General features: G+C 68.2%; 47 protein-coding genes (1 of these 47 running past the window's edge). 17 read left to right on the forward strand and 30 right to left on the reverse strand.

The genetic code is table 11. The features are described 5' to 3' along the window. From MCHUDSM44219_RS11995 to MCHUDSM44219_RS12040, 10 genes are all read right to left on the reverse strand, one after another. On the reverse strand, positions 1-1489 hold a 1489-nt coding region (locus tag MCHUDSM44219_RS11995), incomplete at its 3' end, for an MCE family protein (RefSeq protein WP_048418476.1). Further along, positions 1490-2656, reverse strand: coding sequence for an MCE family protein (locus MCHUDSM44219_RS12000; RefSeq protein WP_048418477.1), 1167 nt, complete (start codon positions 2654-2656; stop codon positions 1490-1492). Continuing rightward, positions 2656-4062 (reverse strand): MCE family protein, encoded by a 1407-nt coding sequence (locus MCHUDSM44219_RS12005; protein ID WP_048418478.1) that lies wholly within the window; start codon positions 4060-4062, stop codon positions 2656-2658. The genes MCHUDSM44219_RS12000 and MCHUDSM44219_RS12005 overlap by 1 nt, the downstream gene beginning before the upstream one ends. Further along, complete coding sequence (locus tag MCHUDSM44219_RS12010; protein ID WP_048418479.1) at positions 4059-5117, reverse strand: virulence factor Mce family protein; 1059 nt, start codon at positions 5115-5117, stop codon at positions 4059-4061. The genes MCHUDSM44219_RS12005 and MCHUDSM44219_RS12010 overlap by 4 nt, the downstream gene beginning before the upstream one ends. Further along, a complete protein-coding gene (locus tag MCHUDSM44219_RS12015; protein ID WP_048418480.1) occupies positions 5110-6150 on the reverse strand; it encodes an MCE family protein in 1041 nt (346 codons plus the stop codon). Before MCHUDSM44219_RS12015 ends, MCHUDSM44219_RS12010 begins: the two co-directional genes overlap by 8 nt. Next, a complete protein-coding gene (locus MCHUDSM44219_RS12020; protein ID WP_048418481.1) occupies positions 6150-7352 on the reverse strand; it encodes an MCE family protein in 1203 nt (400 codons plus the stop codon). The genes MCHUDSM44219_RS12015 and MCHUDSM44219_RS12020 overlap by 1 nt, the downstream gene beginning before the upstream one ends. 12 nt (positions 7353-7364) lie before the next feature. After that, positions 7365-8207 (reverse strand): MlaE family ABC transporter permease, encoded by an 843-nt coding sequence (locus MCHUDSM44219_RS12025; protein ID WP_048418482.1) that lies wholly within the window; start codon positions 8205-8207, stop codon positions 7365-7367. A 7-nt stretch (positions 8208-8214) separates the two neighbouring features. Beyond that, the gene (locus MCHUDSM44219_RS12030; protein WP_048418483.1) at positions 8215-8979 is read right to left on the reverse strand and encodes an MlaE family ABC transporter permease; all 765 of its coding nucleotides are present in this window, start codon (positions 8977-8979) and stop codon (positions 8215-8217) included. Between the two features lie 260 nt (positions 8980-9239). Beyond that, positions 9240-10148, reverse strand: coding sequence for a 3-oxoacyl-ACP reductase (locus tag MCHUDSM44219_RS12035; RefSeq protein WP_048418484.1), 909 nt, complete (start codon positions 10146-10148; stop codon positions 9240-9242). A gap of 13 nt (positions 10149-10161) precedes the next feature. Next, positions 10162-10353 carry a ferredoxin gene (locus MCHUDSM44219_RS12040; protein WP_048418485.1) on the reverse strand — a complete coding sequence of 64 codons (192 nt, stop codon included), beginning with the start codon at positions 10351-10353 and terminating at the stop codon, positions 10162-10164. Positions 10354-10523: 170 nt separating this feature from the next. On the opposite strand from MCHUDSM44219_RS12040, the gene MCHUDSM44219_RS12045 reads away from it, so the two are divergent. The 7 genes from MCHUDSM44219_RS12045 to MCHUDSM44219_RS12075 all read left to right on the forward strand — a co-directional run bounded on the left by MCHUDSM44219_RS12045 (position 10524) and on the right by MCHUDSM44219_RS12075 (position 19522). After that, positions 10524-11705: an acyl-CoA dehydrogenase family protein gene (locus tag MCHUDSM44219_RS12045; RefSeq protein ID WP_048418486.1), complete on the forward strand. Its 1182-nt coding sequence runs from the start codon at positions 10524-10526 to the stop codon at positions 11703-11705. 13 nt (positions 11706-11718) lie between these two features. Next, positions 11719-12798: acyl-CoA dehydrogenase family protein (locus MCHUDSM44219_RS12050; RefSeq protein WP_131722309.1), on the forward strand; the 1080-nt coding region annotated here is incomplete at its 3' end. A gap of 100 nt (positions 12799-12898) precedes the next feature. Beyond that, a complete protein-coding gene (gene fadD17, locus MCHUDSM44219_RS12055) occupies positions 12899-14377 on the forward strand; it encodes a long-chain-fatty-acid--CoA ligase FadD17 (RefSeq protein WP_048418487.1) in 1479 nt (492 codons plus the stop codon). A gap of 29 nt (positions 14378-14406) precedes the next feature. Continuing rightward, positions 14407-16047 (forward strand): steroid-22-oyl-CoA synthetase, encoded by a 1641-nt coding sequence (gene casI, locus MCHUDSM44219_RS12060; RefSeq protein WP_048418676.1) that lies wholly within the window; start codon positions 14407-14409, stop codon positions 16045-16047. After that, the gene (locus MCHUDSM44219_RS12065; protein WP_048418488.1) at positions 16040-17623 is read left to right on the forward strand and encodes an FAD-binding protein; all 1584 of its coding nucleotides are present in this window, start codon (positions 16040-16042) and stop codon (positions 17621-17623) included. Before casI ends, MCHUDSM44219_RS12065 begins: the two co-directional genes overlap by 8 nt. Continuing rightward, a complete protein-coding gene (locus MCHUDSM44219_RS12070) occupies positions 17620-18780 on the forward strand; it encodes a 3-ketosteroid-9-alpha-monooxygenase, oxygenase component (RefSeq protein ID WP_048418489.1) in 1161 nt (386 codons plus the stop codon). The genes MCHUDSM44219_RS12065 and MCHUDSM44219_RS12070 overlap by 4 nt, the downstream gene beginning before the upstream one ends. 55 nt (positions 18781-18835) lie before the next feature. Next, a complete protein-coding gene (locus tag MCHUDSM44219_RS12075; protein WP_048418490.1) occupies positions 18836-19522 on the forward strand; it encodes an LpqN/LpqT family lipoprotein in 687 nt (228 codons plus the stop codon). Between the two features lie 6 nt (positions 19523-19528). On the opposite strand, the gene MCHUDSM44219_RS12080 is transcribed toward MCHUDSM44219_RS12075, so the two are convergent. Then, on the reverse strand, positions 19529-21118 hold the full coding sequence (locus MCHUDSM44219_RS12080) for an acetolactate synthase large subunit (protein WP_048418491.1): 1590 nt from the start codon (positions 21116-21118) through the stop codon (positions 19529-19531). A gap of 126 nt (positions 21119-21244) precedes the next feature. On the opposite strand from MCHUDSM44219_RS12080, the gene MCHUDSM44219_RS12085 reads away from it, so the two are divergent. Further along, a complete protein-coding gene (locus tag MCHUDSM44219_RS12085) occupies positions 21245-22432 on the forward strand; it encodes a tetratricopeptide repeat protein (protein ID WP_048418492.1) in 1188 nt (395 codons plus the stop codon). Continuing rightward, positions 22429-23490, forward strand: coding sequence for a tetratricopeptide repeat protein (locus tag MCHUDSM44219_RS12090; RefSeq protein ID WP_048418493.1), 1062 nt, complete (start codon positions 22429-22431; stop codon positions 23488-23490). Before MCHUDSM44219_RS12085 ends, MCHUDSM44219_RS12090 begins: the two co-directional genes overlap by 4 nt. 4 nt (positions 23491-23494) lie before the next feature. On the opposite strand, the gene MCHUDSM44219_RS12095 is transcribed toward MCHUDSM44219_RS12090, so the two are convergent. Further along, complete coding sequence (locus MCHUDSM44219_RS12095; protein ID WP_048418494.1) at positions 23495-24625, reverse strand: NAD(P)H-dependent flavin oxidoreductase; 1131 nt, start codon at positions 24623-24625, stop codon at positions 23495-23497. Next, the gene (locus MCHUDSM44219_RS12100; protein ID WP_048418495.1) at positions 24622-26274 is read right to left on the reverse strand and encodes a medium/long-chain-fatty-acid--CoA/3-oxocholest-4-en-26-oate--CoA ligase; all 1653 of its coding nucleotides are present in this window, start codon (positions 26272-26274) and stop codon (positions 24622-24624) included. The genes MCHUDSM44219_RS12095 and MCHUDSM44219_RS12100 overlap by 4 nt, the downstream gene beginning before the upstream one ends. Before the next feature lie 68 nt (positions 26275-26342). Here MCHUDSM44219_RS12100 and MCHUDSM44219_RS12105 point away from each other — a divergent pair, with 68 nt between their 5' ends. Then, positions 26343-27143, forward strand: coding sequence for a crotonase/enoyl-CoA hydratase family protein (locus MCHUDSM44219_RS12105; RefSeq protein WP_048418496.1), 801 nt, complete (start codon positions 26343-26345; stop codon positions 27141-27143). A gap of 62 nt (positions 27144-27205) precedes the next feature. Here MCHUDSM44219_RS12105 and MCHUDSM44219_RS12110 read toward each other — a convergent pair whose 3' ends face one another. The 4 genes from MCHUDSM44219_RS12110 to MCHUDSM44219_RS12125 form a co-directional block, all read right to left on the reverse strand. After that, complete coding sequence (locus MCHUDSM44219_RS12110; protein ID WP_082162162.1) at positions 27206-35389, reverse strand: BTAD domain-containing putative transcriptional regulator; 8184 nt, start codon at positions 35387-35389, stop codon at positions 27206-27208. Positions 35390-35527: 138 nt separating this feature from the next. Next, positions 35528-36730, reverse strand: a complete 1203-nt coding sequence (locus MCHUDSM44219_RS12115) for a cytochrome P450 (RefSeq protein ID WP_413783603.1) — start codon at positions 36728-36730, stop codon at positions 35528-35530. A gap of 5 nt (positions 36731-36735) precedes the next feature. Further along, complete coding sequence (locus tag MCHUDSM44219_RS12120; protein WP_048418498.1) at positions 36736-37452, reverse strand: acetoacetate decarboxylase family protein; 717 nt, start codon at positions 37450-37452, stop codon at positions 36736-36738. Positions 37453-37495: 43 nt separating this feature from the next. Further along, a complete protein-coding gene (locus MCHUDSM44219_RS12125) occupies positions 37496-38527 on the reverse strand; it encodes an LLM class F420-dependent oxidoreductase (RefSeq protein ID WP_048418499.1) in 1032 nt (343 codons plus the stop codon). A gap of 58 nt (positions 38528-38585) precedes the next feature. On the opposite strand from MCHUDSM44219_RS12125, the gene MCHUDSM44219_RS12130 reads away from it, so the two are divergent. From MCHUDSM44219_RS12130 to MCHUDSM44219_RS12145, 4 genes are read left to right on the forward strand one after another with little or no spacing between them, the layout of a single operon-like run. After that, positions 38586-39578 carry a Zn-ribbon domain-containing OB-fold protein gene (locus MCHUDSM44219_RS12130; RefSeq protein WP_201778144.1) on the forward strand — a complete coding sequence of 331 codons (993 nt, stop codon included), beginning with the start codon at positions 38586-38588 and terminating at the stop codon, positions 39576-39578. 15 nt (positions 39579-39593) lie between these two features. Further along, positions 39594-40652, forward strand: coding sequence for a thiolase family protein (locus tag MCHUDSM44219_RS12135; RefSeq protein ID WP_048418501.1), 1059 nt, complete (start codon positions 39594-39596; stop codon positions 40650-40652). Between the two features lie 31 nt (positions 40653-40683). Next, entirely contained in the window at positions 40684-41859 is a 1176-nt protein-coding gene (locus MCHUDSM44219_RS12140; RefSeq protein ID WP_048418502.1) for a thiolase family protein, read from the forward strand. Then, positions 41859-42740, forward strand: coding sequence for a TIGR03619 family F420-dependent LLM class oxidoreductase (locus MCHUDSM44219_RS12145; protein WP_048418503.1), 882 nt, complete (start codon positions 41859-41861; stop codon positions 42738-42740). Before MCHUDSM44219_RS12140 ends, MCHUDSM44219_RS12145 begins: the two co-directional genes overlap by 1 nt. On the opposite strand, the gene MCHUDSM44219_RS12150 is transcribed toward MCHUDSM44219_RS12145, so the two are convergent. Both MCHUDSM44219_RS12150 and MCHUDSM44219_RS12155 read right to left on the reverse strand, forming a co-directional pair. Further along, entirely contained in the window at positions 42737-43312 is a 576-nt protein-coding gene (locus tag MCHUDSM44219_RS12150) for a TetR/AcrR family transcriptional regulator (protein ID WP_048418504.1), read from the reverse strand. The genes MCHUDSM44219_RS12145 and MCHUDSM44219_RS12150 overlap by 4 nt on opposite strands. 9 nt (positions 43313-43321) lie before the next feature. Then, positions 43322-44530 (reverse strand): MFS transporter, encoded by a 1209-nt coding sequence (locus tag MCHUDSM44219_RS12155; RefSeq protein WP_048418678.1) that lies wholly within the window; start codon positions 44528-44530, stop codon positions 43322-43324. 160 nt (positions 44531-44690) lie between these two features. Between MCHUDSM44219_RS12155 and MCHUDSM44219_RS12160 the strand changes: the two genes are divergently transcribed. Then, the gene (locus tag MCHUDSM44219_RS12160; RefSeq protein ID WP_413783601.1) at positions 44691-45857 is read left to right on the forward strand and encodes a 3-ketosteroid-9-alpha-monooxygenase, oxygenase component; all 1167 of its coding nucleotides are present in this window, start codon (positions 44691-44693) and stop codon (positions 45855-45857) included. Next, on the forward strand, positions 45854-46318 hold the full coding sequence (locus tag MCHUDSM44219_RS12165) for a hypothetical protein (protein WP_048418506.1): 465 nt from the start codon (positions 45854-45856) through the stop codon (positions 46316-46318). Before MCHUDSM44219_RS12160 ends, MCHUDSM44219_RS12165 begins: the two co-directional genes overlap by 4 nt. Positions 46319-46330: 12 nt before the next feature. Here the strand turns inward: MCHUDSM44219_RS12165 and MCHUDSM44219_RS12170 are convergent, their stop codons facing one another. The 5 genes from MCHUDSM44219_RS12170 to MCHUDSM44219_RS12190 all read right to left on the reverse strand — a co-directional run bounded on the left by MCHUDSM44219_RS12170 (position 46331) and on the right by MCHUDSM44219_RS12190 (position 51144). Beyond that, positions 46331-47545, reverse strand: coding sequence for a cytochrome P450 (locus tag MCHUDSM44219_RS12170; RefSeq protein WP_053081233.1), 1215 nt, complete (start codon positions 47543-47545; stop codon positions 46331-46333). Between the two features lie 3 nt (positions 47546-47548). After that, complete coding sequence (locus tag MCHUDSM44219_RS12175) at positions 47549-48004, reverse strand: 2,4'-dihydroxyacetophenone dioxygenase family protein (RefSeq protein WP_048418507.1); 456 nt, start codon at positions 48002-48004, stop codon at positions 47549-47551. 86 nt (positions 48005-48090) lie between these two features. Beyond that, complete coding sequence (locus MCHUDSM44219_RS12180; protein WP_048418508.1) at positions 48091-49239, reverse strand: sulfotransferase family protein; 1149 nt, start codon at positions 49237-49239, stop codon at positions 48091-48093. Beyond that, a complete protein-coding gene (locus MCHUDSM44219_RS12185; protein WP_048418509.1) occupies positions 49236-50015 on the reverse strand; it encodes an SDR family oxidoreductase in 780 nt (259 codons plus the stop codon). The genes MCHUDSM44219_RS12180 and MCHUDSM44219_RS12185 overlap by 4 nt, the downstream gene beginning before the upstream one ends. Before the next feature lies 1 nt (position 50016). Then, positions 50017-51144 (reverse strand): hypothetical protein, encoded by a 1128-nt coding sequence (locus tag MCHUDSM44219_RS12190; RefSeq protein ID WP_048418510.1) that lies wholly within the window; start codon positions 51142-51144, stop codon positions 50017-50019. A gap of 58 nt (positions 51145-51202) precedes the next feature. Between MCHUDSM44219_RS12190 and MCHUDSM44219_RS12195 the strand changes: the two genes are divergently transcribed. After that, positions 51203-52129 (forward strand): IclR family transcriptional regulator, encoded by a 927-nt coding sequence (locus MCHUDSM44219_RS12195; protein WP_048418511.1) that lies wholly within the window; start codon positions 51203-51205, stop codon positions 52127-52129. A gap of 2 nt (positions 52130-52131) precedes the next feature. Here MCHUDSM44219_RS12195 and MCHUDSM44219_RS12200 read toward each other — a convergent pair whose 3' ends face one another. The 6 genes from MCHUDSM44219_RS12200 to MCHUDSM44219_RS12225 form a co-directional block, all read right to left on the reverse strand. Then, positions 52132-54213, reverse strand: coding sequence for a RecQ family ATP-dependent DNA helicase (locus tag MCHUDSM44219_RS12200; protein WP_048418680.1), 2082 nt, complete (start codon positions 54211-54213; stop codon positions 52132-52134). A gap of 16 nt (positions 54214-54229) precedes the next feature. Further along, positions 54230-54901, reverse strand: coding sequence for a PAQR family membrane homeostasis protein TrhA (gene trhA / locus MCHUDSM44219_RS12205; protein ID WP_082162163.1), 672 nt, complete (start codon positions 54899-54901; stop codon positions 54230-54232). A 130-nt stretch (positions 54902-55031) separates the two neighbouring features. Beyond that, positions 55032-55520 carry a heme-binding protein gene (locus tag MCHUDSM44219_RS12210; protein WP_236695439.1) on the reverse strand — a complete coding sequence of 163 codons (489 nt, stop codon included), beginning with the start codon at positions 55518-55520 and terminating at the stop codon, positions 55032-55034. Between the two features lie 154 nt (positions 55521-55674). After that, complete coding sequence (gene dmpG / locus MCHUDSM44219_RS12215) at positions 55675-56724, reverse strand: 4-hydroxy-2-oxovalerate aldolase (RefSeq protein ID WP_048418514.1); 1050 nt, start codon at positions 56722-56724, stop codon at positions 55675-55677. Beyond that, positions 56721-57641, reverse strand: a complete 921-nt coding sequence (locus MCHUDSM44219_RS12220; protein ID WP_048418515.1) for an acetaldehyde dehydrogenase (acetylating) — start codon at positions 57639-57641, stop codon at positions 56721-56723. Before MCHUDSM44219_RS12220 ends, dmpG begins: the two co-directional genes overlap by 4 nt. Before the next feature lie 8 nt (positions 57642-57649). Continuing rightward, positions 57650-57671 carry the 3' end of a 2-keto-4-pentenoate hydratase gene (locus MCHUDSM44219_RS12225; protein WP_048418516.1) on the reverse strand. 764 nt of this gene lie beyond the right edge of the window, so the window shows 22 of its 786 coding nt (coding positions 765-786); the start codon falls outside the window, past its right edge; it ends in the stop codon at positions 57650-57652.

Below are 57671 nucleotides of genomic sequence, written 5' to 3' on the forward strand. Positions count from 1 at the left end.
GCACGGGCAGGCCGGCGAGCAGGGTCGACTCCTCGTTGCGCGGCACCACCTGGTCGGGCGGCGCGAAGTACGGCCACGGGGCCGGCAGCGGGCCCGGCTCGTTGGGCGGCACCGGCAGCGGGAACGGCGCGTGCGGGGCCGGTCCCGGACCGGGGACGGCACCCGGCGGCAGCTGGACGACGGGCGGCCCGGGATCCGGATCGACCTGGGGCGGGATGAACGGGAACTTGTTGGGCGGCAGGATGTTGCGCCCGTCCTCGATCGGCGTCCCGAGCGGCACCGGCGGTCCCCGCCAGGGATTGGTGCCCACCGGAACGTAACCCTTGGGATCGCGGCACAGCTGGATCGTCGGTGCGCGCTTGCCCGGGAACTCCTGGCACGGGTAATTGCGCGCCCCGCGCACGACGGCCGGATCGTTCTGCGGCGTCTTGCAGTACAGATCGGTGGGCAGTTCGCGCAGCGTCGTGTCGGCCGGTGAGCGGATCTGCGTCGGCGGGATGAACCCGACCGAACAGCTCGGCGGATCGTTCAGGTGGATCTTGAAGTCCAGCTTGCCGCCCTCGTCGGCCGGCACGCCGCCGGCCACGGTGTTCAGTGCCGCGAGCAGAGCCGGGAAGATCACCAGGGCCTGCTCGATCGACTTGTTGTAGATGACCCCGATCCGGCCCAGGTTCGCGAGGTTGGCGGCGAGCATCGGGAAGTTCGGCCGGATGCCCTCGAAGGTGTCGCTCGCGACGCCGGCGGCGCCGGGTGCGGTCTGCAGCAGCGTGCGCAGCTGCGGATCGGCGTTGGCCACCTCGCCGGTGAACCGTGCCAGGCCGTCGGCCAGTGAGCGGATGCTGTCCCCGCTGGCGATCTGCGAATCGAGGAACGGCCCCGCCTGGTCGATCAGCTGGGTGGTCTGCCCGTAGTTGGCATTGGCCTCGTCGACGAGGAGCCGGGCGGACTGGATCAGCCGGGCGAGCTCGGGCCCGGAACCGTTGAACGCCTTGAACGTCTCGCGGAGCAGGTCCTTGATGCGGCTGTTGCCGACGCTGTTGACCAACGACTCGGCCTGGTTCAGCAGGCCCGCGATGTCCTGGCCGATCGCCGTGCGGTCCACGGGGATGTCGGAGCCGTTGCGCAGCGTCGCCGTCGCGGCCTTCGCGGGCGGGACCAGATCGACGTACTGCTCGCCCACCGCGGACACGCTCTTGACCGTCGCGGTCACGTTGTCCGGCACCGGGGTTCCGCTGTCGAGCCGCATGTGCGCGACGACCCCGGTGTCGCTGAGACCGACCGACTCGACCTGGCCCACCGTCACCCCGCGGTAGGTCACGTTGGCGTTCTGGTACAGACCGCCGGCCGCGGTGAAGTTCGCGGTCACCTGGTATGAGTTCAGCCCGATCGCCTCGGGCACGCGCAGGTAGAAGATCGAGATCGCCCCGACGGTCAGCACCGTGACGACCGCGAAGATCGAGAGTTGAATCCTGGAGAGCCGGTCCAGCATCTACGGTGCCCCCTCGTGCTGGGTCGCCGTGCCCGGCGGGATCTTGAAGGGATCGGCCGCCTGCCCGGACAGGTTCGCCATCGCCCCGGTCAGGAAGTCGGGCGGGTTGATGATCTCCCCCATCCGCTTCATGTTCGGGTCCAGCCCGAGCGAGGTGGTGAACACCGACTCCCCGAGGCGGCGCAGCGTGAGGTCGAACGTGACGAACACGTTCAGGTAGTCGCCGCGGACCGCCTTGCGCAGGTACTGGTAGTGGAACGGGAATGTCGGGAGGAACTCGAGGTCCTTGATGAAGTCGTCGGCGTTGTCGTTGAGCGCCTTGATCACCGGGAAGAAGTCCTTCAGATCCTCGGCGAGGTCGACCTTCGTCTCGGACAGGATCTTCGAGCCGACGACGGCGAGCCGCCGCAGCGCGGTGAAGGTGTCCACGATCGTGGCGCTGTTGCGGTCGAGCACCTCCAGGGCGGCGGGCAGGGTGTCCAGCGTGCGGCCCAGGCTGTCCTTGCTGCGCGCGAGGATGCCCGCGAACCGGTCCAGCCCTTCGGCGGCGGCGATGATGTCGTTGGTCTGGCGGTCCAGCGACGACGTCAGTTCCGCCAGGCGCGGAATCAGATCGGTGAAGGTGCCCTGCCGGTCGACGACCGCGTTGTAGAACTCCTCGGTGATGTCCTGCAACGCACCGAGATTGCCCTTGTTGACGACGACGCCCAGCGAGGACAGCACTTCCTCGGTCGTCGGATAGCGACCGGTGCGGTCCAGCGGGATCTTGTCGCCCTGCGCCAGCCGGCCCACGGCCTTGCCTTCCGGCGCGGCGAGCTCGACGTGCTGAGAGCCCAGCAGCGAGGTCTGGGCCACCTTGGCCACGGCGTTGGCCGGCAGAGTGACGTCCTTGTCGAGCGACAGTTTGACCGCCGCGTAGAACGAGCCGTCGGCGCGCTGCACGGCGTCGATGCCCGAGACGCTGCCGACCGTCACGTCGTTGACCATGACCGGTGAGTTCTGCGGCAGCGTCGCGACATCGGGCAACTCGACGGTGATGGAGAACGCGCCCTCGCCGTGACCGGCGGTGCCCGGCATGTTCAGCGAGTTGAGCCCGCCGAACTCGCACCCCGAGACCAGCACCGTCAGCATGCCGAGAGCCACGGCCGGTTTGACGACGTTGCGCATCAGCCACCCCCTCCGGCCGGTGCGGGCCCGGGTGCGGGCCCGGGTGCGGGCCCTGGCGCCGGTGCGGCCGCGGGACCGCCGTTGTGCGACGAACCCTGCGGCGCGGCAGCACTACTCGGCGTCGTCGGCAGGAACAGCGAGGTGAGGTCGGCGCCCGGCGCCAGCTGCGGCGGTGTGGTGCCGGGTGCGTTCTGCCACTGCAGGTACGGCACCGGGGTCTGGGCCTTGGCCTCCGTCGCCGGGGTGTCGTAGATGATCTGACCCTTGTAGGCGGTGATGCTGTTGATCGGGTGGAACAGCAGCGGCGGGAAGTTCATCGCGATCCGCTTGAACACCGGACCCATCCGCTGACGGCAGATCTCTGCGCGCTTGTAGTTGTCCGGGTTGGCGCCGATGTCGAAGGTGCCACCGCAGATGAACTGCACCGGGTTGGCGAAGTTGGGCAGCGTCAGCAGGCCACCGACGGTGCCCTGGGCGGGGTTGTAGATGTTGTAGAAGTTCGCCAGGCCGTTCGGGGTGATGTGCAGGATCTGCTCGATGTCGTCACTGTGCTCGGTGAGCAGGTTGGTGAAATCGGTCAGCTTGGCGACCTGGTCGATCAGCGCCTTGTTGTTCTCGCCCAGCAGTCCCTTGACGTCGGACAGCGCCTGGTTCAGCGTGCCCAGCGTGTTGTCCAGATCGGTGGAGCTGTCGGCGAGCACCTGGGACACCGACGCCACGTGATTGGTGAACTGGACGATCTGCTGGTTGCTGTTCGACAGCGCGTTCACCAGCACCTGCAGATTGCGGACCGTGCCGAACAGGTCGGTGCGGGAGTCACCGAGCCGCCCCGCCGTCTGGGACAGTTCGCGGATCGCCTGCCGGAACGAATCGCCGTTGCCGTCGAGGGTGTCGGCAGCCTGGTCCACGAACGCCTTGAGCGGTCCCTGCACCGAGTTCTGCTGCGGACCCAGCTGCGAACTGAGTTGCGTCAGCTGCTCTTTGACCTCGTCCCACTCGACCGGCACGGCGGTGCGGTCCAGGCCGATCTCGGCGCCGTCGGCCATCACCGGACCACCGGTGTAGGCGGGGGCGAGCTGAATGAAGCGCGCCGCCACCAGGTTCGGCGAGATGATCAACGCCTGGGCGTTCGCCGGCAGCTTGATCCCGTCGTCGATGGTCATGGTGATCTTGACGTCGTCGGCGCGAGGCTCGATCGAGTCGATGCGCCCCACCGGCACGCCGATGACGCGCACTTCGTCACCCGAGTACAGGCCGACCGCGGAGGAGAAGTAGGCGACCACCTTGTGCCCGGTGCGCGACGGCCACAGCAGATACGCGCCCGACGCCAGCACCGCGACGAGGACCACCGCCAGTGCGATACGCAGCACGCGGCCTTTCCCGGAGTTCGACTTCTGTTCGGTCATGGCGACTTCGGCCTGATGATGAGCCGCTCGGAGATGAATCCGCGCAGGTAGTCGGCAAGGCTGTCGGGCAGTTTGCCCGGCTGGAAGTAGGTGTCGAGCAGCACCTCGGACAGCGTGGCGGGCGGCAGGCCGTAGAGGTTGATCTGGAATCCCGGGCCCGATCCGACGACCTCGCCGAGCGCGGTGGCGTACGGCGGCAGCCGCTTGAGCGCCTCGCCGATGTGGTCGCGGCGCTCCAACAGGTTGTCCATCACCAGGTTCAGCTTCTCCAGGGCCGGACCGAATTCGCGCTTGTTGTCGGCCACGAAGCCCGACAGTTGCGCCGAGACGTCGTCGATGCCGGCGATCAGGTTGCTCAGTGCCTGACGGCGCTCGTCCAGGGCGGCGAACAGCATGTTGCCGTCGATGATGAGCTGGTTGACCTGACCCGAACGCTGGGCCAGCGTGTCGGACACCCGCTTGGCGTGGGTGAGCAGCTGTTCGAGGGCCTCGTCGCGCTTGTTGAGGCTGCGCGACAGGCTGGCGACGCCGTCGAGAGCGCTGCGCAACTGCGGCTTGGCGTCGCGCAGCGAATCGGTGAGCGTCTGCAGCGCCTGCTCGAAGCGTGGCTTGTCCAGTTCGCTGGCGTTCTGCCCGAGATCCTGCAGCGCGGTGTTGAGCGTGTACGGAGTGGTGGTGCGGCCCAACGGGATCGACGTGACCGAGCCGGCGCCCCTCGGGGTGACCGCCAGCGACTTCTCGCCGAGCACGGTGTCGGTCTTGATCGCCACCAGCGACTGGTCACCGACGCGGATCTTGCGGTCCACGGTGAACGCCACCTTCGCGGTGTCCCCCGCCAGCTCGACGCTCTTGACCTTGCCGACGTTGATGCCCGAGACATTGACGTCGTTGCCCGGCGAGATGCCGCCGGCATCGGTGAAGAACGCCTCATAGGGCTTGCCCTGCGGCATGAACGGCAGGTTGCTGTAGCCGAACGAGACCAGCACCAGGCAGGTCACCAGCACGATGCCGAAGATGCCTGTGCGGAGCGGGTTTCCGCCCTCGGGGCTAGCCATTGTCGGAACACCTCCCCTTGGACGGGTCCGACGGTCCGCCGAACGGGATCAGGATGTCGCTACCCGCCGGGCCGTTGATCTTCATCCGGATCGAGCAGTAGTAGATGTTGAAGAACGATCCATACGCGCCGAGAGCGTTGAGCCGCAGGTAGTTCTCCGCGAGCGGTTCGATCACCTTGTTGACGTCGCCCTTGCGCTCGTCGAGGCGCTGCGCCAGGGGGCGGACGTTCTCGAGCACGCCCTGCAGCGGCCGCCGGCTGTTCTGCAGTGTCTCGGTCAGGTCGTTGGTGGCCGAGGCGAGCGGGCTGATGGCACCGGCGATGGGGTCACGCCCCTCGGCCAGACTGGTCAGCAGTTTCTGCAGTCGATCGACGGTGGCGTCGAACTGCGCGCCCTTCTCGTCGACCGTGCCCAACACCGTGTTGAGATCGTTGATCACGTCGCCGATCAGCTGGTCGCGCGCCGACAGGTTCTGCGTGAAAGCGCTGGTGCTGGAGAGCATCTGGGACAGCGCGCCGCCCTGCCCCTGAAGGAGTTCGATGATCGCGTTGCTGACCTCGTTGATCTTCTGTCCGTCGAGACCCTTGAACACCGGACGCAGGCCGCCGAGGAGCGCGTCGAGATCCAGCGCCGGCGCGGTGTTGGTCAGCGTGCCGCCGGGCGGCACCTTCACCAGATCTCCCGGCCCCGACACGATCTCCAGGTAGCGGTCGCCGACCAGGTTCTCGTAGCGCACCACCGCCCGGGTCGACGTGTAGAGCTGATAGCGCTCGCTGAGGTTGAACGCCACGTCGACGGTGTTGTCGTCGTTGAGCGTGACGTCCTTGACGCTGCCCACCGGCACTCCGGCGATCCGGACGTCCTGACCTGCCTTCAGCCGCGACGCGTCGGTGAACGTCGCGTGGTAGTTCTTGTCCGATCCGAAGCGGAACTCCCCGAACACCACCACCAGCATCGCGCCCACCAGCAGCATGACCACGGTGAACACCCCGACGTTGATCAGGATGCGGTTCTCCCTGTTGAGTCTGCTCATCAGAAGTCGTCCCTTTCGGCGTATGCGCCGTTGAACAGGAACTGCAGGGTCGAGGGTGCGTCGAACTGCAGCTCGGTGTTCGGCTGGAACGGCACGTAGGCGTTGTCGGTGACGAGGAACGGGGTGCGATACCAGCTGCCGCCGTACTGCTTGCTCGGAACGTTGGGCAGGCCACGGCAATTGGGGCCACCAGAGGCGTTGACGATCGGCAGGCTCTCCGGATAGGTGTACGCCGGCGCGCCGGGGAGGAAGTTCGACGAGACGAACAGGCCGGGCCGGATGCCACCGATGATCGGCGCGAACCGGTCGATGGCGTTCGAGGTGCCTTCGAGCACGCAGCCGATCTCCGGTGAGTATTCGCCGGCCACCCGTAGCGGCGCCCGCAACCGCTGGATCGCGGCGATGAAGTCGTTCGCACCGGGCTCCAGGGTGTCCGCCGCCGAGTTGCCCAGGCCGGTGGCGGCCAGCAGCGTCGCGTTGAGGTTGTCCTGTTCCTCGACCACGGTCCGGCTGATCGCCGGCGCGTTGTCGAACACCTTCACCAGGTCGGGTGCCGCGTCGCCGTAGATGTTGGTGACGATGGCGGTCTTGCGGAAGTCGTCCTGCAGAGTCGGCAGCTTCGGGTTCAGTTGCTGCAGATAGTAATTCAGCCCTGACAGGCCGGCGCCCAGGTCGTCGCCGTGGCCGCGCAGGCCCTCGGCCAGCGCGGAGAGCGTCGCGTTCAGGTTCACCGGGTCGATCTTGCCCAGCACATCGCTGAGGGTCTGGAACAGCGTGTTGACCTCGAGTTGGACGTCCTGGGCGCGCACCTCGGTACCCGGTCGCAGCGACGTCTTGTCGGGATCCGACGGGGTCAGGAACTCCACGGACTTGGCGCCGAAGATCGTGTTGCCCGCGATGCGGACCGTGGCGTTGGACGGGATGTAGCGCAAGTCGCCACGGTTGATGGCCAGCGTCAGTTTGGCGTCGTCCCCGGCGTATTCGATGGCCTCGACCTGGCCGACCTGCAGGCCGCGGTACTTGACCTTGGCCTTGGCCTCCATCACCAGGCCCGCCCGCGGCGACAGGATCGTCACCTTGTCGGTGGGCGTGAACGCCGCGGTGTAGGACAGGTAGGTGAACACCGCGGCGGCGAGCACCAGCGCAGCGAGGATCGCCGCAGCGATCCTCACGTGGCTGCGCTTGGCGTCACCGTTGGCCATCGATGTCCTGTCTTATCCGGAGAGGTTGAAGTTGCCCGAGGCGCCGTAGACGGCCAGGGAGATGAACAGCACGATCGTCACGACGACGATCAGCGAGGTGCGCACGGCCTGACCCACGGCGATGCCCACGCCGACCGGGCCGCCGGAGGCGTTGTAGCCGTAGTAGGTGTGCACGAGCATGACCGCGATCGACATGACGATGGCCTGCAGGAACGACCACAGCAGGTCGCTGGGCACCAGGAAGGTGTTGAAGTAGTGGTCGTAGAGGCCCGCGGACTGGCCGTTGATGTAGACGGTGGTGAACCGGGCGGCGAAGAACGCCGCCAGCACCGACAGCGCGTAGAGCGGGACGATCGCGATCAGCCCGGCGATCAGCCGGGTGGAGACGAGATACGAGACCGAGTGCACGGCCATCGATTCGACGGCGTCGATCTCCTCGGCGACCCGCATTGCGCCCAGTTGGGCGGTGGCGCCGGCGCCGATCGTCGCCGCGAGCGCGATGCCGGCGATCACCGGGGCGACGATGCGCACGTTGAGGAAGGCCGAGAGGAACCCGGTGAGGGCCTCGATGCCGATGTTGCCCAGCGACGAGTAGCCCTGCACGGCGATGACGCCGCCGGAGGCCAGCGTCATGAACGCCGCGACACCGACCGTCCCGCCGATCATCACGAGCGCGCCGGTACCCATCGTCATCTCGGCGATAAGCCGCACGGTCTCACGCCGGTAGCGGGTGATCGCGTTGGGGATGTAGCGCACCGATTCGCCGTAGAACAGCGCCTGCTCACCCACGGTGTCCACCATGCGCGGCACCCCGCGGAACGCGCGCCGCAGCCGCAGCGTGACGTCGTAACTCATGAGGCGCTCACCGGGCCAGCACCCGCACCCCGACGGCCGTCATGATCACGTTGATCACGAACAGACAGATGAACGCGTAGACCACGGTCTCGTTGACCGCGTTGCCGACCCCTTTGGGGCCGCCTTTGACCGTGAGCCCGCGGTAGCAGCCCACCAGCCCGGCGACGACACCGAACAGCAGCGCCTTGATCTCGGCGAGTACCAACTCCCCCAGACCGGTCAGCACGGTGAGCCCGTTGATGAAGGCGCCCGGATTGACCCCCTGCAGGAAGACGGAGAAGACGTAGCCGCCGGACAGGCCGATCAGGCAGACCAGACCGTTGAGCAGCAGCGCCACGAACGTCGACGCCAGCACGCGCGGCACGACCAGACGCTGGATGGGGTCGATGCCCAGTACCCGCATCGCGTCGATCTCCTCGCGGATGGTGCGAGCACCCAGGTCGGCACAGATGGCAGTGGCCCCCGCGCCGGCGACCACCAGCACCGTCACCACGGGGCCGAGCTGGGTGATGGTGCCGAACGCCGTGCCGGCCCCCGACAGATCGGCCGCACCGATCTCGCGCAGCAGGATATTGAGCGTGAACGCCACGAGGACCGTGAACGGGATCGCCACCAGCAGCGTGGGCACCAGCGACACCCGCGCGATCATCCAGGTCTGGTCGAGGAACTCACGAAACTGGAACGGGCGGCGGAAGGTCTTGGCGAAGGTGTCCAGGGACATCTCGACGAACCCGCCCACGGCCCGCGCGGGCGCCGCAAGCTGTTCGATCAACCTCTGCTCCGATCTCGGTCCAGGGCATCGACGACGTGCGCGTTGGCGAACTCATATAACGAAGCCGACCGCGACGGAATCCCACCCTTGTGCTCAACGATGCTCTTCGTGAGCCGGATCATACTAACTAGAACACGTTCGCCGTGTCAAAGTCCGGCAAATCGGGCCAAGTTCTTATATTATCGCAGTTCAGAGCCAGTGTGACCCACATCATTCTAGAACACGTTCTAGTCGATGGGAAGCACTGACAACCGAGACTGTCAGTCTCTGTCCCCGAGGCCCATAGCCGCCGAGAAACTCTTCTCTGGATCGCGATCAGCAAAGTAATCCTGCAGGGTCGCTGAAAGCGCTGACGGATCCCATTCGTCGCCGTCGGCACTGAACTGTTTCTCTGCCGTCGGCGCCGCAAGAAGCGTCACCGTCGGACCATAGACGATGAACAGCTGTCCGTTGACGGCTTCGGCCGCAGGCGAGGCCAGGAATCGGACCAGGTTGACCACGTGCTCGGGCGACAGCGGGTCCACTGCGCCGTCGGCGAGCTCGGGCGCGTCGCCGAACACATCCGCGGTCATGGCGGTGCGGGCGCGCGGGGCGATCGCGTTGGCGCGCACGCCGAAGCGGCCGAGCGCGCGGGCCGCCGACAGCGTCAGCGCCGTGATCCCGGCCTTGGCGGCGCCGTAGTTGGGCTGCCCGATCGGGCCGGACAGACCCGCCTCCGAAGACGTGTTGATGATCCGCCCGTACACCTGGCCGTCGCCGGCCTTGGCCTTGGACCGCCAGTAGGTGGCCGCGTTGCGGGTCAGCAGGAAGTGGCCGCGCAGGTGCACCGCGATGACCGCATCCCACTCCTCGTCGGTCATGTTGAACAGGATGCGATCCCGGGTGATGCCGGCGTTGTTGACGACGATGCCCAGGCCGCCGAGTCCCTCGGCGGTCTCGACGAGCTCGTCGGCGGTGGAGCGCTCACTGATGTCGCCCGCAACGGCGACGCCCTTCGAGCCCGCACCGGCGATCTCGTCGAGGACGTCGGAGCGGTCGAGCGCCGGGGCGATGTCATTGACGACGACGGTGGCGCCGGCCCGGGCGAGTCCGATGGCTTCGGCACGGCCCAGGCCGGCGGCGGCGCCGGTGACGACCGCGACGCGGCCGGACAGATCGATGTCGGTCAACTTATGAATACCTCTAGTCGTGTCGGATCAGGGCGGCGCGCGGGCACTCGGCGACGGCCTGCTCGGCCACCGCCTCCTCGTCGGCGGGGACGGGGTCGGCCTTCACCACCGCGTAGTCCTCGTCGTCGAGCTCGAACAGGTCGGGGGCTATTCCGACGCAGACGGCGTTGCCTTCACAACGGTCACGATCCACTTCCACTCGCATGACAACCTCCTGACGGTCCTTCGCTGACGGGCGCTGCGCGGAGCACCCAGTGTGGCACCACCCTGGACCCCAAGACTAGAACGTGTTACAACCGGGGAAGACCTGAGGTGTTCACATGGGCATCCGGGATGGCACCGGGATACAGGCTCGCAGACTAGTGAGGACGCGCGATGCGGATCGGCTACACCCCCGAACAAGAGGAGTTGCGTCGCGAACTGCGCGCCTACTTCTCGAAGCTCATGACGCCCGAGCGCGCCGAAGCGCTGGCGAGCAACGACGGTGAGATGGGGCGCGGAAACGTCTACCGCGAGACCGTCGCCCAGATGGGCAAGGACGGGTGGCTGACGCTGTCCTGGCCGAAGGAGTACGGCGGGCAGGCGCGTCCCCCCATGGACGGGCTGATCTTCAACGACGAGGCGGCGATCGCCAACGTCCCGGTGCCGTTCCTGACGATCAACAGCGTCGCGCCGACGATCATGGGTTTCGGTAGCGACGAGCAGAAGGCGTTCTTCCTGCCCAAGATCGCCGCCGGGGAACTGCACTTCTCGATCGGGTATTCCGAGCCGGGTGCCGGCACCGACCTCGCCTCGCTGCGCACCACCGCGGTGCGCGACGGCGACGACTACGTGATCAACGGCCAGAAGATGTGGACGTCGCTGATCGCCTACGCCGACTACGTGTGGCTGGCAGCGCGGACGAACCCGGACGCCAAGAAGCACCGCGGCATCTCGATGCTGATCGTGCCGACCACGGCGGAGGGTTTCTCGTGGACGCCGGTGCACACCATGGCCGGTGTGGACACCAGCGCGACCTACTACCAGGACGTCCGGGTACCGGTGACCAGCCTCGTCGGCGAGGAGAACGCCGGCTGGAAGCTGGTCACCAACCAGCTCAACCACGAGCGGGTGGCCCTGGTCTCGGCACAGCCCATCTTCCTGGCGCTCAATGCCGTTCGCGAGTGGGCGCAGAACACCAAGGACGTGCACGGCAACCGGCTCATCGATTCGGAGTGGGTGCAACTCAACCTCGCCCGGGTGCATGCCAAGGCCGAGGTGCTCAAGCTGATCAACTGGGAGCTCGCCTCGACCGAGAACGCGGCCCCGTCACCGGCCGACGCGTCGGCGGCCAAGGTCTACGGCACCGAGTTGGCGACCGAGGCCTACCGCCTGCTGATGGAGGTGCTGGGAACCGCCGCCACGCTGCGCACGAACTCGCCGGGTGCGCTGCTGCGCGGCCGCATCGAGCGTATGCACCGCTCCTGTTTGATCCTGACCTTCGGGGGCGGCACCAACGAGATCCAGCGCGACATCATCGGCATGGTCGCGCTCGGCCTGCCCCGAGTGAACCGGTAAGGAGACGTCCCGGATGGACTTCACGACCACAGAGGCCAGCGAGGATCTCGGCGGCCTGGTGCGCACCATCACCGAGTCGATCTGCACGCCCGAGCATCAGCGCGCACTCGACGGCCTCGGCCCCGACGCGGGCGGGCGGTTCGACCGTGATCTCTGGAGCAAGCTGATCGACGCCGACATCCTGTCCACCACGTCGCCGGAGTCGTTGGGCGGTGTCGGTTTCGGGGTGCTGGAGGAGGTCGCGGTACTGGTGGCGCTGGGCCGTCAACTGGCCGCGGTGCCCTACCTCGAATCGGTGGTGCTCGGCGCGGGTGCGCTCGCCACGTTCGGCTTTGAGGCGCTGCAGCAGGAGTGGGCGGCACCGGCGATCGCGGGCGAGAAGATCCTCACGATCGCACTCGACGGCGAGATGGGTGAGGGCCCGGTCCGCGCGCAGGGCACCGGGTCGGGCTTCACGCTCACCGGGACGCGCACGCTGGTCGCCTACGGGCCGCACGCCGACGCCTTCCTGGTGCCGGCCGAAACCGATTCGGGAACCGGCGTTTTCGTCGTCGCCGCGACGGACCCCGGTGTCACGGTGACGGCGCTGGACACCACCGGACACGGCAGTGTCGGCGCGCTGGAGCTGCACGGTGTCGAGGTGCCCGCCGAGCGCCGGGTCGGCGGGGCCGAGGTGCTGGATTGGCTGGTCACCCGCGCCGCGCTGGGCCGCAGCGCCTACCAGCTGGGTGTGCTGGAGCGGGCGCTCGAGCTCACCGCGGTCTACGCGCGTGAGCGTGAGCAGTTCGACCGGCCCATCGGCAGTTTCCAGGCGGTGTCCTCGCGGCTGGCCGACGGCTACATCGACATCAAGGGGCTGCGGCTGACCCTCACGCAGGCGGCCTGGCGGCTCTCCGAAGATCTGGCGGCCGACGTCGACGTGGCCAGTGCCGCGTTCTGGGCGGCCGAGGCGGGCCACCGGGTGGCGCACACCACGGTGCACGTGCACGGCGGTGTCGGCATCGACACCGACCATCCGGTGCACCGCCACGTGATCGACGCCGCCGCCGCAGCGTTCCCCGCCTGGCGGGACACCTCGCTGGCCAAACGCACCNACGCGGCCATGGCCAACATCGTGCGCACCATCGCCGACGATCCGCGGGTGGGGCTGACGATTCCGAGGCTGCTGAGGAAGTTGCGACCCATGTTCATGGCTGACTGACGTCGAGGACCGAGGCGTCTACGATATCGATGGCGCCGGAGAGCCGTCGTTCGTGAACTGGCGCAGCCACATTCGGCAGGCCGCCGCGCTGGCGGCGGCGCTGCGGGTGCGCCTGGATCCGACACGGCCACCCCATGTCGGGGTACTGGCGGGCAACACGCCGTTCTTCTCCGCGGTGCTGGTGGCCGCGGCGCTCTCGGGCGTCGTGCCGGTCGGGCTGAACCCCACCCGGCGCGGGGCGGCATTGCAACGCGACATCGACCACGCGGACTGCCAGCTGGTCCTGGCCGACCGCGCCAGCGCCGTGGACGGCATCGCGGCGATCGACGTCGAATCCTGTTCCTTCGCCGAGGAACTGGCCGCGCACGCCGATGCCGACGTCGAGTTCCGCCGCGCGGACCCCGACGACCTGTTCATGCTGATCTTCACCTCGGGCACCAGCGGGGATCCCAAGGCGGTGCGCTGCACCCACGAGAAGGTCGCCGTCCCCGGGCAGATGCTGGCCCAGCGGTTCGGCCTCGGCACCTCGGACACCTGCTACCTGTCCATGCCGCTGTTCCACTCGAACGCGATCATGGCCGGGTGGGCACCCGCGGTGGCCGCGGGCGCGTCGATCGCGCTGCGACGCAGGTTCTCCGCCTCGCAGTTCTTCTCCGACATCCGCCGTGTCGGGGCCACGTACGCCAACTACGTCGGCAAGCCGCTGTCCTACATCCTGGCCACGCTCGAGCGCCCAGACGACACCGACAACCCGCTGCGCGTCGCCTACGGCAACGAGGGCGCGCCGCGGGATCTGACGCGCTTCGCGCGCCGGTTCGCCGTCGAGGTGGTCGACGGGTTCGGGTCGAGCGAAGGCGGGGTGTCGATCGCGCGTACGCCCGACACACCCGAGGGTGCGCTCGGTCCGCTCGTCGGCGGCGTGACGATCCTCGATGTCGACACCGGCGAGGAGTGCCCACCCGGGGTGATCGGCGAACTGGTCAACACCGACGGGCCGGGCCAGTTCCGCGGCTACTACCGGGATCCCGACGCCGAAGCCGACCGCATGCGGGGCGGGGTCTACCACAGCGGTGACCTGGCCTACCGGGACGCGAACGGTTTCGCCTACTTCGCCGGCCGCCTCGGTGACTGGATGCGGGTCGACGGCGAGAACCTCGGGACCGCGCCGATCGAGCGCATCCTCATGCGCTACCCCGGCGTCACCGAGGCCGTGGTCTACCCGATTCCCGACGAGGCTGTCGGGGACCGGGTGATGGCAGCGCTGGTCCTGCCCGATCCGGCGGACTTCGATCCGTCGGCATTCGCCGAATTCCTCTCTCGCCAGGACGATCTCGGCCCCAAACAGTGGCCCGCGTTCGTGCGGATCGCCACCGCGCTGCCACGCACCGAGACGTTCAAGGTGGTCAAGCGCCGGCTATCGGCCGACGCCACCGACTGCGATGATCCCGTGCACGAGATCGTCCGGCCGTGATCGGATCCCGGCGCACCGACGTCGCCACGATGCTGCTCGACCGTCGCGGCGACCGGCACCCCGGTCTGCGCACCCGAGAGCGGCAGTGGTCGTGGGACGAGGTGGTGGCCGAATCGGCCGCGCGTGCCAGGCTGGCGACCGCACTGCATCACCAAAGATCCGACGACGCACCGTTTCACATCGGCGTCCTGCTCGACAACGTGCCGGACTTCGTGTTCTGGCTGGGCGGCGCCGCCCTCGCGGGCGCGACCGTCGTCGGCTTGAACCCCACCCGCGGTGCCTCGGATCTGGCCGCCGACATCCGGCACGCCGACTGCGCGATGATCGTCACCGACGCCGGTGGCGCTGCGCGCCTCGCCGATCTAGATCACGGCGTCGCGGCCGACCTGATCCTGCGGGTCGACGACGACGGCTACCGCCGTCGCGTCGAGGAGTGTCGCGGAACAGCAGTTGCCGCCAAGGGTGTCGATGCGGACACCCTTCTGCTGCTGTTGTTCACCTCCGGCACCACCGGTACGTCGAAAGCCGTGCGTTGCACCCAGGGCAGGCTGGCCCGGATCGCCTACGCCGCGACCGACAAGTTCGGCCATCACCGCGGCGACGTCGACTACTGCTGCATGCCGCTGTTCCACGGCAACGCGCTGATGGCGCTGTGGGCGCCGGCGCTGGCCAACGGTGCGACGGTGTGCCTGACCCCGACGTTCTCGGCGTCCGGCTTCCTGCCCGACGTCCGGTTCTTCGGCGCCACGTTCTTCACCTACGTCGGCAAGGCACTGGCCTACCTGATGGCCACCCCCGAGGCCCCCGACGACGCCGACAACACCCTGCAACGCGGATTCGGCACCGAGGCCTCCCCCGAGGACCAGAAGGAGTTCCGGCGCCGGTTCGGCGCCGAGTTGTTCGAGGGATACGGCTCCAGCGAGGGCGGCGCGGTCGCCGTACCGGACCCGGCCGCCCCGTCCGGCGCCCTGGGCCGTCCCGCCCACCCCGACGTGGTGGTCGTCGACCCAGGCACCGGAACGCCCTGTCCGCCTGCGGCTCTCTCCGCCACCGGACGGGTCCGCAACGCGGACGAGGCCATCGGCGAGATCGTAGACCGGCGTGCGGCGCGGGACTTCGAAGGCTACTACCGCAACGACGCCGCCGACGCCGAGCGGACCCGCAACGGCTGGTACTGGACCGGCGACCTCGGCTACGTCGACACCGAAGGGTTCCTGTACTTCGCGGGCCGACGAGGCGACTGGATCCGCGTCGACGGCGAGAACATCTCGGCACTGACCGTCGAACGCGTGCTGCGACGCCGTCCCGACGTCATCGCCGCCGCGGTGTACGGAGTTCCCGACCCGCGTTCGGGAGACCAGGTGATGGCCGCGGTCGAGGTCGCCGATCCGCGCACCTTCGACGCCGTCGGCTTCGCCGACTTCATCGCCTCGCAGGATGATCTGGGCGCCAAGGGGTTTCCGCGACTGCTCCGGGTGTCGGCGAACCTGCCGGCCACCGGGTCGAACAAGATCCTCAAACGCGATCTGCAGGCAGAGCGCTGGCACACCGCGGAGGAGGTGTACCGCTGGACCGGCCGCGGGCAACCGGAGTACCGCCTCATGAGCGCCGCCGACCGGCAGGCGCTCGACGACGAGTTCGCCGCGTACGGAAGGAAAGCCCATGTCTGACGGGATGAGCGCTCGCGCGAAGACCATCCAGCACTGGGACGAAGAGACCGACGTGCTGGTCGCCGGGTCGGGTGCAGGCGGGGTCACCGGCGCCTACACCGCGGCGCGCGAGGGCCTCGACGTCCTGCTGATCGAGGCGTCGGACAGGTTCGGCGGCACCACCGCATATTCCGGCGGCGGCGGCATGTGGTTCCCGTGCAACCCCGTCCTGCAGCGCGCCGGCGTCGACGACACCCTCGACGACGCATTGGAGTACTACAACGCCGTCGTCGGCGACCGCACACCCGCCGCGCTGCGCGAGGCCTACGTGCGTGGCGGCGCACCGCTGATCGCCTACCTCGAAGCCGATGAGCAACTGAAGTTCTCGCTGCTGCCCTGGCCCGACTACTTCGGCTCCGCCCCGAAGGCACGCACCGACGGTATGCGGCACATCGCGGCCAAGCCGCTACGGACCGCCGCCGCAACCGATCTCATCGAGCTCATCCGCGGCCCGCTCGACACCGATCGTCTCGGCCGTCCACAGCCCGAGGACTACTTCGTCGGCGGCCGTGCACTGATCGCCCGCTTCCTCATCGCGCTGCGCCGCCACCCCCACGCCGCCGTCCGGCTGAACACCGCGCTGACCCGCCTCGTCGTCGAGGACGGCGCGGTGGTGGGCGCGGTGGTGACGACCGACGAGGGCAGCCGGGCCATTCGGACCCGCCGCGGCGTGCTGCTCGCTGCGGGCGGATTCGAGCACAACGACGAGATGCGGTCCCACTACGGCGTGCCGGGCCGATCCACCGACACGATGGGGCCGCCGTCGAATCGCGGGCTGGCGCATCTGGCGGGGATCGCCGCCGGCGCCGACACGGATCTGATGGACCAGGCCTGGTGGTCGCCCGGCCTCACCCATCCCGACGGCACATCGGCCTTCGCCCTGTGGTTCACCGGCGGCATCTTCGTCGACGACGACGGCCGGCGGTTCGTCAACGAGTCGGCGGCCTACGACCGGCTGGGCCGGGGGGTGCTGGCGGCGATGGCCGACGGCGCGGTGACGTTGCCCTACTGGATGGTCTACGACGACCGTGAGGGGGTCGTGCCGCCGGTGAAGGCGCCGAACGTGTCGATGGTCGAGACCGAGCGCTACGTGGAGGCCGGATTGTGGCGCACCGCAGACACTCTCGCCGACCTGGCCGCGGCGATCGGCGTGCCCGCGTCGAATCTGGAGGACACCGTGGCGCGCTTCAACGAGTTCGCGCGCAGCGGCGTCGACGAGGACTTCGGCCGTGGCGCCGAAGCCTACGACCGCGCGTTCTCCGGCGGGGCGTCACCGCTGGTTCCGATCGATCACCCGCCGTTCCACGCGGCCGCGTTCGGCGTTTCCGATCTGGGCACCAAGGGCGGCCTGCGCACCGACGCCGCGGCGCGGGTCCTCGACACCGCGGGCGCGGTGATCCCGGGTCTCTACGCAGCGGGAAACACGATGGCCGCCCCCAGCGGCACCGCCTACCCCGGCGGCGGCAACCCCATCGGCACCAGCATGGTGTTCAGCCACCTGGCCGTGCTGGACATGACAGGAAGGACCCGTCCATGACCGAGCAGATCCGTGAGATCGACACCGGGGCCGCGATGACACGCTACGCCCGCGGCTGGCACTGCCTCGGGCTCGCCGAGACGTTTCGGGATGGAAAGCCGCACAGCATTAACGCTTTCGGCACCATGCTCGTGGTCTTCGCCGATTCCACCGGCGCGCTCAAAGTCCTCGACGGGTACTGCCGCCACATGGGCGGCAACCTCGGCCAGGGCACCGTCAAGGGCGACGACATCGCGTGCCCGTTCCACGACTGGCGGTGGCGCGGCGACGGCAGATGCTCACTGGTGCCGTACGCGAAGCGGACCCCGCGGATGGCGCGGACCAGAGCGTGGCGCACCACCGAGGTGAACGGCCAGCTGCTGGTCTGGCACGACCCGGAGGGCTCCACGCCGCCGGCCGAGCTCACCCCGCCGACGATCGAGGGCTACGACGAGGGCCGCTGGTCGCCCTGGCAGTGGAGTTCCATCCTCATCGAGGGCGCGCACTGCCGCGAGATCGTCGACAACAACGTCGACATGGCGCACTTCTTCTACATCCACCACGCGTATCCGACCTACTTCAAGAACGTGATCGAAGGGCACACCGCCAGCCAGTACATGGAGTCCAAACCGCGGCCCGACTACACAGCAGATCCCGAGAAGCTCTGGGAAGGAACACACCTGAGGTCGGAGGCCACGTACTTCGGGCCCGCCTACATGATCAACTGGCTGCACAACGACCTGGCGCCCGGTTTCACCGTCGAGGTGGCGCTGATCAACTGCCACTACCCGGTGACACACCACTCCTTCGTGCTGCAGTGGGGCGTGGCCGTCGCCGAGATGCCCGGACTGCCCGCCGACAAGGCCGCCAAGCTCGCGGCGGCGATGAACCGGACGTTCGGCGAAGGCTTCCTCCAGGACGTCGAAATCTGGAAGAACAAGACCCGCATCGACAACCCGTTGCTGACCGAGGAGGACGGCCCGGTGTACCAGCACCGGCGCTGGTATCAGCAGTTCTACGTCGACGCCGCCGACGTCACGCCCGACATGACCGACCGCTTCGAGCAGGAGGTCGACACCACCCACGCCTTTGATCTGTGGCAACAGGAGGTGGAACACAACCTGGCCCGCATCGCCGCGGACAAGACGGCCGCACCGACAGACACAGCAAACAAGTAGTTGCAAAGGCCAGTTCCCTGGACAAGGCCGATGTCGGAACGGCAGGATTTCAGCCATGATCCGAGCCGCCGTCGTCCGGTTCGTCGCGGTGGCGTCGGCCGCGCTCGTCGTGACCTCCTGCGGCTCGCCCACCGGAGGGGATCCGTCCGCATCGGCGCCGGCGGGTCCCGTCGCCAGCGCCCCGCCTCCGGCCACCGCAGAGCCGAGCGCGCCTGCGCCGAAGGCCCAGACGATTCGCGACTACATCACGGCTAACGGCCTGCAGGAGACCGTGATCCACCGCGGGGACGCCGGCGCCCCGACTGTCGACCTGCCGTGGATGGACGGCTGGGAGGACGCGGGTTCCCTCACCCCGGAGTGGGCCTATTCCGCCGTCGTCTACCGGGGACCCCGGCCCGAGGACTACACACCGAACATCGTGGTGCTGATGTCGAAGCTGACCGGCGCCGCCGATCCGCAGGCGCTGATCGACTCGGCTCCCGGCGAGCTCGCGGCCCTCACCGGCTGGACGCCGATCGGGGAACAGGGTCCGGGCGGTCGCGACGACTACCCCAGCTACCGGCTCGACGGCACGTGGGTGCGAGACGGCGTCACCAAGGTCGTGGCGCAGACGACGGTGGTGGTCCCCGCCGACGACGGCGTCTATGTGGTGCAGTTCAACGCTGATGCCGCGCAGAGCGAATTCGACATCGCTACAGCCGGTTTGACCACCATCACCCAGCAGGCCATCATCCTGCCCTGAGGCGGGTCAGGACAGCAGCGACGGCACGATCGCGTCGATCAGGTGCGGGCCCGGCTCGGCGAACGCGTCGGCCAGCGCCGCCGTCAGCTCCTCTGCGGTGCGGACACGGCGGCCGGGCACGCCGAGGCCTTCGGCGATCCGCACGAAATCGATGGCGGGAGAACCCAGGTCGAGCAGTTCGCGCGCCTTCGGGCCGGGCTGGGCGCCGCTGCCGGCACCCACGCGCTGCAGCTCGATCCGCAGGATGTCGTAGGCGCCGTTGTTGAAGATCACCGTCGTGACGTCGAGATTCTCGCGGGCCTGCGTCCACAGCGCCGAAAGGGTGTAGAGCGCCGAACCGTCGGCCTGCAACGACACCACCGGGCGGTCCGGGGCGGCGATCGCCGCGCCCACCGCGGCCGGGATGCCGTAGCCGATGGCGCCTCCGGTCAGGGTCAGCACGTCGTGGGCCGGGGCGCCGGCGGTCGCCGCGGCGACACCGACTCCCGCGGTGTTGGATTCGTCGACGACGATGGCCCCCTCGGGCAGCAGGGCGCCGATCACGGTGGCCGCGGCGAACGCGTTCAGCTCGCCGGTCGGCAGATCCGGCCGTGCCGCGGGCGCCACGGTCGCGGTGCTGCCCGGCGCCACCTCGTCGGCCAGATGTTCCAGCGCCGCGGCCGCGCCGCGATGCGACGCGAGCGTGTGCACCGTGCACCCGTCGGGCACCAGATCGCTCGGCTTGCCGGGATAGGCGAAGAACGACACCGGAGACACCGCACCCGCCAGCACCAGGTGTCGCGCCCCGGCCAGCTGTTCGGCGGCGGCCTCGGCGAAGTACGCGAGCCGCTCCACCGCGGGCACCCCCGCACCCCGCTCGAGCCGCGCCGGGAACGTCTCGCAGAGCACCGTCGCTCCGGTGGCCTCGCCGATGCGGACCGCGGCTGCGAGTCCCGGTCCGTGGGTCGCGTCGCCGCCGATGAGCAGCACGGTGCGTTCCCCGGAGCGCAGCGCCGACGCGGCGACGCGTACCGCGTCGTCATCGAGGATGCCGTCGAGTGCGAAGCCATCGCCACGCTCGGCGCCGACCGTGCCGGTGGCTTCACGCTCGGCCGACGTGGCCCCGTCGCTCCACGAGACGTCGGCGGGCAGGATCAGCGTCGACACCACGCCGCGCCGGGCAGCCTCGAGGGCGGCCACGGTGTCGGCCGCGACGTCGCCGGGCCGCAGCGTGCGGTGCACCCACCCCGACACGGAGCCCGCGACCGCGTCGATGTCGGATTCCAGTGGGGCGTCGTACTTCTTGTGATAGGTGGCGTGATCGCCGACCACGACGACCATCGGGGTGTGCGCACGGCGCGCGTTGTGGAGGTTGGCCAGGCCGTTGCCCAGCCCGGGACCGAGGTGCAGAAGGACCGCGGCCGGTGTGCCGGCGATCCGGGCGTACCCGTCGGCGGCGCCGGTGGCCACGCCCTCGAAAAGCGTGAGCACGCCGCGCATGCCGCCGACGGTGTCCAGCGCGGCGACGAAGTGCATCTCCGACGTGCCGGGGTTGGCGAAGCAGACGTCGACGCCCGCACCGACGAGGGTGGTCAGCAGGGAATGCGCACCGTTCATGTGTGCTCCTCGGAATCGTCCGTGCGATAGTGAGCCCTCCGGCACTGTGTCAGGATTGCGTGCCGACTGGGCGGGCTCGGCGAAAATCGCCTGTCATCAGGGCCCCTGGTCACGTACTTTGAGCCGATGACCGACCCGCTGATCGAGAGTCTGCGACGCGCCGTCGAGCGCGCGCCCGACGACGCTCTCCTTCGGCTGCACCTTGCCGAGCAGTTGCTGGCTGCCGGCGCTGTCGACGACGCCATCGCCGAATGCGCGACGGTGCTATCTCAGGATCCAACCTGTGGCGAGGCGCGACAGCTGATGGCCCGGTCGGTGACGCCCGCCGAGCCTGCGGCCGGCGGTTTCGACTGGTCGGCCGCTGACCGTGAACTCGACGAGATCGTCGCACCGATGTTCGTCGGCGATGAGGCCGGACGGGGCCAGGCGGTGTGTGCCTGGGAGGCGGAGAACGCGGGCGTCACCCTGGCCGACGTGGGCGGGATGCACACCGTCAAAGACCGTCTGGAGGCAGCGTTTCTCGCGCCCATGCGTAACCCCGAGTTGCGAAAGCTGTACGGCAAGAGCCTGCGCGGCGGTCTGCTGATGTACGGCCCGCCGGGCTGCGGGAAGACGTTCCTCGCCCGCGCAGTGGCGGGTGAGTTGGGAGCGCGGTTCGTCAGTGTCGGACTGGCCGACGTGCTGGACATGTACGTCGGCAACTCCGAACGCAACATCGCAGAGCTGTTCGACCTGGTGCGCCGGGAAGCGCCCTGCGTGCTCTTCCTCGACGAGATCGATGCGCTCGGCCAGAAGCGCAGCGGAACACACAACGCTGCGATGCGCGGTGCCGTCGTCCAGCTGTTGACCGAGCTCGACGGTGTGGCACATCGCAACGACGGCGTGTTCGTGTTGGCCGCGACCAATCAGCCGTGGGATGTCGATCCCGCACTGCGTCGGCCGGGTCGGTTGGACCGGACGCTGCTGGTGCAACCCCCTGATGTCGAAGCACGGGCATCGGTGTTCCGCTACCACCTGCGGCACCGTCCCGTCGCGGGCATCGATCTGGCCCGGTTGGCCAAGGACACCAACGGTTTCTCTGGTGCCGATATCGCGCATGTCTGCGAGACCGCGTCGGAACGGGCACTGCTCGACAGCGCCCGCAGCGGCGAGGTCCGCATGATCGAGATGCGGGACCTCGTCGCCGCTCTCAGCGAGGTTCGTCCCTCCATCGGGGAGTGGTTGCAGACCGCACGCAACGTGGTGCTGTTCGCCGACGACGACGGCACCTATGCCGACCTGCGGACGTACCTGAAGAGGGTCAGGAAGCTGTGAGCGCCAACAGTTTCGATGATGATGTGGGAGGCGCGCTGATCCGAGCCCATCACCTCATCGAGATCCATCGCCCCGACGAAGCGCTGCGCATGCTCGCCGCAGCGTTGGCCGAGGATCCGGACAACCCCGACGTTCTGTGCGCCGCCGCGAGGGCCTCATTGGACTCGAGCCGCTGTCGAGAGGCCGGCGAACTGGCCACCCGCGCGGCGGCGGCTGCTCCTCGGTGGGAGTATCCGCAGCGGCTGCGCGCAACGGCCCTGCACTTGCTGGGCTGGTCCGACGAGGCCGCCACCGCAGCGAGGAGAGCGGTCGCCCTCGCGCCCGACACGTGGAACACGCACTACGTACGGGCTTTGGTCTGCTCCACCTCGCGGCACTCTTCCCAGGAGGCGTACGCCGCCGCGCGGCGAGCAATCCACCTCGCACCGAACGAGGCGGATACGTGGGCCGTTCTCGGCCACGTCGCCGTCGAGAACAGAGACCAGGACACCGCGCAGAAAGCACTCGAGAAGGCGCTGTCGCTGGAGCCCAACCACTCCTCGGCACGTAACGATCTCGGTCGCCTCCACCTGTTGCGCGACGACCCGGTCGGGGCAGCCGGTCATTTCGCCGGGGCCGTCGCCAGTGACGTACGGTGCCGAGAAGCAGCGCTGAACCTTGAATCCACTGTGTCCGCGGCGTTCTCGGACATCATCATCGTTTTCGGCATCGTGCTGGCGCTGATCGAGTGGACCGTCATCGCCATCGGCGCAGACCCGTCGGCGTCCACGAGACTGGTGGTGGGCGTCTTCTGCCTTCGTGTCGTCGGCTATCTGCTGATCAAACAGATCGTGCCGCTGTTGCGCGCGCCGCCCGGGCGCTACATGTTCTCACTGCTTCGTCTGTATCCCGAGCTGATCGCCGCGGGCGCACTGCAGTTCACCGGCTTCGCCCTCCTGACGGCGGTGTGGGCGCTCCCCGGGCGAGCCTGGCTGTGGTTGACGGCCATCGGTACCGCGGCTCTGTTCGGCAGCGTGCTGCTGCACGTGCGGCACGTACGCGGGCGCCTGTCGACCTGACTACTCAGGCGTCGCGGATGCCGTCCAGACGTTTCGTCGCCTCGTCGAACCCGCTGACCAGTTCCGCGATGATGTCGGCGACGGGGCGGATCTCGTTCATCCGGCCGACGATCTGCCCGACCGGCATCGCCACCGCCGTGGGATCGGAGGATTCACTCATCCGCTGATGGGCCTCACTGACGAGGATGTTCTGCAGCGGCATCGGCAGCGGTTCGGGGGCGCCGTCGGCGTCCCAGGCGTCGGTCCAGCGGCTCTTGAGCAGTCGGGCGGGCTTGCCGGTGTAGATGCGCCGGCGCACCGTGTCGGCGGAAGTGGCGCTGAGCATGGCCTCCTGGATCACCGAGCGACCCGACTCGAGGCGCACCCCGAGGTCGTACTCGGCCGAGGTGAGGAAGGCCGAGCCCATCCAGACGCCCTGTGCGCCCAGGGCCAGCGCGGCCGCCACCTGCCGGCCGGTGCCGATGCCGCCCGCGGCGAGCACCGGATTGGGATGGCCGAGGGCGCGCAGTCCATCCACGACCTCCGGCCACAGCACCATCGAGCCGATCTCGCCGGTGTGTCCGCCGGCCTCGTGGCCCTGGGCGACGACGATGTCGACGCCGTTCTCGGCATGGCGCAGAGCGTGTTTGGCCGAACCGGCGAGTGCGGCGATGGGCACCCCGGCCTCGTGCACCTGGTCGATGACGTCTTTGGGCGGGGAGCCCAGCGCGTTGGCGATGAGCTTGATCGGGTGCTTGAGAGCCACCTCGACGTGGCTGCGCGCCACCGAATGCAGCCATCCCAGAACGCCTTCGGAGCGTTCCTCGTCGGCGGGCAGGGGCGGCACCCCGAGGTCGGCGAGCGTCTTGTCGACGAACTCACGGTGCTCGGCGGGGATGAGCTTGTTGATGTCGACCGACGTGCCCTCGGTGGGCACCTTCGCCGGCATCACGATGTCGACACCGTACGGCTTGCCGTCGGTGTTGGCGTCCATCCACTGCAGGACGTTCTCGAGATCGTCGGCGTCGTTGAACCGCACGCAACCCAGCACCCCCAGGCCGCCCGCGCGGGTGACGGCCGCGGCGACCTTCTCCGAGGGGGTGAAGACGAAGATCGGGTAGTCGATGCCGAAGCGATCGCACAGTTCCGTTCTCATGACTGCGCCGCCGCATGCTTCTCGTGCACCTCGTCGGCGGGCCTCTGTTCGGTCACGTCCTTGGCCCACCGGTAGTCGGGTTTGCCTGCGGGCGAGCGCTTCACCTCGTCGACCAGCCACAGGCTGCGCGGCACCTTGTAGCCGGCGATCTCGCTGCGCACAAAGGCATCCAGGTCGGCCAGCGTCGGGCGGGTGCCCTCGCGGGCGTGCACGACGGCGGCCACGTGCTGACCGAAGCGGGGATCCGGGACGCCGACCACCAGCGCGTCGAACACGTCGGGGTGACCCTTGAGCGCGGCCTCCACCTCTTCGGGGTAGATCTTCTCGCCGCCGCTGTTGATCGACACCGAGCCGCGGCCCAGCATCGTCACGGTGCCGTCGGCCTCCACCTCGGCGTAATCGCCGGGGATCGCGTAGCGCACGCCGTTGATGGTCTTGAACGTCTCCGCCGTCTTCTTCTCGTCTTTGAAGTAGCCGACCGGGATGTGGCCGCGCTTGGCGATGATGCCGCGCTTACCCGAGCCCGGCACGACCTCGTTGCCGTCCTCGTCGAGGACGACGGTGTTCTTGTCGATCGTCACCCGCGGTCCGCCGGTGTGCGACTCACCCTTGGCCACCACGCTGGTGCCGCCGAAACCCGTCTCCGAGGAGCCGATCGAGTCGGTGATGATGCGGTTGGGCAGCAGCTCGAGGAACTTCTCCTTGATGCTGGTGGAGAACAGCGCGGCGGTGCTGGCGAGCAGGAACAGGCTCGACAGGTCGTACTCGTTGCCGGCGTCCTGATGGGCGAGCAACGCGTCGAGCAGCGGCCGGGCCATCGCGTCGCCGGTGAAGAACAGCAGGTTCACCTTGTGCTCGTGGATGGTGCGCCACACTGCGTCGGCGTCGAATTCCGGTACCAGCACGGTGGTCTGGCCGGAGAACAGCGCCATCCAGGTGGCCGACTGCGTGGCGCCGTGGATCATCGGCGGGATCGGGTAGCGGACCATCGGCCCGTTCTCGGCCGCCTGCTTGGCCAGGCCGTACTCGTCGGCGATCGGCTCGCCGGTCGCGAAGTCGGTGCCGCCGAACAGGACTCGGTAGATGTCCTCGTGGCGCCACATGACGCCCTTGGGGAACCCGGTGGTGCCGCCGGTGTAGAGCAGGTAGATGTCGTCCTCGCTGCGCGGGCCGAAGTCCCGCTCGGGGGAGCCCTCCGCGAGCGCGGCGTAGAACTCGACACCGCCGTACCGCTGGTAGTCCTCGTCGGTCCCGTCTTCGACGACGAGGATGGTCTTCACGTTCGGGGTCTCCGGGAGGACGTTGGCCACCCGGTCGGCGTAGCGGCGCTCGTGCACGAGCGCCACCATGTCGGAGTTGTCGAACAGGTACTTGAGCTCACCCTCGACGTACCGGAAGTTGACGTTGACCAGGATCGCGCCGGCCTTGACGATGCCGAGCATCGCGATGACGATCTCGATGCGGTTGCGGCAGTACAGCCCGACCTTGTCGTCCTTCGTGACGCCGTGGTCGAGCAGGTAGTGCGCGAGCCGGTTCGACTTCTCCTCGAGCTCGGCGTACGTCAGCTTCTCGTCGCCCGAGATCAGGGCGACGCGGTCAGGCACGGCGTCGATGGCGTGCTCGGCGAGATCGGCGATGTTCAGGGCCACGGCTCTAAATTAGAACGTGTTACATTTCCAGACAAGTCGCTGTCTTCGATGCGGAAAGGCGGACACCCGTGAGCGAACCCCAGAAGCAGCCCGATTGCCTCGTTGAGCAGCGCGGACACACGCTGATCGTGACGATGAACCGACCCGAGGCGCGCAACGCGCTCTCCGGCGAGATGCTCTCGATCATGGTCGAGTCCTGGGACCGCGTCGACAACGATCCGGAGATCCGCACCTGCATCCTCACCGGCGCGGGCGGCTACTTCTGCGCGGGCATGGACCTCAAGGCCGCGTCGGCCAAGCCGCCGGGCGATTCGTTCAAGGACGGCAGCTACGACCCGTCGCGCATCGACGGTCTGCTCAAGGGCCGGCGGCTGAAGAAGCCGTTGATCGCGGCGGTCGAGGGGCCGGCGATCGCGGGCGGCACCGAGATCCTGCAGGGCACCGACATCCGGGTGGCCGGGGAGAGCGCGAAGTTCGGCATCTCCGAGGCGAAGTGGAGCCTGTACCCGATGGGCGGCTCGGCGGTGCGGCTGGTGCGCCAGATTCCCTACACGATCGCGTGCGATCTGCTGCTGACCGGCCGCCACATCACCGCGGCCGAGGCGCTGTCCTACGGCTTGATCGGCTACGTGGTGCCCGACGGCAGCGCGCTGGACAAGGCGCTCGAGATCGCCGAGGTGATCAACAACAACGGGCCGCTCGCGGTGCAGGCGATCCTGAAGACCATCCGCGAGACCGAGGGCATGCACGAGGAAGAGGCGTTCAAGCCCGACACCGCCAACGGCATCCCGGTGTTCCTCTCCGAGGACGCCAAGGAGGGCCCGCGGGCGTTCAAGGAGAAGCGCGCCCCGAACTTCCAGATGAAGTAGCCGCTGGTGTGCGTCCAGATCGCGATTCCGAGCGACATCGCGATCTGGGCGCACACTCGGCGTCATTCGCCGTGGAGTTCGGCTGCATATCTGGCATCGAGTTCGGCGTAGGCGGCGTCGAGATCATCGACCTCGAAGATCACCGTCGCGGTCATGCGACCTCTGTCATCGACCTCGGTGAGCGCCAACATGTCGGTGTGGACCTGGTTGGAATCGACATCTCTCTGCCGGAGACTGGTGCGCGAGAGCACGAGAAGCCTGCCCCTGGTCGCAACGACGGTGAAAGTCACATCAGTGAGTCCCAGTTCGGTGAAAGCCCGAAGATCCTCTATCTCGGCATCTCGACCCTCCCGGAATCCAGCACCCACCACGCGGCGGCGATCGTCCAGGGTGAATCCGCTATGAATAACGTCCGTCACGGCATCAAGATCTCGGCACCGAAAGGACTTCACGAACCGCTCCACTGTTCTGCTCGCCAGGTTCTGCGCCGCCGTTCGTCCGCCGAGCTCGTCGAACCTGGCGAGCGCAGTATCCAGATCTCGCTCGTCGAACAGCTCGCAGCGGTTGATCGCATCGCCGTCGAAGGTGAGGAGAGCGACCTCGCGCCACTCCGCCTCAAAGCCCTGCCCGGATGTGCCACGTTCGGTATGAGTGAAAACTGCTCCGAGATCGCTCAGCCGATGCACGGCCACGATGCGAGTACGGACATCGGGCACCACCTCCCACATCGCACTGACGTAAGTGTTCATCTCGCCGATCGCGGATCCGACGCCAAGACGGTGGTCGATGTTCACCCAGTCCGGCGTCGTCTTCGACAACTCCTTCCGGTTGAACGCCGCGTACGTCTGGGTCACCAGAGACCAGATGTCCGCGTACGGCGCTCCCTCACCTGTCATGAACCGTGCATCGAGCTCGAACAGGGCGGCGTCGACGTCGTCTGGATCGAACAGCACCCCTGCCTGACATCGGTCGTGTTCATCGATCTCGCAGACGATCAGCAGTTCGAGGCCGAATGCATCCTGTCGCTGGTCGCCGGAGACTCGCGTGTACATCAACGCCAGTTGCTGTCCGCGGGTGGCGATGACGCGACATTCGGCGTTTCTGACTCCCACGTCGGCCGCCGCCCGCATGCTCGCAGTTTGAGCGTCGAGACCGCGTCGAACGCCATCACTGACGACTCGACGGCGATCGTCGGTGTAGATGTCGGCGGCCGAGATCTCCGTCATCCCTTCCCAGTCGCCCTCGACCAGACACGCGTTATATCTCTGGAAGAGTCGACTTGCCCGGTTGTCGCCGCACGAGGCGCTGAGTTCGTCGAAATGGGCGAGTGCGGACCCCACGTCCGGCTCCTCGAAGCGGTTGCTGCACAGGACTGTGTCACCCCGGACGATGGAGGTGCAGACCTTGCGCGACGTCGTCTGGCCCACGGGGTCGCGAGCGACGGAGGTGTACACCGCGCCGAGATCACTCAGCCGATGCACGGCCTCGATATACGTCGTCAAGGGAACGGCCTGTGTGATCGCAGTCCACACCGTCGCGTGAGCGGCCGCCTCGCCGGCGACGAACCGAGCGTCGAGCTCCGTCAGCGCAGCATCGAAATCGTCTGGATCGAAGGCGTCGCCACGGACGATGCGCCCGCCGGAATTCACCTCGACAACGTTGAGGACCTCGAAACCGAACGCATCGGGTCCTGCACCACCCGATACGCGCTGACTGAAGAGGACCAGGTGATCACCACGGGTCGCGATGACACGTGGCTCGAAATTGGTCACTCCGACAGCTGCGATGGCCCTGATGTCGGCGATCATGGAGTCTCGGCCACGTTGCACTCCCCCATTGACGACCCGGCGTCGATCGTGGTGGACATGTTCTTCCACGAGGAGCGCTGACATCGCGTTCCAGTCGTGTGCCCTGTACATCGCCAGCCAGCGTTCGTAGGTTCGGCTGGCCGTGTTGTGGATCTCCCCCATAGCGCCGGTCACTTCGTCGAAACGTGCCAGTGCCATGTCTACGTCGTCCTCGTCGAACATCTCGCAGCGGTCGAAAAGGTCGCCCTCGACAGTGAGAAGGTCGACCATTCGCCATTCGAGACCAACCCCTTCCGGCGAGAATCCGGTTGCCACATGGGTGATGACCGCGCCCCGCTCGTTCAGTCGGTGAACGGTTTCCACGTACAGGCGGTTGTTCTCCGTGTCCTGCAAAGCGACCGCCAGGTACGCCTTGAGATCACCCGATCTGAGTCCCGCTCCAGACCGATGGTCGACGTCGGCGAAATGTATTGTCGTCGGGGAAACCTCACGCCTGTGCCGAGCCGAGAACCCTTGCGCGACGACCGAGAATGTCCGCGCGAACGGTGCAGCCTCGCCTGCCAAGTATCGCGCGTCCAGCTCGGCGATCGCGGCGTCGAAGTCATCGAGATCGAACATGACGAGTGCCGAGAGCCTCCCGTCAGCATGAATCTCCGCGATACCGAGCCACTCAGCGCGAAATGTCGCACCAGAATGTCGTGAATCGAACCATTCGACCCGCAGCAGGGCGAGATGATTTCCGCGCGTGGCAATCTCGACCCAGGCCAGGTCGTCGAAACCCACGTCCGCGGCGGTCTGCAGACCATGTACCTCGGCTTGTCGACCGCGCCGAATCCCGCCGTTCACCGTCCGACGGCGATCGTCGAGGGTGAAGCCATCGGCCAGCATCGTCCCTATGGCTTCCCAGTCTCGGAGCACGAAGTTTTGCCGAAAGCGCTCCGCCCATCGGCTCGTCTCGCTGCGGAGCAGTGGCGTACCTGGCGTGAGCTCATCGAATCGCGCGATCGCGCTGTCGAGGTCGTCCGCGTCGAACAGCTCGCTGCGGGTGACGAGGTCGCCTTCCACCGTCAACATGTTGACGTCCCGCCACTCCGCCTCGAAGCCGGCGTTCGAGGTTCCCCTCGCGGCGTGCGTCACGACGGCGCCTGCTTCTGTCAAACGGTGTACCGCTTCGACGTAGATCCTGGTATCCGGTGAGTCGGCCCACGCTGCCGACAGGTATGCAGTCATCTCGCCTGAGGCGAATGCTGCAGCTCGACGGTGGTCGACGTTCGACCAACCCGGAGACGTCGGGGCTACCTCACGCCGGTTGAACGCGGCGTAGGCGCCTGCGATGACCGACCATGCGCGCGCGAAAGGTGCAGCCTCACCTGCCAAATATCTCGCATCGAGCTCGACGATTGCGGCATCGAGGTCGTCGACTTCGAAGGCAGCGAACCCCGTCATCTCACCGGACTCACCGACCTCGGCGAGGTGGAGGACCTCGGTGGAGAAGGCGTCGGGTCGCACGTCGCGACCACCGAAGTGAGCACGCACCAGTGCCAGACGACCTCCCCGGGTGGCGAGAATCGTCGACGTCGCCTCGGTGACGCCGAGATCCGCGAGAACCCGGACGTGTTTGATCGCAGCGTCACGACCGACCCGACCCGACCCCACGACGCGCCGAGCATCGTCTGCGACGAAGTCGTCCGCCAGGGTCGCGGCCAACCCCTCCCGATCGCCGGTGACCATGCATGCGTTGAAGCGCTGGTAGCACCGGGTTGCCTCGTTCTCCAGCGACCGCTGCGGCCGACTCAGCTCGGCGAACCGCGCCAGCGCCTCCTCGAGGTCACTCTCATCGAACACCTCGGTCCGCGCGATCAACCTTCCTTCGAAGAGGATCACACCGATCGATCGCCACTCGGCTTCGAATCCCTGGGGGGATGACCCCGTGGTGACTGTGGTGATGACGGCCGCACAATCCGAGAGTCGATGGACAGCCTCGACGTACATCTCGATGCCGGGCGTATCCAGTGCCGATTCCCGCACGTAGGCCTTCATGTCTTCCGGCGCCGACGTTGCGCCCGAACGATGGTCGACGCCCACGAAATCAGCGGTGATAGGCCAGGTTCCGTGGATCTTGAGGAAGGCGCAGCCCTCGACGATGATCGTCCAGGCCTCTGTATGCGCGCTCGCCTCGCCGGCGGCGTAGCGGGCGTCGAGTTCGGCGAAGGCGTCATCGCGGTCATCGATGTCGAAGAGGACGCGGGCCGTCATCCGATTCTCGCGGTTGACTTCCACCACGCCGAGCATCTCGGTGCAGAACGCCTCCGGTCGCTGATCTCTCCCCGACAAACGGATGCGCACCAATGCCAGTCGCTCACCCCGAACGGCGATCACGGTCGACGCCGCGGTGTGTGTACCGAGTTCCGCGGTAGCCCGCATGTCCGCCACCTTCGCGTCACGGCCTCGTCGCACTCCGGCATTCACGATGTGGCGGCGATCGTCGGCGAATAGATCGTCGTCAAGAAGTTCGGCCATCGAGACCCAATCACGGTTCGCAAAACAGCTCTGGAATCGTGCGTCGACTCGACTGGCTGCGTTGTCGAGTCGCGGGCTCGGCCGGTGTGGGTCGAACCGTGCGTTCTCGGGTCGGACGTCCGCCGCCTCGGACGCTGTCGCGAGAGTTGACGCGCCCCGCCCACCGTGCAACCGCCGCGCCTTCTCCGCCAGCGCCGCGGCGCCCTTCATCTCATACAGATCTGCTGCGCGCTCCGCAGCCGCCCGTGAAGCTGTCGCATCCCCGGCGATTCCGAGCACCACTGCGAGCGCCAGGCACGCGTCGCCGTGATCGACAAGAGCGTCGGTTGCCCCCGCGATCGCCACGGCCTCCTCCCCCACCCGCCGCGCCTCTTCGTGCGCACCGCCCCGCGCCAGCAACTGCGCTCGCACCGTCCGCCAGGAAATCGACGCCTTCAGCGCGTGGCCGGCGAGTCTTTGACTCTGCGAACACAACTCATCTGCTTCGGCATCCCGATCCAGAGCCAGGCACGCCCGCGCCAGCAAGGCGGCGGTCTCCGCGGCGTCGGCGTCCAGGCCCATACGGCGAAAGCCGCGGTATGCCCGCCGCAGATGTTGCTCTGCGGCGGCGGGCTCGTCGGCGACCAGCTCGATGATCCCCGCGAACTGCTCCACCTCCATCAACGCGTGCCGCATGCCCAACTCGGAGAGCGACCGCCTCGCCGATTCGATCAGTTGTCGACCTGCGTCGGCTCGGCCACGGAACGCATCCAGTACCGCCTGGCAGCGTGTGGACGTGGCCTCCACGACCGGTGATCCAGTCGTGATTCGCAGCAGCCGTACGACGTCGAGGCACCGCCCGCCCGCACGCGGAACCGCGCTCGGTCCCCACAGAGCCGCCAGCGGGGCGCCGGCCAGAACCGCGTTGACGCGCCGGTGATCCCGCGCGCGTCGTGCTGCAGTCAGTGCCTGGTCCAGCGCCGCCTCGCAGTCACCGATCCGACCCAGACGGGCGCGACATCCGGCGCGAACAGTGTGCGCCTTGGCCTCCCCCGCCGCATCCTCCAGCTCGGCCAGCGTCGCGGCCGCCTCGCCGACCGAAGCCTCGATCTCGTCCAGTCTTTCCGGGTCGGTGAGCGCGGAGAGTTCGCCGTCGAAGCACACACCCCACGCCGCGAGCCGCCTGGAATCGCCTGCTGCTCGGCGCAATTGCGTAACGGCACCCACAGCCGAAGCGACATCACCCGCTGCGAGCAGGGCCTCGCAGCGCGCAATCAACAACTCGCCCTGCAGTTGGTCGCGGTCCTCCAGGTCATCGTCGAGTTCTTCGAGCGCATGGAGCGCCTTGTCGTAGAGGTCCGCCGCACCTTCGTACGCCAGCCGCGCCATCGCCTGGTCGGCGGCCCGCCTGCAGTAGTCGACCGCCTTGGCGGCATTGCCTGCCCACGCGCACTCGAAGTAGTGATAAGCCAATTCGGCCAACAGATCACCAGCCCCCGGCTCCGACTCCAGTGCCGCGGCGATTCGCTGGTGCAGTCGCATGCGCCGAACGGACGCCAGTTCCGCGAGCAGTGACTGCCGGACCAGCGCGTGGTTGAACCGGTACAGCCCACCCGGCTCCTCGACGACGATGCCCGCCGTCGACGCCTCGTCGAAGGCATCGACGAGATCCTGGTCGAGCACCCGCTCGATCAGGTCGACGGCGAACCGGCTGCCGACGACGGCAGCCGCACCCAGTGCCTTGTTCGTCTCGACCGACAGCCGAGACAGCCTGCGCGTCAAGGCTTCTCGAACTCCCTGCGGCAGCGTGTTCGGATCCCAACGGCCACCGCTCTCGTCCACATGGCGCAGCGCCTCGATGAGGAAGAACGGATTGCCGCCGGTCACCGAGGCCAGTGCCCGGGCCAGGTCCTCATCGTCATAGCCTGCCGCGACGAGATACGCCGTGACGTCGTCCTGCTCGAGGCCGCCGAGCTGCAGCCTGTTGGCGGTGCCGTCGCGATTGAGATCGGCCAGCATCGCCGCCAGCGGATGCGACCGGTCGAGGTCGGTGCTGCGGTAGGTTCCGATGATCTGTAGCCGTGTGTGCTCGCCGAAACGGAGCAGATGCCGCAGCAGCAACAGCGTGGGTTTGGCCGCCCAGTGGAGATCGTCGAGAACGAGAATCACGGGCACGCTGGCGGACACGGCCCCCATCACGGCGACCACCGCGTCGAAGAGTGCGTAGCGTTCGGTGTCGGGGTCAGCGCGCGGCGGAGCCGCCAACTCGGGCAGGACGTCGAGCAGGCCCGGCACAAGTGGCAGGAGCGCTTCGATCCCACGGGTGCCACGCAGCCGCTCGGACCCCATGCACGGCAGCAGTGATCGCAGCGCCTCCGCGAACGGCTGGTACGGCGCACCGAGGTCCTCATCGCAGCGCCCGTACAGAACGACCGCACCCTGCTCGTACCCACGACGCGACCACTCCCCGGCCAGCCGCGTCTTCCCGACGCCGGGCTCGCCCGAGATGAGCACCGCCCGCGCTCCGGCGTCGAGCGTCGTCTGCCATCCGGCGAGCAGCAGTTCGAGCTCGCCGACTCTGCCGACGAACGGACCGGAGCCGGCCAGCACGGTGGGCATGACCGGTCGTTCGATGGGGACATCGAGCGCGGGCGGACGGGAGTCGTCAGGAGTTTCCAGGCGCAGCTCGAACACACGCTCCGGCCGCGGGAGGTTCTTCAGCTGCCGCGTGCCGAGATCGGCCAGCACGACGTCGTCGGCCAGCGAATCGATGACCAGTTCAGCCGTCGCCCCCGAGCACAGGATCTGGCCGCCCTCCGCCAGCGACCGCAGGCGAGCGGCTCGGTTGACCGCGCGGCCGAAGTAGTCGCCGTCGCGGAGCTCGACCTCGCCAGTGTGCAGGGCGATCCGAATCCGCATCGGATCAGCGAGCGCCCACGGTTCGAGGCGGATGGCTTCCTGCAGTTCGATGGCGGCCGCAGCCGCCCCCGACGGGCGGTCGAACACCGAGAACGTCGCATCACCTTCGCCGCGGGTCTTGATGAGCCGCCCGCCGCGCGAGGTGACCACCTGCTCGACGATCTCGTCGTGGCGCGCGAGCGCCACCGCCATCGCGTCGGAATCCCGCTCCCACGCCGCCGTTGACCCCTCGATGTCGGTCAGCAGAAACGTCACCGCACGCATGACGGACGAAACGTTCTGGTAGACAGGCAGTTCGAGCGACTCATCTTGGACGACGATCTTAGACTCGAGCCGGCGGAGCTCGGGTCCGGGATCGACACCCAACTCGTCGGCAAGCAGCGCGCGGACCCGCTGGTAGGCCGCAAGTGCTTCGCCTTGCCGACCGGCCCGGTAGAGGGCGAGCATCAGTTGTCCCCACCGCCGCTCGCGCAGCGGTGCCTCGGCGATCGCGGCTTCGAGTTCGCCGATGAGCTCAGCGGCTCGGCCCGTCGCCAGCAGCGCGTCGGCCCGGTCCTCGACCAGGGCGGCGTGCCCCTCGGTCCAGCGAGTCCGTTCCGCGCTGCCACGCCGGCTGTCGGGCAGCTCCGGCGCGCCACGCCACAGTCTGAGCGCCTCGTCGAAGCAGGACACCGCGTGACCGACGTCCCCGGCGGCCATCGCCTCACGACCTCGTGCAGCGGCCGTTCCGTAGCGAACGGCGTCGATGTCGGGTGTGTTCACGGTCCATCCCATGCCCTGGGTGAGCACGAAGCCGTCGCCCAGCGCGCGACGCAGCGCAGAGATGTGCGTTTGCAGAGCTTTCGCGGCGGTGCGCGGCGGATCCATCCCCCACAGCAGTTCGACGAGCGTGTCCCCGGGAACGACAGCACCGCCGTGCAACCCGAGCATCGTCAAGATGGCCCGCGGCTTGGCGCCCGGGATCGCGACCGGAAGACCGAACTGCCGGACGTGCAGAGGGCCCAGAACCCCCAGTTCCACCGAAGAAAGGCTACTCACGCTCACCACGTTGGTGGGGCGTATTCAGCGGCCGGTCAAGGTCCGGTAAAGGCAGACAGGATTCTGGTGTGCGTCCAGATCGCGATATCGGGTCTGCGCACGATCTGAGCGCACACTAGATCAGCCGAGCGCCTTCGCGGTCGGGGTGAACACCACCGGCATCGACTCCAGCCCGCTGACGAAGTTCGCCGGGCGCAGCGGCAGCATGTTCTCGTCGGCCAGCCGCAGATCCGGCAGGCGGGTCAGCACCTTGGTCATCATGATCTTCAGCTCGAGCCGGGCCAGCTGATTGCCCAGGCAGAAGTGCGTGCCGAAGCCGAAGGCCAAGTGGCTGTTCGGGTTCCGGTCGATACGGAAGTTCTGCGGGTCGCCGAACACGGACTCGTCGAAGTTGGCCGCCTCGAACATGAGCATGATCTTCTCGCCGGCCGTCAGCGACGTGCCGTGGAATTCGGTGTCCGCGGTCAGTGTGCGGCACATGTTCTTCACCGGTGACGTCCAGCGCAGCATCTCCTCGATGGCGCCGGGCAACAATTCGTGGTCGGCCGCCAGCCGCTGCCACTGGTCCTGGTGCCTCAGCACCTGCTCGGTGCCACCCGAAAGCGTGTGCCGGGTGGTCTCGTCACCGCCGATGAGGATCAACAGCGTCTCGAACACGATCTCGTCGTCGGACATCTTCTGACCCTCGACCTCGGCGTTGACCAGCACCGAGAACAGGTCGTCGGTCGGGTTGGCGCGACGGTCGGCGATCACCTCCATCGTGAAGGCAGTGTACGCGGCGAACGTGTCCATCAGCTTCTGGATCGTCTGCTCGTCGACCGTTGACGACAGCCCGCACACCAGGTCGTCGGACCACTCCAGCAGCTTGTCGCGCTCTTCAGGCAGCACGCCGAGCATGTCGCCGATGACGGCCATCGGCAGCGGCGCCGCGATGTCGCGGACGAAGTCGGCCTCGCCACGCTCACACACCCCGTCGATCAGCGCGTCGCAGAGCCGCTCGATCGACGGCACCTTGTCCATCACCCGCTTGCGGGTGAACCCGGAGTTCACCAGCTTGCGGCGCAGGATGTGCGACGGGTCGTCCATGTCGATCATGTACGGCATGCCGGGCTGATCGGGTCGGATCCCGCCGGTGCTGGAGAACAATTCGGGGTTGCGCTCGGCGTCGAGCACCGCCTGATACGTCGTCGCGGCCGCCAGCCCGTTGCGATCCCGGAACACCGGTTGGTTGGCGCGCATCCACGCGTAGGCTTCCCGCGCCGCGCGGCCGTCGGCGTAGAAGTTGCCGTCGGCGAGGTCGACGTCGGGCTTGGCGGGGGCAATGGCGGTCACACGATCTCCTTGGCGTCGCCGAATGTCATGTCCACGTTGGCAGCCGAACTCGACACCAGGGCGCGTTTCGGCAGTCCGAGTGCAGCGAGTTCGGCGGCGTAGGGATGGTCGCCGAGCCGGACGTCCACCCCGCCGGGCCGGTACCGCACGCCCGTCATCCGCATCTCCCCCGGCGTCTCCCGGATCACGCCGTCGGCGTACGAGTACGTCGAATGCACCTGCGGGCGGGACGTGAACGTCCCCGGCACTGGCACGCCGGGCTTGAAGTCCATGCCGACCGCCAGCTGCCCGTCGATACGCACGTCGAACCCGAACGTGCGCCCGTCCCGAATGGAGAAGTCGGCCATCACCTTCGGATAACCCCAGATCGTGCGGCCCGCCTCAAGGGTGAACGCCTGGTCGACGGGGAGGTGATGCACGAACGCGCCTGCGGACTGCAGCGCCTGCAGTCCGCTCGCCTGCGAGCCCGGCGGGTTCACCATCACGTTGGTGCCGTACTCCCAGTACTGGCCGAGATCGGTGTCCTCGTACCGCATCAGCATCAGCACCGCGAGCGCGCGACCCCGGCCGAAGCGGCACACCCGCAGTCCGCTGTAGTCGATCATCCGCTGCGCGGCATCGGCGTTCACGACGAACATCGCGGTGTGCTGGTGTGCGGTGCGCACGCGCACCGGCATCGTCAGCACGGTCCCGGCGATGGTGTGTTGAGTCACACCGCCAATCTAGAACGTGTTCTAGACAGACGGCAAGAACTGTCTACACCAGCGCGGCGAGATCCCGGATCTGTTCGGTGGAGCGGGCACCGACCACCATCATCGTCACGCCGGCGGCTTCCCACGCCTTGATCTGCTCCTGCACGTAGGCCAGATCCCCGACGATCGCCGAGTCGTCCACCAGCTCGTCCGGGATGATCTTGGCCGCCTCGTCCTTACGGTCACTGCGGAACAGCTTCGTCACGTCGTCGACCACCTCGGCGTACCCCATCCGCCGGTAGACGTCGGCGTGGAAGTTCGTGTCCTCGGCACCCATCCCGCCCATGTAGAGCGCGAGGTGCGGCTTCATCAGCTCCATGATCGCCGGGCGGTCATCGGTGACGACGACCTGCGCGGTGGCGCAGATCTCGAAAGTCTCCCGGGTGCGGCGCGCCCCGGGACGGGCGAAGCCCTCGTCGAGCCACTCGTTGTACATGCCCGCGATCCGCGGTGAATAGAAGATCGGCAGCCACCCGTCACAGATCTCGGCGGCCAGCGCGACGTTCTTCGGCCCCTCGGCGCCCAGCATGACCGGGATGTCGGCGCGCAGCGGGTGCGTGATGGGCTTCAGGTTCTTGCCCAGACCGGTGGTGCCCTCGCCGGTCAGCGGCAGCGGGTAGTGCGGTCCGTCGCTGTGGACCGGCGCCTGCCGGGCCCACACCTGGCGCAGGATGTCGACGTATTCGCGGGTGCGGGCCAGCGGCTTCGGGAACTTGGCGCCATACCACCCCTCGACCACCTGCGGGCCGGAGACGCCGAGGCCGAGGATGTGCCGGCCACCCGAGAGGTGATCGAGCGTCAGCGCCGCCATCGCGCACGCGGTCGGGGTGCGCGCGGAGAGCTGGATGACCGAGGTGCCCAGCCGCATCCGCGTGGTTTCGCGGCCCCACCACGCCAGCGGGGTGTAGGCGTCCGAGCCCCACGCCTCGGCGGTGAACACCGTGTCGAAGCCCGCCTCCTCGGCCGCGGCGACGAGTTCGGCGTGGTTGTCCGGCGGCTGTGCGCCCCAGTATCCGAGCTGCAATCCCAACTTCATGCCGTCGCCTCCGCACCTGTTCTTGAAACCATTCTTAGAACCTGTTCTACTCGATGCCGTGACCACCAGCCAAAGCAGTCCGGTGCAGATCGACCCGCATGAGCCGCCGCTGTCAGCGCCGTTGAGGCTCGCTTTCGACTACACCCGTTCAGTCGGACCACTCCTCGGCGAGTTCTTCACCGCTCTGCGCGAGCGACGCATCGTCGGGGTGCGCGGATCCGACGGCCGGGTGCACGTTCCGCCGGCCGAGTACGACCCCGTCACCTACGAACAATTGACCGAGATCGTACCGGTGGCGAGCGTCGGCACGGTGCTGTCGTGGACGTGGCAGCCCGAGCCGCTGGAGGGGCAGCCGCTGGACCGGCCGTTCGCGTGGGCGCTGATCCGCCTCGACGGCGCCGACACCCCCCTGCTGCACGCCGTCGCGGCCGACGGCCCCGAGGCCGTGAGCACCGGCGCGCGGGTGCACGCCCACTGGGTCGAGGAGACCGTCGGCGCGATCACCGACATCGCCTACTTCGCCCTCGGCGACGAGGCCGAAGAGGTGCCGCCGCCGGCCGAAGGACTCGACCCCGTCACGACACTCGTCGTGCCGACCTCACTCGAAGTTCTGCACACCGCGTCGATGCCCGAGAGCACGTTCCTGCGCGCGCTGGAGAAGGGCACGCTGCTGGGCGCCCGTTCCGGCGATGACGGGAAGGTGTACTTCCCGCCCCGCGAGGCGAACCCGGCCACCGGTCAAACGCTCGACCAGTTCATCGAGCTGGCCGACACGGGCACGGTCACGACGTTCGCGATCATCAACATCCCGTTTGCGGGGCAACGCATCAAGCCGCCCTATGTCGCGGCCTATGTGCTGCTCGACGGCGCGGACATCCCGGTGCTGCACCTGGTGTCCGACATCGACGCCAACGAGGTCCGGATGGGCATGCGCGTCAAGGCGGTCTGGAAGCCCCGCGAGGAGTGGGGGCTGGGCATCGACAACATCGAGTACTTCCGGCCGTCGGGCGAACCCGACGCCGAGTACGACACCTACAAGCATCACCTCTGAGGAGGGGCCACACCCATGACTGACGTAGCAGTGGTCGGCTTCGCGCACGCACCGCATGTTCGCCGTACCGAAGGCACCACCAACGGCGTGGAGATGCTGATGCCGTGCTTCGCCGAGATCTACGCCGAGTTGGGCATCGGTGTTCCCGACATCGGGTTCTGGTGCTCGGGCTCCTCGGATTACCTTGCCGGCCGGGCATTCTCGTTCATCTCCGCGATCGACTCCATCGGGGCGGTGCCGCCGATCAACGAGTCGCACGTCGAGATGGACGCCGCCTGGGCGCTCTACGAGGCCTACATCAAGATCCTCACCGGCGAGGTGGAGACCGCGCTGGTATACGGGTTCGGCAAGTCCAGCGCCGGCACGCTGCGGCGCGTGCTCGCGCTGCAGACCGATCCGTACACCGTCGCGCCGCTGTGGCCTGATTCGGTCAGCATGGCCGGGCTGCAGGCCCGGTTCGGGCTGGACGCGGGCACGTGGACCGCCGAGCAGATGGCCCAGGTGGCGCTCGAATCGCTGAACGCTGCCCCTCGCGTAGACCGCATCGAGGGCGGCAGCATCGAGGAGCTGCTGGAGCGTCCGTACTTCGCAGAACCGTTGCGCCGCCACGACATCGCGCCGATCACCGACGGCGCGTCCGCGATCGTGCTGGCCGCCGGTGACCGCGCCCGCGAACTGCGTGAGCGGCCCGCCTGGATCACCGGTTTCGAGCATCGCATCGAGACGCCGGTGCTCGGCGCCCGCGACCTGACCACCTCGCCGTCGACGGCGGCGTCGGCGCAGGCGGCCACCGGCGGGGACACCTCCTCCATCGAGGTCGCCGAGCTCTACGCACCGTTCAGCCACCAGCAGCTGATCCTCAAGGAGGCCATCGGCCTCGATGATGCGACGAGGATCAATCCGTCCGGCGGCGCGCTCGCCGCCAACCCGATGTTCTCTGCCGGCCTGGAGCGGATCGGCTTCGCCGCCCGGCACATCTTCGAGGGCAACGCCTCCCGCGTGCTGGCGCACGCCACGAGCGGCCCTGCGCTGCAACAGAATCTGGTCGCGGTTTTGGAGGGTGACTTGCGATGAGCCGCTCGCGCGAAGAGGAGATGATGTAGTCATGGCCAAGAATCTCGCCGCCGTCCTGGGCACCGGCCAGACCAAGTACGTCGCCAAGCGCAAGGACGTCTCGATGAACGGCCTGGTGCGTGAGGCGATCGACCGCGCGCTGGTCGACGCGGGCGTGACGATGGCCGACATCGACGCGGTCGTCGTCGGTAAGGCGCCGGACTTCTTCGAGGGCGTCATGATGCCCGAACTGTTCATGGCCGACGCGACCGGGGCGACGAACAAGCCGCTGATCCGCGTGCACACCGCCGGCTCGGTGGGCGGGTCGACGGCGATCGTGGCGGCCAGCCTGGTGCAGTCGGGCAAGTACCGCCGGGTGCTGACGATGGCGTGGGAGAAGCAGTCCGAGTCGAACGCCATGTGGGCGTTGAGCATTCCGGTGCCGTTCACCAAGCCGGTCGGTGCGGGTGCGGGCGGCTACTTCGCCCCGCACATCCGCGCCTACATCCGGCGCTCCGGCGCACCGACGCACATCGGCGCGATGGTCGCGGTGAAGGACCGGCTCAACGGGACCAGGAATCCCCTGGCGCACTTGCATCAGCCCGACATCACGCTGGAGAAGGTGATGGAGTCCCCGATGCTGTGGGATCCGATCCGCTACGACGAGACGTGCCCGTCCTCGGACGGCGCGGCCGCGCTGGTGATCGGGGACGAGGCCAGCGCCGACGCGCGTGTCGCCGACGGGCATCAGGTCGCGTGGATCCACGCCACCGCGCTGCGCACCGAACCGCTGGCCTACGCGGGCCGCGATCAGGTCAATCCGCGGGCCAGCCGGGACGCCGCGGCGGCGCTGTGGAAGGCCGCCGGGATCACCAGTCCGATCGACGAGATCGACGTCGCGGAGGTGTACGTGCCGTTCTCGTGGTACGAGCCGATGTGGCTGGAGAGCTTGGGTTTCGCCCCCGAGGGCGAGGGCTGGAAGCTGACCGAGGCCGGCGAGACGGCGATGGACGGCCGTATCCCGTTCAACCCGTCGGGCGGAGTGCTGTCGTCCAATCCGATCGGTGCCTCCGGCATGATCCGATTCGCCGAATCGGCCATCCAGGTGATGGGCAAGGGCGGCGAGCACCAGGTGCCGGGTGCGCGCAAGGCCCTTGGCCACGCGTACGGCGGTGGCGCACAGTACTACTCGATGTGGGTGGTCTCCAGCGACAAGCCCGGCGCGTGATGCAGTACACCTGCAGCGTGGCGATGGGACCCATCGACCAACTGCTCGAGATCGCCCGCACCGCCGAGGAGGTGGGCTTCGACTCGATCGCGCTGCCAGACTCGCTGTTCTACATGGAGAAGCAGTCGGCGGACTACCCGTACACCCCCGACGGCTCGCGGATGTGGAACGAGGACACCCCGTGGGTCGACCCGCTGATCGCCGCGGGCGCGATGGGGGCGGTGACCTCGACGCTGCGCTTCTACACCAACGTGATGAAGCTGGGCTCCCGCAATCCGCTGCTGCTGGCCCGGCAGGTCGGCTCGGTGGCGAACCTGACGGGTGACCGGTTCGGATTCGGGGTCGGGATCGGCTGGGCGCCGGAGGAATTCGAGTGGTGCGGGGTGCCCTACGCCAAGCGTGGCAAGCGCGTCGACGAGATGATCGAGGTGATCAAGCTGGTGCTCGGCGGCGGCATGGTCGAATTCCACGGCGAGTTCTACGATTTCGATCGACTGCAGATGAGCCCCGCTCCGAGTGCACCGGTGCCGTTCTACGTCGGCGGCCACACCGACGTCGCGCTCAAGCGCGCCGCCCGCGTCGGCGACGGATGGACGAGTGCGATGATGACCGGCGAGCAGCTCGCCGAGACCATCGGCAAGATCAACGCGCTGCGCGCCGAATACGGCCGGGCCGACCAGCCGTTCGAGTTCCAGGCCGTCTGCATCGACAAGTTCGGCGTCGACGGCCATCGTGAGCTCGCCGAAGCGGGCGTCACCGACAACATCGTGATCCCCTGGGTGTTCGACGGACTCGGCTTCGACGCGCCGATCGAGCAGAAGAAGGACTCGCTGAAGCGCTTCGCCGACACCTACATCCACTCCGGCTGGCAAGACCGCTAGACACAGCCGCGCCACACGGTGTCGACCAGGGCGGTGACCGCCTCGTCGGACAGCGGCGGCATGCCGAACACGAGCCGGTAGTAGGGAGGCGACACCAGCGCGTCGACCACCACCTCGATGTCGGCGCCGGCGTCGAGTTCCCCGGCGGCGACGGCGTCGCGCAGCGCTGTCACCACCGCGGCGCGCCGCGGCTCGATCCATTTCTCGAGCAGCGCCGACTGGATCGCCGGATCCCCTGCCGCGGCGGACATCACGTTGCGCAGCAGCGGCCCCACGGTCGGGTCGGCCAGGATGGCGTTGAGCGCCCCGACGTGATGGATCAGCGCCTGCGCGGTCGTGCTTCCGGGTGGGCGCACGATCGATTCGCGCACCGAGTCGAGCAGACCCTCGAGCACGATCGCCGCCGCCGACGGCCACCACTTGTAGATGGTCGTCCGGCTGACTTCCGCGCGCCGGGCGATCGCGTCGATCGTCGCCGCGCCGGGGCCGCCGTGGCGTGCCAAGTCTGCCGCGGCGGCGAGTACGGCACTACGTACGGCTTCGCTGCGGGGACGTCCGCGGCGGGTGGCCATCCGCCAACCCTAGAACCGACGTGCCCCGGCCAGCGTGACAACCAGGCAGCCCAGTGCGACGACCGCCCCCACGCCGAACATCACCGGGTAGCCCACCCCCGACGCGAAGCCGTACGCCAGCACGGCAGGCACTCCGAAGCCCAGATAGCTGAGGCTGTAGAACAGCGCGGTCATCCCGGCCAGGTCGTCGGGACCGGCGAGGCGCTGGATCTCCTGCAGCCCGGCCAGCAGCGCCATCCCGTACCCCGCGCCGAGCACTGCGGCCGCCACGAGCGCCGCGGGCACCGTCAACGTCGCGGCCGCCCACGCCGCGCAGCCCATCCCGGCAGCGATCAGCAGCAGCGCGATCGCCACCCCGCGGGGTCCGTCGGCGCCCAGCGTCCGTCCGGCCCGCTGCACCGCGAAACCCACGCCCAGCGCCACGACGCACAGCAGCGCCGAGAACGCGATCGGGGTGCCGCCTGCGCGGTCGGCCATCAGCGCGGGCAGCACCGCGTAGGCCGAGCCCGCCGCACCGAACACCCAGGGCGCGACCGGCAGCACGACGAGCAGGAAGCGCCGCCGCACCGGCGCCGGGACGGCCAGGTCCGTCCACCACGGGCGGCCGGACTCGTGGCGCTGCCGGGTCTCGGGTGCGACGGTGAGCACGGCCGCGGCCGCCAGCGCCATGGCGGCGTTGCAGGCGTAGGACAGTACCGCGGGTGCCGGACCCCACTGGGCGAGTATGCCCGCCGCACCCGCGCCGAGGCCGAAACCCGCCGTCAGGCTCATGGCAGCGCGCCGGGCGCCGGCCGTCCCGTCGCCCCACGGCGGGGCCGACAGCTCCTTGAGCCAGCTGCCGCCCACGGCCATCGCCAGGCCGAGCGCCAGCCCACTGAACACGCGGCCCGCGGCGAGCACCGTTGCCGACTGGGCACCCGCCGCCAGGATCAGCGAGCCTGCCGCGGCCAGCAGCGGAGCCGGCAGCATCAGGGGGCGGCGGCCGAAGCGGTCCGACAGCGGTCCACCGACGAGCAGCGCGGGCACGATGCCCAGGACGTACGCGAACAGCAGCAGGTCGACCGTCAGCGCGGAGAAGCGCTCGCCCTCGCGGTACATGACCAGCAGCGGGGTGAACTCGTTGCCGCCCCACGCGACCGCGAACGTCGCCGCGGCGACGGCGAGCCAGCGTCGCGACGCCACCACCGCGCGGTTCGGGGTCTCCGTAATAGTGGACACGCTGTGCACTATATCTCCGTCGGTAGGTCCACGACGACGCGGGTACCCGCTGCCCGACAATGGTTCGGGGTGGGATAGGCAACATTTTCCGCAGGTGAACGTCCATTGGATTGCGCGACAGAGGCCAAAAACTGTAACGTGTTCTAATTCGAGAGATGAAATGGGGAGGCCCGAGGTGAGCACCGATACTGCGGGGACCGCGAGCATTCGTGAGATCGACACGGGCACGCTGCCCGACCGCTTCGCGCGCGGCTGGCACTGCCTGGGGCCGGTCAAGGACTACCTCGACGGCCAGCCACACGGCATCGAGATCTTCGGCACCATGCTCGTCGTCTTCGCCGACTCGGCGGGCGAGCTGAAGGTGCTGGACGGTTACTGCCGACACATGGGCGGAAACCTGGCGCAGGGCACCATCAAGGGCGACGAGGTCGCCTGCCCGTTCCACGACTGGCGGTGGGGCGGGGACGGCAAGTGCAAGCTCGTCCCCTACGCCAAGCGCCCCCCCCGGTTGGCGCGCACCCGCGCCTGGCACACCGACGTGCGCGGCGGGCTGCTGTTCGTGTGGCACGACCACGAGGGCAACCCCCCGCAAGAAGAGGTCCGCATCCCCGAGATCCCCGAGTGGGCCAGCGGCGAGTGGACCGACTGGAAATGGAACACGATGCTCATCGAGGGCAGCAACTGCCGCGAGATCATCGACAACGTCACCGATATGGCGCACTTCTTCTACATCCACTTCGGGCTGCCGACGTACTTCAAGAACGTCTTCGAGGGGCACATCGCCTCGCAGTACCTGCACAACGTGGGCCGACCCGACATCAACGACATGGGCACCGCCTACGGCGAGGCCAAGCTCGACTCCGAGGCCAGCTACTTCGGGCCGTCGTTCATGATCAACTGGCTGCACAACACCTACGGCGACTTCAAGGCCGAGTCGATCCTGATCAACTGCCATTACCCGGTGACCCAGGATTCGTTCGTCCTGCAGTGGGGCGTCATCGTCGAAAAGCCCAAGGGCCTGGACGACAAGACCACCGAGAAGCTCGCCGACGCGTTCACCGACGGGGTCAGCAAGGGCTTCCTGCAGGACGTCGAGATCTGGAAGCACAAGACCCGCATCGACAATCCGCTCCTGGTCGAGGAGGACGGCGCCGTCTACCAGATGCGCCGCTGGTACCAGCAGTTCTACGTCGACGTCGCCGACGTGACACCGGACATGACCGACCGCTTCGAGATGGAGGTCGACACGACGGTGGCCAACCAGAAGTGGCATGTCGAGGTCGAGGAGAACCTCAAGGCCCGGGAAGCCGAGAAGCAGGCCACGTGAACGACACCCCGGATGTGGACCGGCTCGCACGGTCGATGCTGCTGCTGCACGGGCATGACGACGAGGAGCACGAGCACGGCCACCATCCGGCCCCCGACGGCGCAACGCCCGGATCATGGCGCAAGGCACCGGATTTCGCCGCCGATCCGGACCGCGCCGCCGCTGTGCGGGAGAGCACGCAGCGCGATCGCGAACGGTACCTGACCTCGGGCCTGGCGTCGGTGGACTGCCGCTTCTGCCACGTCGCGGTGCGCGTCAAGAAGCTCGGGCCGACGCACACGTCCGTGCAGTGGACCTCCGAGGCAACCACACGGTGCGCGCACTTCGCCGAGATTCGCGCGGCCGGCGGCGATCCCGCGCGGGAGCGGTCGTGCCCGCGCCTGGCGGACAGCATCCGCCACGCCGTCGCGGAGGGCTGCCTGGAGGAGTACTCCAGCGCGCCCTCCCCCGGTGACGGCTGACCTTCCCGCCGCTCAGGCGGTCAACCGGACCGGGATGCGCTTGAACGAGTTGACCAGGTTCGACCGCACCCGCACCGGCTCGCCGGTGAGTTCGATGACCGGGAACGTCTCGAGAAGCGCCTGGAGGAACAGCCGCGCCTCCAGTCGGGCCAGATGGGCACCGAGGCAGAAGTGCGCTCCCATCCCGAACGACACATGCGGGTTGGGACGCCTCCGGATGTCGAACGTCTGCGCGTCGGGGAAGACGTCCTCGTCCCGGTTCGCCGAGGTGTAGTACATCGCCACCTTGTCGCCGGCGGCGATGTGCGTGCCGCCGAGTTCCGTGTCGACGAGCGCGGTACGCCGGAAGTAGTGCAGAGGATTGTCGTAGCGCAAGATCTCCTCCACGGCGCCGGCCATCAGTGTCGGGTCCGCGCGCAGTTCGGCGAGTTGCTCCGGGTGCCGTAGCAGCGTCACGAGTCCCGAGGACAGCAGGCTCTTGGTGGTGTCGTTACCGGCGGTGACCAGCTGCACGAAGAACCCACCGAAGTCGGCGTCGCTCATGGGCTGACCCCCGAAATCGGCCGACAGGATCACACTCGTCATGTCGTCGGCAAGTCCGCGCCTGCGTCGATCGGCAGCGAATTCCACTGCATAGCAGGCCATCTCGAGGCCCCCGGTACCGTCAGCCGCGTCCGGACCGGCCAGGTCGGGATCCTGGGCGGACGTGATGCGCTCTGCCAGTTCCTGGATGTGGCGCCAGTCGCTGCGCGGCAGGCCGAAGAGCTCGCCGATCACCTGCGTCGGCAACGGGGCGACGACCTCGTGGACGAATTCCACGTCCACGCGTTCGCGCGCCTCGGCCATGACGGCGCGGCACAGGTCGCGGACCCGGTGCTCGAGCCGCGCGATCATCCGCGGCCGGAAATGCACCGAGACCGGCGAGCGGTAGTGGCCGTGGCGGGGCGGGTCCATGGCCAGCAGCATGGTGCGCATCCGGGCGAGCGTCTCGGGCGAAAGCGTCTCGATGACGACGCCCCCTTCACTGGACGAGTAGACGTCGTGGCGGCGGGCCACCTCGACCACGTCGGCGTGCCGCAGCACGGCCCAGAACCCCTGCTCGCCGCGCATCGGCTGCCAGAGCACCGGATCGGTGCGCCGCACCGCCGCCAACGCCTCGTGGGGGGCGCCGTTGCGGAACGTGTCCGGGTCGGCGAGGTCGACCACGGCGGTGTCCGTGCCGGTCACGGCTCAGCCGATCAGCACGTGGGGGCGCGGATGACCGGCTGCCTCGCACAACGACAGGTAGACCGCGAGCGCGCTCGTCCCGTCGGTGACGCTCTCGACGTTGCCGTCCTCGTCGAGGTTGAGGTTGGCTCCGTAGATCTGGAACCACACGTGGGTGTCGTCCTCGAGGACCTGCAGCGTGTGCACGGAATTGGCCGGTTCGTAGAGGAACGATCCGGCGCGGTTGACGTCGTCGTACTCCTTGTACCGCCACGCCCCCGACGTCGTGTAGGCGTACACCGGGCCGGTGTGTTTGTGGCGTTGCACCTCGTAGCCGGCGCGGAAGACGTTCTCCACGATCCACAGGCCCTCGGCGTGCTTGACCTGGATCACCTTGAGTTTCGAGCCGTCCGGCAGGTCGACGAAGGGTAACTCGTCGACTCCCACGTGCACCGCGGTCGGAATGTCGGTCATCGTCATCTGCAGATCCCTTCGCTCGGGAACGTCACACCCACGAAGAGATTAGCACGTATTTAAAAACATGTAATATAGTTCGTATATACCTGTCAGAGTCCGTCGAACTGCTTCTTGACCTGCTCCTCGGTCAGCCCGTAGTCCGCGAGCGAGTAGCTGTGTTTGGGCGCCCGCGGTCCCTGCCGGCTCTCCTCGTGGGTCTTCTCCATCGCCACACGCGCCTCGTCGGTGAAGTCGATGCCGAACGCCCGGTAGATGTCCTCGACGGCGCCGATCGGATTCTTGATCAGTGCAAAGTAGTCCAGGTCGTAGAACTGCGCCGGATCGTGCTTGGCACGTTCGGCGTTGAACAACCGCAGACCACGCGACCAGGTCTCCAGGGAGTCCTCGCCGATCACGCTGCCCACGAAGGTGTTCGACCACCCCTCGGTGGTGTGCTGGGCCAACGAGCACATCGAGGCCATGATCGTCTCCGCCGGCCGATGACACTGGATCACCAAGGCGTCCGGATAGGTGGCGAACAACGCGTCGAGGGCGAACAGGTGGCTCGGGTTCTTCAGCACCCAGCGCTTGCCGACATCGTTGAGCCCGATCAGCTGCAGGTTCTTGCGATGCCGCCGATAGGGCTTCGTCCAGTCCTGTCGGGACAGCCATTGCGAGTACGTGGGCAGATGCGCCAACGTCTCGTAGCTCACCGAGTGCAGCGACTGCCGCAGTAGCTGCCAGCACTCCTCGACCTCGTCGGCCGTCATGTAGTGCAGCCCCGTGTAGTCCGGGTTCTCCGCGTGCGCCTTGCTGAACTGCGCATCGAGCTGCTGGAAAACCGGGTTCTGGGACCAGGTTTCACGAGGCGGCCGGGGCTGGGGAAATTCCGCGAGCCACAACTCCAGCCCCTGGTGGCGCGGATCTGCGGCGAGCAATCGGTGCACAGCCGTGGTGCCGGTGCGCGGCAGACCGGTGACGAAGATCGGCCGCTCGATCGGCACGTCGACATGCTGCGGGTATTGCTTGAACGCCGCCTCCGACACCAGCCTGGCCACCAGAGCGTTGCGCACGAAGAAGCGCTGCATCTTGCTGCCGAACTCGGTGAGGTCGGCGTCGCGCTGGTAGGACTCGAGCAGGACGCCCAGAGCCTCCCGGTAGTTGTCGTCGTCGCTGCCGAAATCATCGAGGCCGCAGGCCTTCACCGCCGACGCGTGCAGATCCTCGACGGTGCCGACGTTTGTGCGGGAGGAGCTCACGCCTTGTACTCCCCGCAGTTGACGTCGAGCGCCTGACCGGTGATCCCACTGGACAGGTCGCTGGCCATGAACAGAATCGCCGAGGCCACCTCGTCCTCGGTGGGCAGCCGCTTGAGGTCGCTGTTGACCGCAGCCGCCTTGTAGATCTCCTCGACCGTGGTGCCGTACTTGCCGGCCTGATGCTCGAAGTAGCCCTGCAGTGTGCCACCCCAGATATAGCCCGGCAAAACGGAATTCACCCGGATGCCCTGGGTGCCCAGTTCACTGGCCAGCGACTGCGACATCGCCAGCAGCGCCGACTTGGCCATCTTGTAGGCGCCCTGCTTGGGATCGGAGTGCCGCACCACCATCGAGTTCACATTGACCACCGAGCCTTTGGTCTCGGTCAGCGCCGGGGTCAGCCCCTGGATCAGGCGCAGCGCGCCGAGCACCGTGAGCTCGAACGTCTCACGGATGTGCTCGAAGCTGGTCTTGGCCAACGGCTTCATCGACGGCACCTTGAACGCGTTGTTGATCAGGACGTCGACCTTGCCGTACGCCTCGAGGCTCTTCTCGACGAGATTGGTCACCTGGGCCTCGTCGGTGATGTCGGTGCCCACCGACACCGCTCGCCGGCCGATGCGGTCGATCTCGGCGGCGACGCCCTCGAGCCTCTCGACGGTGCGCGCGGCCAGCACCAGGTCCGCCCCCTCCAGGGCGCAGCGGCGCGCCAGCGTCGTCCCGAGCGCCGGTCCCACGCCACTGATCACGACGACCTTGTTCTCGAGCATGCCCATCTCAGCCCACCATCCTGTAGCCGATCAGCTGCTGGCGCAACGCGATCCGCGCCCGCCAGTCCTCGTCGGAGATCTTGTTGTCCTGGTAGTACGGCAGCGCGCCGGCGACCTCGTCGACGCCCATCACGGCCACCTCCGGTCCGTCGGCCTCCGTCAGCTGCCGGGACACCCGCTGCCAGCGGAACTGCAGATAACCCTTACGGTGCCCGAGGGTCTCCACCCAGTTGGTCACGCCGGGGTTGGCATCGGAGACGACGATGCGGATCTTGCCATCCGGATCGGCCTGCGCCTGAGTCCCGTTCAACGACGTCTGGTGGTTGATGTAGTCCAGCGAGATGTACCAGAGGCTGCCCAGCTGGAAGCCCATGTACGGTGCGTCCGACACGGGCACCGTGATGACCATCGCCTGATCGGGCGCCAGGTCGAAGTGCCCGACCGACGAGTACTGCGTGGCCAGCCCGCCCGGGGTGAGCCGCGGTGCGACCATCGTGTTCACCGGCAGCGTGTTGTAGAACCACTGCGGGAACTGCAGCCAGGTCTTGACCCGCTGCACCAGTTGCTTTCCGGCGACGGCGTAGCGCTTCTCGATCAGCTCCGTCGTCAGCGGTGGCGGTGCAGTGCCCGCGGTGTCGGTGCGGGAGATCGCCAGCGTGCCGCGCTGCGCCGACCAGTCGTTGTACACCTCGCGAATCACCAATTGGGCCGGCGATTTCGGCACTACCCGCCACTCGAAGGAGCCGTCAACGGCGATGTCGAGTTCGCGGTCGTCGAAGGCTGTCTCGCTGTCGGGGACGTTGTCGTCGGTGTACTCGCCGCCGAGCATCTGGAAGCTCAGATCCGTGGTGCTGCCCCGGCGGCCGGTGACGACGTACTCGTGCCCCGGGACCACCCTGGTGCCGAAGTACAGCGTGTCGGGATTGTCCAGACCCATCTTGGTGAACGGGCCGGTGCCGCTGTGCAGGAACGGATGGTCGCGGTCGTAGTCGAACGCGACGTGCGTGCAGGCTGCGACGCACCCGGCGAAGTACTGGAGCCCCTCGAGGAGGTCGGCTTCGGTCTCGATGAACGGGGCGGCGGCGACGAGCGCCTCCGCCTCGGCGATCGCGTCGATCAGCGGCTGGGAGTACACGCCCCTGAAACTAGAACGCGTTCTAGCAGTAGTCAATATTTCGACCGCGCTGTTCCATATGTGTACCGAGCCGTATGCTGCTTCCGTGGCCGAGACCTCCCGCCGCATGTCGCCCCCGACTGACCGCGTCGTTGCCGTGCTGGACTTCCTCGCCGCGCGGCCGGCCGAACGCTTCGGGGTCTCGGAGCTGGCCCGCCGGCTCGGCCTGAGCAAGCCGACCTGCCTGGGCATCGTCACCTCGCTGGCCGACGCCGGCTACCTCGTCCGTGACGGCGTCGACAAGACCTACCGGCTGGGGCCCTCGCTGATCACGCTTGGCCACCGGGCACAGGAGTCGATGCGGGTCAGTCCGACCGCCCGGGAGGCACTGCGCCGGCTCTCAGCGAAGTTCGGGATCACCGCCGCGCTGTCGGGCGTGATCGACGACCGCATCACGCTGCTGGACATCGTGGCGCCGCCGGGGGCCCGCCCCGGTGTGGAGGTCGGGCAGAGCTATCCGTTCGCGCCGCCGGTGGGGCTGATGTTCGTGCTGTGGGACGACGATGCCGTGCGGGAGTGGCTGGCCAGGGAACCGACGATCCCGCTGCGCACCGACACCGACCGGCTCGACCGGGTGATCGCCGGGTGCCGCGCCGATGGCTATCTGGTGGAGCGGCTGACGCCCGGTGGCCGCCGGTTGTACAGCCTGATGGCCGGCATGTCGGCCACGCTGCCCGACGAATTACGGGCGCTGCTGGGCGAATTGGTGTCCGACATCGGCGAGCGGGTGTCCCTGCGGGAGGACAGGTCGGCACGGAAGCGCCATGACATCAGCGTGATCTCCGCGCCCGTGTACGACCACTACCGGCGGCAGGCGATGGTCGCCTCCATGCACGTCGGAGCCTCGTTGAGTGAGCGCGAGATCATCGAACGGGCCCGCGCGGTGGTGACGAGCGCCGACGAGGTCACCGCGCAGCTGGGCGGTAGCAAGCCGCGGTGGGGCTGACGTCAGCTGGTGCCGGCCAGTGCGAACGGCAGCACCTCGGCGGCGCCCGCCGCGCGCAGGACCCGGGCGGCCATCGTCAGCGTCCATCCGGTGTCGGCGAGGTCGTCGACGAGAAGGACCGGACCGGCGTCGGCAGGCACCGGCTCGGGTGGTGACCACGCCCCGCTGAGCGCCGCGACGCGATACGCCGAGTTCGCCGCCGTCGCCGGACGGCGCCCGGGGGCGTAGCGGAGCGTACCGAGATCGGTCAACCGGCCCAGCTCGGCCAGCCGGGACCTCAACGAGGTGATCAGCACCGGGTGCGTCGCGGAATCGAGCGACATCACCGCGGTGGGCCGGACCGCCCAGTCCCACGCGGCGAGCACCTTCACCGCCGCGGCCACCACGTCATCGGGCACCTCGCCGTCCGGCCCGTCGAGCAGCGCGCGCAGCCGCGCTCCCCAGCCCAGATCCGTCAGCCTGCCGATCACACGGCCCGGCTGCGGTCCATCGGTGATCCGGCCCGACAGTTCGATGCCGAGCTTGGCGAGGCCGGTCGGCCACTGTTTGCGCGGTGACAGTTCCACCCCGGGTCGCATCAGGGTCCGCCGGGTGTCCTCGGCGGCCGCCGCGTCGACGTCGGCGCTGTACCGCTCACCCGTGCAGTTGTCGCACCGGCCGCACCGCTCGTCCGCGCCGAGTTCGGGATCGTCGAGCTGGGCACGCAGGAACGCCATCCGGCAGCCCTGCGTCGCCTGGTAGTCGAGCATCGCCTGCTGTTCGCGCCTGCGGGCCTCGTCGAGGGTGCGGTAGCGCGCCTCGTCGTACTCCCACGGCGCCCCGGTGCCGATCCAGCCGCCCTTCACGCGGCGGACCGCGCCGTCGACGTCGAGCACCTTCAGCACCATCTCCAGCCGCGACCGATTCAGGTCGACCAGCGGTTCGAGCGCGGCCGTCGACAGCGGGCGCTCGGTGTCGAGCTCGCGAATCACCTTGCGCACCAGCGATTCCGCCGGGAACGCCACCGACGCGAAATAGCGCCATACATCGGCGTCCTCACGTCCCGGCAGCAGGATCACCTCCGCGCGTTCCGTCGCGCGACCGGCACGGCCGACCTGCTGGTAGTAGGCGATCGGCGAGGACGGCGCACCCAGGTGCACGACGAATCCGAGATCGGGCTTGTCGAAACCCATGCCGAGCGCCGACGTGGCGATCAGGGCCTTGACCCGGTCGGCGAGCAGGTCCGCCTCGAGCTGCTCGCGCTCGGCGGTCTCCGTGGCGCCGGTGTACGCGGCGACCGGGTGTCCCCGCTCGCGCAGCAGAGCCGCCACGTCATGGGCCTGCGCCACTGTCAGCGTGTAGACGATGCCCGATCCCGGCAGCGACCCGATGTGGTCGGCGAGCCACGCGGCACGCTGGGCGGGATTGCCTGCCTGCACCACCGACAACCGCAGCGATTCGCGGTCGAGGCCACCGCGCAGCACGAGGGTGTCGCGACCACCCACTCCCAGTTGCGCGGCGACGTCCTCGACGACGCGATCGTTTGCGGTGGCGGTGGTCGCCAGCACCGGGACGTCGCTGCCCAGTTCGGCGATCAGCGAGCGGATCCGGCGGTAGTCGGGCCGGAAGTCGTGGCCCCAGTCCGAGACGCAGTGCGCCTCATCGACGACCACCAGCCCGGCGTCGCGCGCGAGCGCCGGCAGCACGGCGTCCCGGAAATCGGGGTTGTTGAGCCGCTCGGGGCTGACCAGCAGCACGTCCAGATCGGCGTCGCGCACCCGTCGGTGGATGTCGTCCCATTCGGCGACGTTGCTCGAGTTGATCGTGGCCGCGTGCACGCCGGCTCGTTCGGCGGCGGCCACCTGGTTGCGCATCAGGGCCAGCAGCGGGGAGACGATGACCGTCGCGCCGTGCCCGGTGCCGCGCAGCAGTTTCGCGGCGATGAAATAGACGGCCGATTTGCCCCACCCCGTGCGCTGGACGACCAGCGCACGGCGCCGCTGCACCACAAGGGCCTCGATCGCGGTCCATTGATCGTCGCGCAGCAGCGCCCCCGGTCCGGCCAGTTGTTCGAGGATGGCCTGCGCGTCGTCTCGGGTCACCATGGCCCCCATCGTGCCGTCAGCGGACGACAAGCCAAATGGCGGCGAAGTGGCACGCTGCCGCGGCGGCGGTGAACGCGTGGAAGAACTCGTGATGCCCGAACGTGGCGGGCCAGGGGTTGGGCCAGCGGGCGCCGTAGAGGATCGCGCCGATGTTGTACAGCACGCCTCCGGCGACCAGCAGGGCGACCACCGTCGCCCCCGCGCCGTCGAGCAGCACCTCGGCGAACGCGATGGCGACGTACCCGAGCAAAAGATACGGCGGCACCCCGACCCAGCGCGGGGCCGACGGCCAGCACATCTTCAGCGCGACCCCGGCGGCCGCGCCCGTCCAGACGATGACGAGCACGTCCGCGCCGACGTCGGGCGGCATCGCCAGGAGCGCGAACGGGGTGTAACTCGCCGCGATGAACACGAAGATCACCGAGTGGTCGAGCCGCATCATCCACTTCTCGGCAGCTTCGGACCCCCACTGCACCCGGTGGTAGGTCGCGCTGACCGTGAACATCGCGACGACGGCGGTCACGTACACCACCACCGCCCCGAGCGCTCCTGGCGACGTGGCGATCCACGCGGCCTTCAGCAGGGCGACCCCGGCGACGACGGCGAGCACCGCGCAGCACAGGTGGATCCAGCCGCGGGCGCGGGGCGCGCGGGCGAGGAGAAGGCCGTCGGTCAGAAGGACTCCGATGTCGCGGACGGGCCGAACCCTCCGGCAGGCCGACGCAAATCGCGCCGGCGCAGCATGAGCGTACCGGCCACGAACGAACTCACCGCGCCTGCCGGGGCAGACGCGGTGAGTGTCGTCGAATCGTCAGAGACTATGCCGTGGGCGTCTCCGGCATCTCGGGCTCCATCGGAGCGCCGGGCGCCGGGGTCACCGGAACCTCGGGAGCCTGGTCGTCGGTGCTGAACACCGCCTGAGCCACCGGGGTCGGCGAGACGGTCAGGCCGCACCGATCCTGCAGCGCGCTGACCGGTTCATGGATGGTCTTGAGCTGCTGCTCGACCTGCGGGTTCTCGGCGAAGTACGCCATGTAGGCCTGCTTGGCCTGCGGCTGGGGCTGGGCCGAGATCTGCGTCAGCGCCTCGTTGGTCTGCGGGTTGGCCGTCAGGTAGGCGCCCTCAGACGCGGCCGCCGTGCTGACGGTGCCTGCAACACTGCTGGCCGAGCAATCGGGGGCGGGCGCCGGACCGGGCGCCGGCTGAGCGCTGGCCACTGGGGCGATGATCGCCGCCGAGCCGAAGGCGAGCAGGCCGCCGGCGAACATGCCGAACAGTCCACGTCGAACGGTCGTAGCGGTAGTCACGAGAAATCACTCCTTTGGGTCTGCGATCAGTTGGTCGCACCCCAAGGCCTAGCCGATCGGCGCCGATGCCAAACACCGGGCACCGTCGGACAGCTCACATCGAGCGGTATCTTCGCTGGTCAGAGGCCCGGAGAAATTTTCGGCGTCACCGCGCTCACCCGGCCGGTGCGGCGTCCATTTCGCGTTTGATTTCCAGGGCGATGTCGATCAGCTGGTCTTCCTGGCCGCCGATGAGTTTGCGTTGCCCGGCGCGGTGCAGCAGTTTGTGCGCGGGCACGCCGTAGCGCTCGGACTGCCGGATGGCGTGCTTGAGGAAGCTCGAATACACCCCGGAGTAGCCCATGATCAGCGCGTTGCGGTCCAGCAGACATTCGGCCGGCATCGCGGGCGCGACGACCTCTTCGGCGGCGTCGGCGATGTCGAAGAAATCGATACCGGTCTTGACCCCGATCTTGTCGAACACCCCGATCAGCGCCTCGACCGGTGCGTTGCCCGCCCCGGCGCCGAACCGGCGGCACGACCCGTCGATCTGCTTGGCCCCCGCACGCACGGCCTCGATCGAGTTGGCCACCCCCAACCCGAGGTTCTCGTGCCCGTGGAAACCCACCTGCGCGTCGTCGCCGAGTTCGGCCACCAACGCCGCCACCCGGTCGGCCACCCCTTCGAGCACCAGCGCACCCGCCGAATCCACCACATACACGCACTGACAGCCCGCATCAGCCATGATCCGGGCCTGCGCGGCAAGTTTCTCCGGGGGGATGGTGTGGCTCATCATCAGAAACCCGACGGTCTCCAAGCCCAGTTCGCGGGCGAGCCCGAAGTGCTGGATCGAGACGTCGGCCTCGGTGCAGTGGGTGGCGATCCGGCAGATCGACCCGCCGTTGTTCTGCGCCTCCTTGATGTCCTCCTTGGTGCCCACCCCGGGCAGCATCAGGAACGCGATCTTCGATTCCTTCGCGGTCTCGGCCGCGAGCTTGATCAGCTCCTGCTCCGGGGTTTTGGAGAACCCGTAGTTGAAGCTCGACCCGCCCAGCCCGTCGCCGTGGGTCACCTCGATGACCGGCACCCCGGCCGCATCCAGGGCCGCCACGATCGCGCCGACCTCGTCGGTGGTGAACTGGTGGCGCTTGTGATGGGAGCCGTCGCGCAGCGACGTGTCGGTCATCCGCACGTCCCACATCGGGTTGAAGTAGATGTCGCTCATGCGTGACCTCCGGTCGTCGCGGCCAGGACTTCCTTCGCGATCTCCTCGCCGACCTTCGTCGCCGCGGCGGTCATGATGTCCAGATTTCCAGCGTAGGGCGGCAGGTAGTCCCCCGCACCCTCCACTTCGATGAACGTGGTGACGACGTGGTTGCCGCCGTTGACCACCGACGGCTCGTCGAACTGCGGCTCGTTGAGCAACCGGTAGCCCGGCACGTAGGTCTGCACCTCGGCCACCACATCCTTGATCGACTGCGTGATCGCCGCGTGGTCGGCGTCCTCAGGGATCGCGCAGAAGATGGTGTCGCGCATGATCATCGGCGGATCCGCCGGGTTGAGGATGATGATCGCCTTACCCCGCGCCGCGCCGCCGATGTGCTGCACACCCGCGCTGGTCGTCTTGGTGAACTCGTCGATGTTGGCCCGCGTGCCCGGCCCGGCCGACGCCGAGGACACCGACGCCACGATCTCGGCATACGGCACCCCGACCACCCGGCTGACCGCATACACGATCGGGATGGTCGCCTGCCCACCGCAGGTCACCATGTTCACGTTCGGGGCATCGAGGTGCTCGCGCAGATTCGCCGGCGGGATCACCCCCGGCCCGACCGCCGCCGGAGTCAGATCGACCGCCCGGATCCCCGCCTCGGCGTAGCGCGGTGCGGCGTCCCGGTGCACATAGGCGCTGGTGGCCTCGAACACCATGTCGGGCATCTCATCGCGCGCCAACAACCAGTCCACACCTTCATGGCTGGTCTCCAACCCCAGCTTGCGCGCCCGCGCCAGACCCTCACTGTCCGGATCGATACCGATCATCCAGCGCGGCTCCAACCACTCCGAACGCAGAAGCTTGTACAACAGATCGGTACTGATGTTGCCCGACCCGACGATCGCCACAGTCGCTTTGTTGCCGGCCATTGAGGCTCCTATTCGAAATCCAGTCGTACT

The sequence above is a fragment of the Mycolicibacterium chubuense genome (genome assembly GCF_001044255.1).
GTDB classification, from domain to species: domain Bacteria; phylum Actinomycetota; class Actinomycetes; order Mycobacteriales; family Mycobacteriaceae; genus Mycobacterium; species Mycobacterium chubuense.

Bases quoted from the DNA above. Each gene is read 5' to 3' on its own strand.
- MCHUDSM44219_RS12000 (WP_048418477.1), bottom strand. From the start codon at position 2,656: ATGCGCAACGTCGTCAAACCGGCCGTGGCTCTCGGCATGCTGACGGTG.
- MCHUDSM44219_RS12005 (WP_048418478.1), bottom strand. From the start codon at position 4,062: ATGACCGAACAGAAGTCGAACTCCGGGAAAGGCCGCGTGCTGCGTATC.
- MCHUDSM44219_RS12010 (WP_048418479.1), bottom strand. From the start codon at position 5,117: ATGGCTAGCCCCGAGGGCGGAAACCCGCTCCGCACAGGCATCTTCGGC.
- MCHUDSM44219_RS12015 (WP_048418480.1), bottom strand. From the start codon at position 6,150: ATGAGCAGACTCAACAGGGAGAACCGCATCCTGATCAACGTCGGGGTG.
- MCHUDSM44219_RS12020 (WP_048418481.1), bottom strand. From the start codon at position 7,352: ATGGCCAACGGTGACGCCAAGCGCAGCCACGTGAGGATCGCTGCGGCG.
- MCHUDSM44219_RS12025 (WP_048418482.1), bottom strand. From the start codon at position 8,207: ATGAGTTACGACGTCACGCTGCGGCTGCGGCGCGCGTTCCGCGGGGTG.
- MCHUDSM44219_RS12040 (WP_048418485.1), bottom strand. From the start codon at position 10,353: ATGCGAGTGGAAGTGGATCGTGACCGTTGTGAAGGCAACGCCGTCTGC.
- MCHUDSM44219_RS12045 (WP_048418486.1), top strand. From the start codon at position 10,524: ATGCGGATCGGCTACACCCCCGAACAAGAGGAGTTGCGTCGCGAACTG.
- casI (WP_048418676.1), top strand. From the start codon at position 14,407: ATGCTGCTCGACCGTCGCGGCGACCGGCACCCCGGTCTGCGCACCCGA.
- MCHUDSM44219_RS12065 (WP_048418488.1), top strand. From the start codon at position 16,040: ATGTCTGACGGGATGAGCGCTCGCGCGAAGACCATCCAGCACTGGGAC.
- MCHUDSM44219_RS12070 (WP_048418489.1), top strand. From the start codon at position 17,620: ATGACCGAGCAGATCCGTGAGATCGACACCGGGGCCGCGATGACACGC.
- MCHUDSM44219_RS12075 (WP_048418490.1), top strand. From the start codon at position 18,836: ATGATCCGAGCCGCCGTCGTCCGGTTCGTCGCGGTGGCGTCGGCCGCG.
- MCHUDSM44219_RS12080 (WP_048418491.1), bottom strand. From the start codon at position 21,118: ATGAACGGTGCGCATTCCCTGCTGACCACCCTCGTCGGTGCGGGCGTC.
- MCHUDSM44219_RS12085 (WP_048418492.1), top strand. From the start codon at position 21,245: ATGACCGACCCGCTGATCGAGAGTCTGCGACGCGCCGTCGAGCGCGCG.
- MCHUDSM44219_RS12095 (WP_048418494.1), bottom strand. From the start codon at position 24,625: ATGAGAACGGAACTGTGCGATCGCTTCGGCATCGACTACCCGATCTTC.
- MCHUDSM44219_RS12125 (WP_048418499.1), bottom strand. From the start codon at position 38,527: ATGAAGTTGGGATTGCAGCTCGGATACTGGGGCGCACAGCCGCCGGAC.
- MCHUDSM44219_RS12135 (WP_048418501.1), top strand. From the start codon at position 39,594: ATGACTGACGTAGCAGTGGTCGGCTTCGCGCACGCACCGCATGTTCGC.
- MCHUDSM44219_RS12140 (WP_048418502.1), top strand. From the start codon at position 40,684: ATGGCCAAGAATCTCGCCGCCGTCCTGGGCACCGGCCAGACCAAGTAC.
- MCHUDSM44219_RS12145 (WP_048418503.1), top strand. From the start codon at position 41,859: ATGCAGTACACCTGCAGCGTGGCGATGGGACCCATCGACCAACTGCTC.
- MCHUDSM44219_RS12150 (WP_048418504.1), bottom strand. From the start codon at position 43,312: ATGGCCACCCGCCGCGGACGTCCCCGCAGCGAAGCCGTACGTAGTGCC.
- MCHUDSM44219_RS12160 (WP_413783601.1), top strand. From the start codon at position 44,691: ATGGGGAGGCCCGAGGTGAGCACCGATACTGCGGGGACCGCGAGCATT.
- MCHUDSM44219_RS12175 (WP_048418507.1), bottom strand. From the start codon at position 48,004: ATGACGATGACCGACATTCCGACCGCGGTGCACGTGGGAGTCGACGAG.
- MCHUDSM44219_RS12185 (WP_048418509.1), bottom strand. From the start codon at position 50,015: ATGGGCATGCTCGAGAACAAGGTCGTCGTGATCAGTGGCGTGGGACCG.
- MCHUDSM44219_RS12195 (WP_048418511.1), top strand. From the start codon at position 51,203: ATGTGTACCGAGCCGTATGCTGCTTCCGTGGCCGAGACCTCCCGCCGC.
- MCHUDSM44219_RS12200 (WP_048418680.1), bottom strand. From the start codon at position 54,213: ATGGTGACCCGAGACGACGCGCAGGCCATCCTCGAACAACTGGCCGGA.
- dmpG (WP_048418514.1), bottom strand. From the start codon at position 56,724: ATGAGCGACATCTACTTCAACCCGATGTGGGACGTGCGGATGACCGAC.
- MCHUDSM44219_RS12220 (WP_048418515.1), bottom strand. From the start codon at position 57,641: ATGGCCGGCAACAAAGCGACTGTGGCGATCGTCGGGTCGGGCAACATC.